Raw genomic sequence first — 57,671 nt, forward strand, 5'->3', positions numbered from 1 at the left:
GCCACACGGTGGGCTCCGCGGAGTCGTCCGCGGCGGGCTGTCCGGCGGTTTCCTCCGGGAACTGTTCGATGACGACGTGCGCGTTGGTGCCGCTGGCCCCGAAGGCCGAGATGCCCGCGCGGCGGGGACGCCCCGTCTCCGGCCACGGCCGGGCCTCGGTCAGCAGCCGGATGTCACCGGTGTCCCACTCGACGTGCGGCGTGGGCTCCTGGACGTGCAGCGTCGGCGGCAGTTCGGCGTGCCGCATCGCCATGACCATCTTGATCACACCGGCCACACCGGCCGCCGCCTGGGTATGGCCGATGTTCGACTTCACCGACCCCAGCCACAACGGCTCCACCCGGTCCCGGCCGTACGTCGCCAGCAGCGCCTGCGCCTCGATCGGGTCACCGAGCGTGGTCCCCGTGCCGTGGGCCTCCACCGCGTCCACCTCGGACGCCTCCAACCCGGCATTGGCCAGGGCCTGACGGATCACCCGCTCCTGGGAGAGGCCGTTGGGCGCGGTCAGCCCATTGGACGCCCCGTCCTGGTTGACCGCCGAGCCCCGGACGACCGCCAGCACCCGGTGGCCGTTACGGCGGGCATCCGACAGGCGCTCCAGCAGCACCAACCCCGCACCCTCACCCCACGCCGTGCCGTCGGCCGTCGACGAGAAGGGCTTGCACCGGCCGTCGGGGGCCAGGGCACGCTGGCGGGAGAACTCCGTGAACTGCAGGGGGGTGACGCTCACGGTCACCCCGCCGGCCAGGGCGAGTGTGCACTCCCCCGAGCGCAGTGCCTGCGCGGCCAGGTGGATCGCCATCAGGGACGAGGAGCAGGCGGAGTCGACGGACACGGCCTGGCCCTGGAGGCCCAGCAGGTAGGAGACCCGGCCGGAGGTGATGCTCGGCGAGATGCCGGTGGCGAGGTAGCCCTCGGTGTCGGGCGGTGCCTGGTCGGGGCTGCCGACGTAGCCGGAGGACCACAGGCCGGTGAACACGCCCGTCCGGCTGCCCCGCAACGACGTCGGATCGATCCCCGCGTCCTCGAAGGTCTCCCACGCGGTCTCCAGCAGCACCCGCTGCTGCGGATCCATCGCCAACGCCTCACGCGGCGAGATCCCGAAGAAGTCGGCATCGAACCCCGCCGCGTCCGCGAGGAAACCACCCGACCGCGTGTACGACGTCCCCGGGTGATCCGCATCCGGATGGAACAACCCCTCGACGTCCCACCCGCGGTCAGTCGGGAACGCCCCGATCGCGTCCACCCCACCCGACACCAGGCCCCACAACTCCTCCGGAGACCCCACCCCACCCGGCAACCGGCACCCCATGCCCACGATCACCACCGGATCAGCCCCGACACCCACTCCACCCACCGGCACCACCGGCACCACATCCGCACCCTCACCGGAGAGTTCTGCTGCGAGGTGGTCGGCGAGGTCGGCGGGGGTGGGGTGGTCGAAGACGAGGGTCGCGGGCAGCCGCAGGCCGGTGGCGCCGGCGAGGCGGTTGCGCAGTTCGACGGCGGTCAGGGAATCGAAGCCGAGGTCGCGGAAGGCGAGTCCGGGGGTGATCGCGGCGGCGTCGGAGTGGCCGAGGACGGTGGCGGTGTGGGCGGCGACCAGGGACAGCAGGTCCGACGCGGGCGCCTTGGGCGTCGGCAGTGTCTGCGGCATCGAGAGGTCGGCCGTGGTCAGCGCGGGACGTCCGGCAGCCAGCGCGGTGTCGAACATGGCCAGGGCGCGTTCGACGCTGATGGGGCGGATGCCCTTGCGGGCGAGGCGTTGGCGGTCGGCCGCGGTGAGGTGGGCGGTCATGCCGCTCTCCTGCTCCCAGTAGCCCCAGGCCATCGACACGGCGGGCAGTCCGAGGGTCTGCCGGTGTGCGGCGAACGCGTCGAGGTAGGAGTTCGCGGCCGCGTAGCCGGCCTGGCCGGCGTTGCCGAGTACACCCGCGGCCGCGGAGAACAGCACGAAGGCGGCGAGGTCGTGCTCGCGGGTCAGCTCGTGCAGGTGCCAGGCCCCGTCGACCTTGGGACGCAGCACCCGGTCGAGCTGCTCCGCGGTCAGCCGTTCCATGACGGTGTCGTCGAGCACGCCGGCCGCGTGGACGACGGCGGTGAGCGGATGCTCGGCCGGGATCGAGTCCAGGACGGCCGCCAGCGCGTCCCGGTCCGCGACGTCACAGGCCACGACCCGCACGTCGACGTCCCCTTGCGCCTCCGGGTGCGGCACCGCGCCGCCGCCGCGGCTGACGAGCAGCAGGTGCCGTACCCCGTAGCGGGACACCAGGTGGCGGGCGACGGCCTGGCCGAGGGTGCCGGTGCCGCCGGTGATCAGCACGGTGCCGTCGGGGTCGATCGGCTGGGGGACGGTGAGGACGATCTTGCCGGTGTGGCGGGCCTGGCTCATCAGCCGGAAGGAGTCGACGGCCTGGCGCAGGTCCGCGGCGGTGACCGGCAGCGGCTCCAGCGTCCCGTCGGCGACCATCGCCACGACCCTGGAGAGGATGTCGCCCTGCCGCGCGGGGTCGACGTCGTTGAGGTCGAAGGCCCGGTAGATCAGGCCCTCGGGTGAGCGGACGTCCGTCTTGCCCAGCTCGACGAACCGTCCGCCGTCGGCGAGCAGCCGCAGGGAGGCGTCGGTGAGTTCTCCCGCGAGCGAGTTGAGGACGACGTCCATGGCCGGGAACCGGTCGGCGAAGCGGGTGTCGCGGGACGAACCGATGTGGTCGTCCGCCAGTCCGAGGCGCCGCAGGGTGTCCCACTTGGCGGGGCTCGCGGTGGCGAAGACCTCCGCACCGCTGTTCAGGGCCAACCGGATGGCGGCCATGCCCACACCGCCCGCGCCGGAGTGAACCAGGACCCGGTCGCCGGGGCGCAGTTCGCCGAGGTCGAACAGCCCGTACCAGGCGGTGGTGAACGCGACGGGCACCGACGCCGCCTCGGTGAAGCTCCAGCCGTCGGGGATCGCCGTCAGGAGCCGGTGGTCGGCGACCGCGCGCGACCCGAAGGCGCCGGGCATCAGTCCCATGACGCGGTCGCCGGGCCGCCAGGCCGTGACGCCGGGGCCGACCTCGAGGACGGTGCCGGCCCCTTCGCCGCCCAACGGGGGCCGGTCCGGGTACATGCCGAGGGTGATGAGCACGTCGCGGAAGTTCAGGCCGGCCGCGCGTACGGCGACCCGTACCTGTCCGGGTTCCAGCGCGGCCTCCTGCCAGGGCAGCAGGGCCAGGTCGTCCAGTTGCCCGGTGCCGGACTCGCTCAGCCGGTACGCGCCGTCGGGGGCGGTCGGTTCCGGCGCGTACCTGGCCTGCCGCGGCACGAGGACGCCGTCGCGGCGCAGGGCCACTTCGGGTTCGTCGCCGGCTGTCATGGCGGCCCGGACCGCGTCCTCCTCGGAGGCGTCGCCCATGTCGACCAGGACGAACCGGCCGGGGTGCTCGGCGGCGGCGCTGCGGACCAGGCCGCGTACGGCCGCGCCGGCCACGCCGCGGGTCAGGACGGCCAGGCGTGCGGCCGCCCGCTCCGGCTGCTCGGCCAGGAAGTCCTGGACGAGCGCGCGGGTCCGCTGGACGAGGGCGTGCACGGAGTCCGCGTCGGCTTCCGCGGTGAGCACCGGGCTCGGCACCACCTCGGTCGGTGTGCTCGCGGTGAGGGGCACCCACTGGGTGTGCAGCACCGCGGCCCGGGCCTCGGCGGCCGGACGGACGGTCAGCGCGGTGATGTCCGCGACCGGCTCGCCGAACAGGTCGGTCAGTGTCGCGCGGTAGGTGTCGGTGCCCGTGCGGGCCAGGTGGACCCGGGCGGACGACACACCGGTGGTGTGTACGGCGACGCCGGAGAAGGAGAACGGCAGCCGGACCCGGGTGTCGGGGCTGAGCAGGATCAGCGGCTGGAGTGCGGCGTCCAGGAGCGCGGGGTGGATGCCGAAGCCGGCGCCGTCGGGGACGGACACCTCGGCGTACAGTTCGTCCTCGCCCTGCCACAACTCCCGCACGCCCCGGAACGCGGGTCCGTACTGGTATCCGAGTCCGGCGAGGAAGGCGTAGAACCCTTCGGGGTCCACGGGTTGGGCGTTCCTCGGGGGCCAGTCGAGGCGTCCGGCCGTCACCTGGCCGCCGAGGGTTCCGGACGCGTGGCGGATCCAGCCGTCGGCGCCCTTGGAGTGCACGGTGACCGGGCTGCGGCCCGCGTCGTCCGGGGCGCCGACCGAGATCTGGATGTCCGTGGGGGTGTCCGAGAGCGCGAGGGGCAGGTGCAGGACGAGGTCGTCGACGGTCCCGCCGGCCAGGGTGGCGAGTTCGAGGAAGGCGGTGCCCGGCAGCAGGACCGTGCCGTCGACGGCGTGGTCGGCCAGCCAGGGGTGGGTGCGGGTGGAGACGCGGCCGCTGTGCACGGTGCCCCCGTCGGGCAGTTCGACGGTGGTGCCCGCCAGCGGGTGCCCGGTGCCGTGGTCGCCGGCCGCGGGGGTGAGCCAGTAGGTGCTGCGCTGGAAGGCGTAGCCCGGCAGCCTGACGCCGTGCGGGCGGTCGTGCGGCCAGGTCACGGCGACGCCCTGGACGTGGAGGCGGGCCAGGGCGGTGTGGAATTCCCCGATGGCGCCCTGGTCGCGGCGCAGGGTGCCGGTCGCCACGCCGTCCAGGTCCTGCACCAGCACCGGGTGCGGGCTGACTTCCACGAACACCTCGTGGCCGTCGGCGGTGAGCCGGGCGGTGGCCAGGTCGAACCGTACGGGTTCGCGGAGGTTGCGGTACCAGTAGTCGGCGTCGAGGGCGGAGGTGTCGACGGGTTCCGCGGTGACCGTGGAGTAGAAGGGAATCGCCGCGGGCCGGGGCCGGATGTCCGCGAGGTCGGTCAGCAGCTGCTCGCGGACCGTCTCGACCTGCGCCGAGTGCGCCGCGTAGTCGACGGGGATGGCGCGGGCACGGATGCCGTCCCGGGCGCAGGCTGCCAGCAGTTCGTCCAGGGCCCCGGGTTCGCCGGACACGACGACGGTCGAGGCGGAGTTGACCACCGCGACGGTGATCCGGTCGCCCCAGGGGCCCAGGTAGCCGGCGGCGTCGTCCGCGGACAGCGCGACCGAGACCATGCCGCCGTGTCCGGCCAGGGCGACCAGGGCCTTGCTGCGCAGGGCGACCGCCTTGGCGGCGTCCTCCAAGGACAGCGCGCCGGCCACGTACGCCGCCGCGATCTCCCCCTGCGAATGCCCGACGACCGCATCGGGCTCCACACCATGGGCACGCCACAGCTCCGCCAGCGCCACCATCACCGCGAACAGGGCGGGCTGCACCACATCCACCCGCTCCAGCGAACCACCGCCCGTCAGCACCTCCACCAACGACCAGTCCGTGTACGGCGCCAACGCCGCGTCACACGCGTCCACCACCTCCCGGAACACCGGCTCCGAGGCGTACAACTCCCCACCCATACCGACCCACTGCGCACCCTGCCCCGGGAACACGAACACCGAACGACCCAGCGGGCGGGCCGTCCCGGTGACCAGACCCGGCGCCGTACCGCCCTCGGCCAGGGCGTCCAGGGCGGCGGCGGTGCCCACCACCACGGCCCGGTGCTCGAACACGGTGCGGGCAGCCAGGGCGCCTCCGACCGCAGCCGGGCTCACCTCGGGACGCGCGGCGGTGAAGGCGCCCAGCCGGCGCGCCTGCTCCCGCAACGCCGCCTCGGACCTGGCCGACAGCGGCCAGAGGACCTGGTCGTCCGCGCGGCCCCGGGGAGAGGGTGCGGCGGGGTCGGCCTCGGCGGGCTGTTCGAGGATGCTCTGCTCGATGATGACGTGGGCGTTGGTGCCGCTGATGCCGAACGCGGAGACGGCGGCCCGCCGTGGCCGCCCGCTCTCGGGCCAGTCGACCGGTTCGGTGAGCAGGCGGACCGCGCCGGAGGCCCAGTCGACGTGCGGGGTGGGCGCGTCCACGTGGAGGGTCCGCGGCAGTCGGCCGTGCCGCATCGCCATGACCATCTTGATCAGGCCGGCCGCGCCGGCCGCCGCCTGGGTGTGGCCGATGTTGGACTTCACCGATCCCAGCCACAAAGGCTCCACCCGGTCCCGGCCGTAGGTCGCCAGGAGGGCGTGGGCCTCGATGGGATCGCCGAGGGTGGTGCCGGTGCCGTGGGCCTCCACCGCGTCCACCTCGGACGCCTCCAACCCGGCATTGGCGAGGGCCTGACGGATCACCCGCTCCTGGGAGGGGCCGTTGGGCGCGGTCAGGCCGTTGGAGGCGCCGTCCTGGTTGGTGGCAGAGCCTCGGACGACCGCCAGCACCTCGTGGCCGTTGCGGCGGGCGTCCGACAGGCGTTCCAGCAGCAGCAGGCCGGCGCCCTCGGCCCAGCCCGCCCCGTCGGCCGCGGCGGCGAAGGACTTGCTGCGGCCGTCGGGCGCGCTCGCCCCCTGCCGGGACATCTCGGTGAACAGCGTGGGGGCCGCGTTGACGGTGACGCCGCCGGCCAGGGCGAAGGAGCACTCTCCCGAGCGCAGCGCCTGAGCGGCCAGGTGCAGGGCCACCAGGGACGACGAGCAGCCGGTGTCCAGGGACAGTGCCGGGCCGAGCAGGCCCAGCTGGTACGCCAGCCGGCCGGACCCCACGCTCGACGCGGTGCCGGTGACCTGGTAGCCCTCCAGGTCGTCGGGGACCGGCCCGGCGGCGTAGCCGGTGGACCAGATGCCGGTAAACACGCCGGTGGGTGTGCCCTCCAGCGTGGTCGGGTCGATCCCGGCGTACTCGATGGTCTCCCACGCGGTCTCCAGCAGGATCCGCTGCTGCGGGTCCATGGCGAGCGCCTCGCGGGGCGATATCCCGAAGAACGCCGCGTCGAAGTCGCCGGCGGCATCGAGGAAGCCGCCCCGGGACGTGCTCGACGTGCGGGGGCGGCTTCCCGTCGGGTCGTACAGGCGGTCGATGTCCCAGCCCCGGTCGGCCGGGAAGTCGCCGATCGCGTCCACGCCGTCCGCGACCAGCCGCCACAGGTCCTCGGGGGTGCCGACGCCTCCGGGGAAGCGGCAGCCCATGCCGATGACCGCGATCGGCTCGTCCGTCGCGGCCGGGGCCGGGGCCCGCGGCGCGTCCTGCTCGCCGGACTCGCCGGACAGGTGGGCGGCCAGCCGTGCCGGGGTGGGGTGGTCGAAGACGAGGGTGGCGGGCAGTTTCACCCCGAGCGCGGCGGTCAGGCGGTTGCGCAGTTCCACCGAGGTCAGTGAGTCGAAGCCCAGGTCCTTGAACGCCTGCCGGGGGTCGAGCCGTTCGGGGGTGGCGTGTCCCAGCACCCCGGCGACGTGGGTGGTGATCAGCTCCAGCAGGTCGGTGCCGCCGGCGGGAGGCGCGGGTCGGGGGGCCTGCGGCCGGCTGTGGGCCTCGGGCAGGTCCCGCAGCAGCCGGCTCGGCCGCGCGTGGGTGTAGGCGCGGGCGAACTGTGCCCAGTCGGCCTCGGTGACGACCGCGAGGGCCTCGTCGTGGTCGAGGACGTCCTGCAGCGCGTCGAGTGCCCGGCCCGGGTCCAGTTCGCCGAGGCCGAGCAGGGTGCGCTGGCGCTGCACGGACTCCAGGGCCGCCATGCCGCCTTCGGCCCAGATGCCCCAGGCGACGGAGGTCGTGGCGCGGCCCTGGGCTCGGTGCTGTGCGGCCAGGGCGTCGAGGAAGGCGTTGCCGGCGGCGTAGGCCGCGCCGTGGCCGTCGCCCCACACGCCCGCGGTGGAGGAGAACAGGACGAAGGCGTCGAGGTCCGGCAGGAGTTCCGCCAGGTTCGCCGCCCCGGCGACCTTGGCCGTGACGACCTCGGCGAACTCCGCCGGTGTCGTGTCGGCCAGCCTGGTCGCCCTGATCACGCCGGCGGTGTGGAAGACCGCGCGGATGTCTCCGACGCGCTCGACGAGGTCCCGCAGGGCGTCCCGGTCGGCCACGTCGCACGCCGCCACGGTCACCCGCGCCCCGGCTGCCTCCAGTTCGTCGCGCAGGCCGGCCGCGCCGGGTGCGTCGGGACCGCGGCGGGCGGCCAGCACGACGTGCTCCGCGCCCTGCCGCGCGAGGCGGCGGGCCACGTGTCCGCCGAGCGCGCCGGTGCCGCCGGTGACCAGCACCGTGCCCCGCGGCCGCCAGGGCCGCGCGGCCGGGCCCGATGGGGCCTTGCGGCGCAGCCGCTTGGCGAAGCGCCGGGTGCCGCGGATCGCCACCTGGTCCTCGCCGGTGTCGGCGAGCGCGACGAGCAGCGCGTTCACGCTCTCCTCGTCGGGCACGGCGGGAAGGTCGACCAGGCCGCCCCAGCCGTGCGGGAACTCCAGCGCCGCGGACGCGCCGGTGCCCCACGCCAGGGCCTGGGCCGGGCTGGTGACCGGGTCGGTGCCCGAGGTGCTCACGGCCCCGCTGGTCGCGCACCACAGCGGGACGGCCGCCGTCCTCACCGGGTCCGGGCCGCGCACCGGGTCCAGGGTGCGGACCAGGTCCAGGGTGCGGACCAGGCCCGCCGGGAGCACCGGGTGGTCGGGGTGCGGCTCCTCGTCCAGCGCCAGCAGCGACAGCACACCGTCCGGGCCGGGCCTGGCGTCCCCGGTGTCGGCCGCGTCCCAGGTGTCGGCCACGGCGAAGCCCCGTTCGCGCAGGGCCTCGGCCCACGGGTGCCCGGTCGCGGCCAGGACGAGCCAGCGAGCCGGGTCCACCGGGGCCGCGGTACCGCTCACCGGTGTCCATGCCACCTCGTACCGCCAGTCGTCGCGGGGCACCGGCGGGGTCGCGGTCACCCAGTAGGGCTCGCGCTGGAAGGCGTACGTGGGCAGGTCCGCCCTGGGTGCGGTGCGGGGCAGGAGCGGCGTCCAGTCGACGTCGGCTCCGGCGGCGTAGAGGCGTCCCGCCGCGGCGAGGAACTCGGTGAGGCCGCCGTGGTCGCGGCGCAGTGTTCCGGTGGCGGCGGCGTCCAGCGCGGGCACCAGCACCGGGTGCGGGCTGACCTCCAGGAACAGGTCGTGGCCGTCGGCGGTGAGCCGGTGGGTGGCCAGGTCGAAGCGTACGGGTTCGCGGAGGTTGCGGTACCAGTAGTCGGCGTCGAGGGCGGAGGTGTCGACCGGCTCGCCGGTGACCGTGGAGTAGAACGGGATCGCCGCCGAGTGGGGCGTGATGTCGGCCAGTTCGGCGAGCAGTTGCTCGCGGATCGCCTCGACCTGGGCGGAGTGGGCGGCGTAGTTGACGGGCAGGCGGCGGGCGCGGATGCCGTCGGCCTCACAGGCGGCCAGCAGTTCGTCCAGCACGTCGAGGCCGCCGGACACCACGACCGCCGCGGGTCCGTTCACCACGGCGGTGGTCAGCCGCTCGCCCCAGCGGGCCAGGTAGCCGACGGCCTGTTCGACGGACAGCGCGAGGGACACCATGCCGCCCCGGTCGGCGATGGCGGCCAGTGCCCTGGACCGTAGCGCCACGACCTTGGCGGCGTCCCGCAGCGACAGCGCGCCGGCGACGTACGCGGCGGCGATCTCCGCCTGGGAGTGGCCGACCACGGCGTCCGGCCGCACGCCGTGGGACCGCCACAGGTCGGCCAGCGCCACCATGACGGCGAACAGGGCCGGCTGCACCACGTCGACGCGGTCCAGCGAGCCGTGGCGCAGTTCGTCGACCAGCGACCAGTCGGTGTACGGGGCCAGGGCGGCGGCGCAGGCGTCGATGCCGGCGCGGAAGACCTCGGACTGCTCGTACAGGTCACGGCCCATGCCCGCCCACTGCGCCCCCTGTCCGGGGAAGACGAACACGGTCCCGCCGGTACGGGCCGGCAGGCCCGGCAGTCCCTGCGGGAGCGCGGCCAGGCCGGAGAGCAGGTCGTCCCGGTCGGCGCCGACCACCGCGGCCCGGTGCTCGAACCGGGTGCGGGCGGCCAGTGCGCGGCTGATCGCGGCGGCCGGGACGTCGGGGTGGGCGGTCGCGTACGCGTGCAGCCGCTCGGCCTGGGCGCGCAGCGCGGCGTCGCTCTTCGCGGACAGCAGCCAAACGGTGGGGGCGGCCTGGCCGGCGGGTTCGGCAAGGTGGCCGGGGTCGGGCTCGGAGGACTGCTCGATGATCAGGTGGGCGTTGGTGCCGCTGATGCCGAAGGCCGAGATGCCGGCGCGGCGCAGGCGCTCGTGCTCCGGCCACGGCCGGGCCTCGGTGAGCAGCCGGACGCCGCCGGAGGCCCAGTCGACGTGCGGGGAGGGGGCGTCCACGTGGAGGGTTCGCGGCAGTTCGCCGTGCCGCATCGCCATGACCATCTTGATCAGGCCCGCGATGCCGGCGGCGGCCTGGGTGTGGCCGATGTTGGACTTCACCGACCCCAGCCACAACGGCTCCACCCGGTCCTGACCGTAGGCGGCCAGCAGGGCGTGGGCCTCGATGGGGTCGCCCAGGGTGGTGCCGGTGCCGTGGGCCTCCACCGCGTCCACCTCGGACGCCTCCAACCCGGCATTGGCGAGGGCCTGACGGATCACCCGCTCCTGCGACGGACCGTTAGGCGCGGTCAGGCCGTTGGACGCCCCGTCCTGGTTGACCGCGCTTCCCGCGACGACCGCCAGCACCCGGTGGCCGTTGCGGCGGGCGTCCGACAGACGTTCCAGCAGCACCAGGCCGGCGCCCTCGGCCCAGCTGGTGCCGTCGGCCGCGGCGGCGAAGGGCTTGCTGCGGCCGTCCGCCGCGAGGCCGTGCTGGCGGGAGAACTCGGTGAAGCCCAGTGGTGTCGCCATGATCGTGACACCGCCGGCGAGCGCCAGCGAGCACTCGCCCGCGCGCAGGGCCTGGGCGGCCAGGTGGACGGCGACCAGGGACGACGAGCAGGCGGTGTCCACGGACAGCGCCGGACCGCGCAGTCCGAGGTGGTAGGCGACCCGGCCGGACGTGACGCTGGTCGCGACGCCGGTGAACAGGTAACCCTCCAGGTCCTCCGGCAGGCCCGGCCCGGTCGCGTAACCGGACGACCAGACGCCGGTGAACACGCCGGTGTGGCTGCCGCGCAGCGAGGCCGGGTCGATCCCGGCGTGCTCGAAGGTCTCCCAGGCCGTCTCCAGCACGAGCCGCTGCTGCGGGTCCATGGCGAGCGCCTCGCGGGGCGAGATGCCGAAGAACGGAGCGTCGAAGCCGGCCACCTCCTCCAGGAACCCGCCCCGGGTGATGTACGTGGTGCCGGCGCCGCGCAGTTCCGGGTCGTACAGGCCGCCCAGGTCCCAGCCGCGGTCGTCCGGGAAGTCGCCGATCGCGTCCACGCCCTCCGTGACGAGCCGCCACAGGTCGTCCGGCGAGGCCACCCCGCCGGGGAAGCGGCAGCCCATCCCCACGATGACGACCGGGTCGTCGTGGGCGGCCTGGGCGGCGGGGGCCGGCCGGCCGCCGGGGCCGGTGCGCAGCCAGTCGATCAGCTCCGCGGGCGTCGGGTGGTCGAAGACGAGACCGGAGGGAAGTCGCCGGTCGAGGGCGCCGGCCAGGCGGTTGCGCAGTTCGAGCCCGGTGACCGAGTCGAAGCCGAGGTCCTTGAAGGTGAGCGCGGGATCGATGTCCGCGGGGTTCTCGTGGCCCAGCACGAGCGCGATCTGCGCGGTGACCACGGCGGCCGTGTCGCCCGACTCGGGGTCGCCCGGGTCCGTGCCGCCCGCCCCGGTGTCGCGGGTCTCCGGGCCGCCGTCCGGCCGACCGGGCGCGGTGGTTCGCGCCGCGTGTGCCCCCGGTCCGGCCGGGGTCCGCCCGCTCTGCCCGGCCGGCGCGTCGGGCAGCCAGTACGAGCGCCGTTGGAAGGCGTACGTGGGCAGGTCGACCGGCGCGGCCTCGGCGACGGCCGGGGACCAGTCGACCGGCACGCCGGCCACGAACAGCCGGGACAGCGCGGTCAGGAAGGCGTCCGGCCCGCCCCGGTCACGGCCCAGCGTGCCGATGGCGACGCCGGGCACGCCGGTCCGCTCGCGGGCCTGTTCCAGGCTCTGTTCGAGGGCGGGCAGCAGCACCGGGTGCGGGCTGACCTCGACCACGACGCCGTGCCCGTCCGCCAGCAGTGCGGCGGTGGCCAGGTCGAAGCGGACCGGCTCGCGCAGGTTGCGGTACCAGTAGCCGGCGTCGAGCTCCGTGGTGTCCTCGAGGAGGCCGCCGGTGACCGCGGAGTAGTACGGGATGCTGCCCTGCCGCGGCCGCACACCGTCCAGTTCGGTGTGCAGCCGCTCGCGGATCGCCTCGACGTGCGCGGAATGGGAGGCGTAGTCCACCGGGACGACGCGGGCGCGGACACCGTCCGCCGCGCAGGACTCGACCAGTTCGGACAGGGCCTGCGTGTCGCCGGACACGACGACCGAGCCGGTGGCGTTGACCACGGCGACCGTCAGCGCGCCGCCCCAGCGCGACACGTAGTCCTCGGCCCGCTCGGCGGACAGGGCCACGGACACCATGCCGCCCCGGCCGGTCAGCGCCACCAGCGCGCGGCTGCGCAGTGCCACGATCCGGGCCGCGTCGGACAGCGACAGCGCGCCCGCGACGTGTGCCGCGGCGATCTCGCCCTGCGAGTGCCCGACCACCGCGTCGGGCTCGACCCCGAAGGACCGCCACAGTGCCGCCAGGGACACCATCACCGCGAACAGGGCGGGCTGCACGACGTCCACGCGGTCGAGCGGGGCGCCGTCCAGGACATCGGCCAGGGACCAGTCGGTGTACGGGGCCAGGGCCTGGGCGCACTCGTCCATGGCGGCCCGGAAGACGGGGTACGCGGCGTACAGCTCCCGGCCCATGCCGACCCACTGCGCGCCCTGGCCTGGGAACACGAAGACGGTGCGGCCCGGGGTTCCGGCCCGGTCGGCGGCGACCTGGACGGAGTCGAGCAGGACCGCGCGGTGCGCGAAGCGGGTCCTGGTGGTGGCCAACGCGTGCGCGACCTCGGCGTCGGTCAGGTCCGGGTGGCTGCGCACGTGTTCGCGCAGGCGCCCGATCTGCGCTCGTAGCGCCTGCTTGGTCCGCGCCGTGACGATCCACGGCGCCGGCCGGGCCTCGGGGGCGGGCCGCCGGGCCGGCGGCGCGGCCGCGTCAGCCGCGTCGGGCGCCTGCTCGACGATCACGTGCGCGTTGGTGCCGCCCATGCCGAACGACGACACACCGGCGAGCAGGGGCGCGTCCGGCCGCGGCCAGGGGGTCAGAGCGGTCTGGACCCGCAGCGCCAGGGCGTCGAGGGGGATGCCGGGGTTGGGGGTTTCGTAGTTCAGGCTCGGCGGCAGTGCGCGGTGGTGCACGCTGAGGACGGCCTTGAGCAGACCGACGATGCCCGCGGCGCCTTCCAGGTGGCCGACGTTCGTCTTGGCGGATCCGACCCGCAGGGCGCTGTCGGCGTCGCCGGACTCGGCCGGGTCGCGGTAGGCCGCCGCGAGGGCGGCGGCCTCGATGGGGTCGCCGACGGCGGTGCCGGTGCCGTGCAGTTCCACGTACTGCACGTCCGCAGGACGCACGCCGGCGCGGGCCAGTGCTTCGCGGATGACCTGTTCCTGGGCCTGCGCGCTGGGTACGGTCAGGCTCCGGGTGGCGCCGTCGTTGTTGACCGCGCTGCCCCGGATGACGCCGTAGACCCGGTCCCCGTCGGCCAGGGCCCGGTCCAGCGGTTTCAGGACGAGGAAGGCGCCGCCCTCGCCGCGGACGAAGCCGTTGGCCCGGGCGTCGAAGGTGAAGCAGCGGTCGTCCGGGGACAGGCCGCCGAACTCCGCCGCTCCCTCCTCGCGGGCGGCGGTCAGGTTGAGGTTCACCCCGCCGGCCAGGGCGAGCGCCGACTCGCCGCGGCGCAGGCTCTCGACCGCCAGATGCACCGCGACCAGCGCCGACGACTGGGCCGTGTCGACCGTCATGCTCGGTCCGCGCACACCGAGGAAGTGCGAGACCCGGTTGGCGATGACGCCCCGGTTGGTGCCGGTCAGCGTGTGCGGCGTGATGTGGCCGGGGTAGGCCAGGGACGTGTAGTCCTCCCACATCGAGCCGACGAACACCCCCGTCGGGCCGCCCGTCAGCGTGCTCGGCACGATCCGGGCGTCCTCCAGGGCCTCCCAGGCGAGTTCGAGCATGAGGCGCTGCTGCGGGTCCATGCCGACGGCCTCACGGGGGGACACACCGAAGAACGCCGCGTCGAAGCCGTCCACCCGGTCCAGGTAACCGCCGTGCCGCACGCCCTGCCGGCCCACGGGCGGCGCGGTGATCGCGTCGGCCCCGTCGCACAGCAGTCGCCAGAAAGCCTCCGGATCCGGGGCTTTCGGCAACCTGCCCGCCATTCCGATGACAGCGACACGATCAGCGTCCGAATCCAGGGGGAAGCGCATCACATCGACACCTCGTGAGCCGGGGGATGAAGGAAGGCGGTGTTTCCGTAGCAGTCCCGATGGTGCGGCTCCGGCCGTGCGAGCGGCCGGATCATCGAGCACGCGGGCGGCCCGGCGACCGGGTGCTGTCCGAACCCGGACTCGCCCGCGCTTCGGGCTTGTGGATCAGTGGAGCGGTCCTCGAGAGCGACAGCGTCGGCGACGCGATTCGAGGAGATGCACTGGTGAACTGAGCGTAGGGGCCGAGGCGATGATCGTTCCGCCGCGCAGCTGAGCATGGCAGCAACACCACGCCCTCGCCACAGGCCGGGCGAAGGCTGTCTCGAAGGAGGCACATCACAACGTCATATGCCTGCACGAAAGAGGCACCGTGGCGAGATCCGTCCCGTGTCTTCTATGAAACGCGCCAGTTCTCACGGACGGCCCGTCGCAGTGTCAGCCGGCGAACCTGCCGGTGAACCCGCCGGCGCGGTCAGGAAGTTCGCCCACGCCCTGCACCGTCGCGCCCCGGCCGAATTCATGGGAACCCTCGACGCCGCCGGTGACAACGCCCTAGGATCCCGTTCGCACTCGCGCAGAAGAACGTCCTCGACCGTCATCCGGCCCCCGGGAAACCTCCGCACGACGATCACCACCCGGATCGGGCGAACCGGCCACCGGCGCCGCCGACGGCTCCGGCCGAACCGTTCGCCCCCACCGACGTCGAGAGATCGCGAGGCGCCACCGCCCCCCGGCGGCACAGAACCCAGCGGCATAGAACCCAGCTGTCACCGATCCGTGCATCGATCCCGGCCGTTCGCGCCCGGAACCCCGCACCCGGACCTGGTGACATCCAGTCAGGAGGCAGCGATGCAGGCCACGTTCCCCCTCACCACACCACACCACCTCGACAACGAGCCGGAAGCCGAGGCTCTGCTCGCGCAGGCTCCGGTCGTCCTCGCGACGATGGGTCCGGCAGACGTCTGGCTCGCCCTCTCCTACAAGGCGGTGCGCCAGGTTCTGAGCGACAGCCGGTTCAGCCGGGAGGCGGCCACACTTCCGGGCAGCCCGCTGAAACTGTCCGTCGCCTCCGACCCGCTCCTGATCTCCAGCCAGGACGGCGAGGGCCACGGCCGCCTGCGCAAGCTGATGTCGCAGGCGTTCAGCCCGCGCATGGTCGATCAGCTCGAACCACGCGTGCAGTCCATCGTGGACTCCTTGCTCGACTCCCTCGACCCGACCGCGGATCTGGTGGCAGGCCTCTGCGCTCCACTGCCGTTGATGGTCATCTGCGAGCTGCTCGGCGTGCCCTACTCCGAGGCGGAGGCCATCCGCAGGTGGACCAGGCGGCTGTTCGTCACGAACATCACTGCGGACGAACTGCGGGCCGCACAGGGCGAGATGCAGGACTGGCTCGCCGACCTGGTGCGTCACAAGCGGGCGCAGCCGGACGACGGGTTGATCTCGGCGATGGTCGCCGCCAACGACGAGGGCGACCACCTCACCGAACCCGAGCTGCTGGCCAACCTCGAGGGCCTGCTGATCGCCGGCCACGAGACGACCGTCAACCAGCTGGGCAACTCGTTGCTGACCTTGCTGCGCCACCCGGACCAACTCGCGCTGCTGCGGTCGTCACCGGACCTGATCGGACCGGCGGTCGACGAACTACTGCGCTACAGCAGGCTCTTCACCTCGGCCGAGGTCCGGGTCACGACCGAGCCCGTCAATCTGGAGGGCGTCGAACTGGGGGCGGGCGAACCGGTGTTGCCGGTCATCGTCGCGGCCAACCGCGACCCCGGTGTGTACCCGGATCCCGGCCGCTTCGACATCACGCGCGAAGGACCGGCAGCGCACCTCGCCTTCGGGCACGGGCCGCACTTCTGCCTCGGCGCGGTACTGGCCCGCCGGGAGATGCGGGTGGCGATCGGGTCCGTGGTGAAACGGTATCCGGGACTGCGCCTCGCCGTCGACGAGTCCGAACTCACCTACGTGCCGGAACTGGTCTTCCGCGGCCTGCAGGCGTTGCCGGTCACCTGGTGATCCGTGGCCCCTCGTACCGCAGGCGCGGGAACCGGACGGGACCGACCGGTCGGGGCACGACACGACCGACGGCCCTTCACCACCTTCGGCCTGCGGCACGACCGGCACGGCGAACACCACCCGGTCAACGCGCCGACCGCACGGTTCCGCCGTTTGCCCACGAAGAGCATCACAATGGGTCGCGACTCGACTACGGGAGGCAACCCATGGCCATGACGCTCATCAAGGGCCGCTACCAGATCAAGGGCTTCGAACCGGACGGTGACACCGTCCACTTCCTTCCCGACGACATCACCGTCTGGTCCCAACTCCCCGGCGACCACAGGGTCAAGACGGACGACCACGGTGGCGCCAGCCTGCGGCTGGACGGGATCGACGCGTTGGAGACCCACTACCTGGGCGTCGGTCCCGACTTCGTGCACCAGCCGCTCGACCTGGGCGCGCACGCCGCCCGGGACGCCCTGCTGACCTGGCTGGGCTTCACCGACGTCGAGCAGGGGGCGGACGAGAAGGTCACCTCCGCCTCCCCGGAGACCGTCGCCGGATTCATCCTCACCGGCGGCGCCGACACCTACGGGCGCTGCGTCGCCCTGATCGGCAAGGGTGCGCCGATCCCGGACGCCGAGAGCGGGGCCGTCCTCAGGGTCGACGTGCCGATGCTGCACCAGACCGCCAACCACGAACTGCTCTCCCGCGGCCTGGTCTACCCGACGTTCTACAAGAACCTGCCGAAGGAACTGCGCCTCGACATGGCCGCCACCGCCCAGAAGGCGCGGGCCGAGAAGGCCCCCGAAAGCATCTGGGCCAACGACGTCACCCACAGCGGCGCCACGATCGAGGACCTGAGCTCCCTCACCGACCACCTGGTCGTCATGCCGAAGCTGTTCCGACGCCTGGCCGACTACCTGCGGCTCTTCGGACCGTCCCTCGACCACCTCCCCGCCTTCCTCGCCGGCGGGGACGACGAGTACTTCCTCTCCGACCAAAGGGACTCGACCAAGGGCCTGCACCGCATCATCGACGTCATCGGCGACACGATCAAGCTCCGCCCCCGGATCGACGACATCGTCTTCGTCGAGAAGTGAGGGGGATGACGACGCGCGGGGCGTCGGGTGGGTCGTCCGCCCGGCCGGGGGTCACCATCCGGCCGAGAGCCCACCTGTTCGTTCCCGGTCCCGGCACGCTCCGCACCCGATGGGGCGGGGTGTTCACCGCGGGTCGGGATGTCCGGTGACACCGCGGGTGGTCCTGGGGCTGGGCCGGTCGTCGCGCCGGGCCCGGGGGGATGACGCCGAGGTGCCGGCCGGGACGGTCACGCGGACGCGGGCGGAGTGCGGTCTGCTGGTCGATCAGCTTCCCTTCAGTGCGGGCCTTGTCCTGCTTTCGCAGCCAGGTGCCGGGGCTGAAGGCCGGGTCGGCACTTCCGCCTGTGCGGTTCGCCGGGCCGTCGAGGGTGCCGCCAGCGGCGAGGTAGGCGAGCAGGCGGCGGTAGAAGCGGTTCCAGTCCGGCTCCGGACGCCACAGGCAGGGTCGACGTCGACGCCTTCGTCCCGGCCACCACCAAGACCACTGTGAAGCAGCTCTGACCCACCACGCGACATGCCGAAGACGCCGACCACCTTGGGTGGCCGGCGCCTTCGGTGTTCTGCCGTCAGCCAGGTACGGCGGGCCCGCTGGCGCGGGTCGTGCTTCGAAAGGTCGCCTACCGGCGCCCGACGATCGCGTTGGCGATGGTCTCACGGGTCGTCGCGGTCACCCGGTCGTCGCGGCCGCCCGGACGGCGGCGCGGTGGTCGCGGGCCGGTGGAGGCGAACCCGGGGTTGGTCGGTCTACCAGTGCTCGTTGCGGTCACAGCGCATGTCGTACTTGTCGTGCGCGTCGTGCTTGTGGTGCTTGATCCTGGTGGGGTCGGTGGCGGTGTGAGGGGTGGTGTCGCCGCCCCCGGTGACAACCGCGACGTTGGTGACCTCGTCGTCGGCCCTGCAGGAGACGTCGACCTGCAGCGTGATGGGCGGGTAACTGCTCCCGGCGGGAAGGACGTCGCTACGGGTGCAGGTCAGTGTGCCCTGGTCACAGGTCCAGCCCGCACCGCTGATGCTGTCCGCCTTGAGCCCCGCGGGGAGGGTGTCTTGCATGGTGACCGTGGTGCCGTCGGTCGGGGCGGCCCCGGCGGCGTTGCCCACGGTGATGGTGTAGGTCCCGTCCCGCCCCTGGGTGAAGTGCCCGGTGTGGGTCTTGGTGATGGTCAAGGACGGGAGCGTGTAGGTGATGGTCACCTGGCCGTTGTGGTTCGCCGTCCCGATCGTCGACAGCGCATAGCTCGTGCCGGTACCCGTAGGGGTGGCGAAGCTGCTGCCCCCACCACCGCCGCCCCCACCCGCCGAGGTGCCCGTGCCGTTGACGGCGCCGCTGCCGCCGCCCCCGCCGCCGAAGTACCCGCCCCCACCGCCGCCGCCGCCAGCGATGGCAGTGGCGGCGCAGCCGCCGTCGAACCTGCCCCCGGCGCCGCCGGTACCGACCGTGGCACCGGAGAACCCGCTCCCCGGAGCGCCGTTCGTGACCGCACACAGTGGAACGGTGCCGGAGATCCCGCCGGCTCCCCCGGTACTGGTGCTGGTGCTGCCACCGCCCCCGCCCTGCCCCGGCGCAGCCCCGGGGCCGGTGGCGGTTCCCGCGGTACCGCCGGTGGCGTCCGGCGTTGTCCCGCCGCTTCCTCCGTTCCCTCCCGTGGAGCCCGCTCCGGTGCCGCCGGAGGCACCGCCGCCGCCGGCGACCACCAGCAGGGAGCCACCCGTGCTGACGCTGGAGGCCCCTCCCCCACCCGGGCCTTCGAACTGGAAACCAGCGAGCGGAAAACTCCCCCCCGGGGCGCCGCCGTTGAACCCGCCGGCCCCAGGGATCCCGGTGCCGTTGCAGCCCTTGCCACCGGTGCCGCCGACGTTGACGGTGAAAGTCGTCGGCGCGGTGGTTTGCGGCAGCGTGGTCACCACCCGCGCCCCCGTCCCACCGGCCCCCGTGACGGAACAGGAGGTGCCGGTGTTGTCGGCGCCACCCGCGCCGTCCGCGATGATCGTCACCACCGCCGCCGCCGGAACCGTAAAGGTCTGCGAAGCGCCGGTGAAGGTGAAGGTCTGCGACGGATCAGCCCCCTGTGCCTGCACCTGCACGGCCCCCACCGGCGCGGCGGCCGCCGGTGGAGCCGCGGCCGCCAGCAGCGCCATACCGGACAGCAGCGCACCCCCCACCGACGCCACTCCCACACCACGCTCCCCACGCCGTCCACCCGAGCAGGCCGGATCGGACGCGACGACGGCACCAACCGGGATCGTCCCACCGACCAGGTCCCTGTCGAACACGGCCACGGGCCGCTGACGGCCGACCCGGTACCACGGCAGATCGCCCTGTCCACGCGTACGAGCACCCATCCGCAGTTTCACCTCTCCTCACAACGAAGCGCCCCGCACCGCCCGAACGACAAGACATCAGCACCACAGGACACCCGACTGAAAATCATGACAAAACGTCATTAGATACCCTGGTCTGGTCACTTCGAGGTAGCGAGGTAACCCGAGAAACCCCGCGTGTCGCGTCGGCCGCCGGCCTTCTGGAACGTGTGCGGCACCGCATCGGAGGAGGCCGGCGCCTCCACACAGCCCCGGTTGCCGCAGGCGCAGTCGGGGCCGCCCGGCTCGATCGGCAGGTGCCCGAACTCGTCGGCGGAGCGTCGGCCGTGCTGGCGCTGTCCTTCCTCTTGCACCCGCCGGGCCGGCCGGAGGACTCGCGGGCGCTGGCGGACCTGGCCCTGTAGTCGGGACGGCCCGTCGGGGAGCGAAAGGCCGGAACCTGCAGTCTCGGACCATGACGTCACCACGACCGGCCGACATCCCGCGGCTCGGGTTCGGTCGCATCGGATCGACCTCGGGCCGGGGTACTGCGTTCGGTGGTGCCTGGCGGTAGCTTGGCGGTCCATGACGGCTTTTCGTATCGGTGTGATGTACGACCGCTCCTGGGATCCGGCCGGGCTGCCCGCCTTCGCCCGGGAGGTCGAGGCGCTGGGGGTGGACGATCTGTGGGTCGTCGAGGACCTCGGGTGGAACGGCGGGGTCTCGGCGGCGGCGGTGGCGCTCGGGGCGACCGAGCGACTGCGGGTCGGCATCGGGATCGCGCCGGCACCCTTGCGCAGCCCCGCGCTGCTGGCGATGGAGGTGGCGACCCTGGCCAGGGTGTTCCCCGGTCGGCTGGTGGCCGGGATCGGTCACGGGGTGCGGGAGTGGATGCGCCAGGTCGGTGTGGCCCCGAGGTCACCGCTGGCGCTGCTGGAGGAGACCCTGACCGCGGTACGCGGTCTGCTGCGCGGCGAGCGCGTCACCGTGGACGGGCGTGAACTGCACATGGAGGGGGTGGAGTTGGTCCACCCGCCCGCGAAGGACTCGGTGCCGCCGGTGATCGCGGGGGTCGTCTCGCCCAAGTCCCTGGAGCTGGCCGGCCGTGCCGCGCAGGGCACACTCGTGGCCGAGGGCCACGGCCCGGAGGACCTGCGCGCGGTCCGCGCCGCCGCGGAGCGCGGCGGCGCGGGCCCGGACCACACGATCACCGTGTTCACCTTCCTCGGCGTGGGAGACGCGGCAGCACCGGCCCTGCGGGACGCCGTCGCCGGACACGCGCAGTGGTTGGGGCGCGACGCCTCGGCGACGTTCGCGGCCGGTGGCACGGGGGCCGAGGCCGTGGTGGCGCTCCACGCGCTCGGGGCGGCGGGCGCGCAGACGGTGGTGTTGCGGATCTGCGGCCCGGAGCCCCTCGCGCAGCTGCGCGAGGTGATGGCGGCACTCGGCCGCTGAGCCACCGCGCCGCAGGTCAGGGGGCGGGGCTCCGCCGGTGTGCGGCTCGCTCACCGGACGGCACCCCGGGTCCCGTTCGGCGCCCGCCGGTTCGTCCCGTCCGGGGCACAGGCGAAGAACACGGTGTCGAAGTGCGCCCTCCGGAGAAGCCGTCCGTCAGGTCGGAATCCCGCACTGGCGGGAACATGACGGCAGCACTTCGGAGGGCGTCCGTCCCCGGGGCGGGACGGTCCGAGCGCCTCCGGCCGTCTCCGGGTCAGGTGAGCCAGACCTCCCGGACGGTGCGCAGCGGGTCGCGTTCCGGTCGCGGTTCGGCGTGCCAGCGCATGGTGGAGCGGCCGTCCCCGTACGGGGGCCAGGCGGTTCCGGGATCGAGGTCGCGGACGAAGGCGACCCAGGCGGCGTGGACGGCGTCGGCCAGTGCCTGCGGCGGGTGGGCTCCGAGGGCGGCCTCGACGCCCTCGGCGTGCAGGAGGTCGAAGGCGAAGGGCAGGTCACTGCAGTGGTAGGCCTGGCCGGTCCGGCCGGGGGCACTGCCGGACCAGTCGAACTGGTAGAGCCAGGTGGGCCGTTGGCGTTCAGTGCGGGCCTCGGCGACGGCCAGGGCGGGGCCGCGGAACAGCCAGTCGGTGATCGCGTCGCCGGCGGCCGCGTCCGGGTGCTCGGCGAGGAACCGTGCGGCGCGGCTGTCGTCCAGACCCAAGTCGACCAGCAGGCCGCAGAGTTCACCCTCGGCGGCCGGCGCGGCCGCATCGGCCGGGGCGGCGAACTCGTGCGCGGTGAAGCCGAGCAGCAGCGGGACGTCCGCGTCGGCGAGCGCCTCCGGCACCGGGCGGGGCACCAACTCGCCGTCGGTGAAGGGTGCGAGGAGCAGCGCGGGCAGTTCGTCGCGGGCCGGGCCTGGGGCGTCGAGCGCGTCCTGGAGGGCGAGCAGCTCGGCGTCGGTGGCGTCCCGGAGGACGGCCGCGGTGGCGGGCACGCCGGTGCGCTCGGCGAACGCCCGGCTGACGGCCTCGGCGGTGGCCCGGTCCTGCGGGCGCATCACCGCGCCGGAGGCCGAGATCGCGGCGCGGAACAGGCCCCGGGCGGCGGGCGTGGCGAGCAGCGTCTGAACGGCGCCGCCGCCGGCCGACTGTCCGGCGACGGTGACCTTCGCGGGATCGCCGCCGAAGGAGGCGATGTTGTCCCGTACCCATTCCAGCGCCGCGATCCAGTCCCGTACGCCGCGGTTGTCGGGGGCGTCGGGAAGGTGGAGGAAGCCCTCGATGCCGAGCCGGTAGCCGATCGAGACCACGACCACGCCGTCCCGGTTGAAGGCCGCGCCGTCGTACCAGGGGCTCGCCGAGCAGCCGGCGACGAAGCCGCCGCCGTGGATCCAGACGAGTACCGGCAGGCCGGCCGCCGGGGCGAGATCCGGGGTGAACACGTTGAGGTTGAGGATCCCGGCGCCCGGGATGGTCGGTTCGGGGATGGTGGTGACCTCACCGAACGGGCGGCGCTGCGCGGTCGGCCCGTAGGCGGTGGCGTCCAGCGCCTCGGTCCACGGCCGGGCCGGCACGGGGGCGGCGAACCGCAGCTCGCCGACCGGCGGTTGGGCGTACGGGATGCCCAGGAAGCGGACGCTGCCGTCGGCGCGGCGCTCGCCGTGCACCGGGCCCCGGCGGGTGGGGACGACGGGGTGCTGCGGGGTCGGGGCGGTCATGCGGGTCCTCCGGTGGGGGTCACGGGCGCGGCGCCTCGTGGTCGATGTAGTGCCGGAGCCGGTTCAGCTCCTGGGGGTCGGCCGTGCGGACACCGTAGGTCCGGTCGGGGGTGACGGGGGTGACGGAGATCCGGCCGTCGCGCAGCAGGGCGAGCGCGTCGGCGTCGGGGACGGTCTCGGTGCAGGCGTCGCCGGGTCCGTGCTCGCAGAGCCCGAGGGTGATGGCGAAGCTGTCGGCGCCGGCGGGCTCGTAGGCCTGCCAGATCTCGCGGCCGTGGCCGACGGTGGTCCAGCGGGCGGGCCCGGCGGGGCGGCCGCCGGTGACGTCCGGGTAGTCGACCTTGAGCGCGAAGTGGGTGCTGAACAGGCCCCGGGTGCGCAGCCCGGCCAGCAGGCGGGCGGCGAAGTCGGCGGTCGCCCGGTAGTCGGCGAGCGGGAAGAAGGCGCCGCTGTCGTCGCCCACCGAGGAGAGGGCGACGGCCGGCACGTCCTCCTCAATGGCGGCCAGGGCGGCACCGACCGTGCCGGAGTCGTTGACCTGGGCGCTCACGTTGGGGCCGGAGTTGATGCCGGTGACCACCAGGTCGGGGCCGTCCGTCCAGCCCGCCTTGGCCGCGAGGCCGGCTCGCAGGGCGAGTTTGACGGTGTCGGCGGGGGTGGCGCTCGGGCTGTCCGGGGCGCAGGGGCCGGCGGCGAGGCAGACGCCGTAGACCGGGGCACCGGAGGGTGCTCCCCCGCAGTCGTTCCGGTAGCCGGCCGGGAGGTCGGTGCGGTGGCTCAGGGTGAGGGTGCCGCCGTTGGTGACGGCGGTGCCCTTGCCGGACTGCACCTGCCAGGGTGCCATCACCACGACGTCCGCCCCGGCCGCGCAGAGGGCGCGGCGGAGTTCGTAGAGGCCGAGGCCGTCGGAGTTCGAGCCTTGGCGGCCCGCATGGAGTCGTCGTTGGTGAGCAGCACGCGCAGGCCGGCCAGCGGTCGGGCCGTCGAAGGGGCCGGCTCGGCCGCCGAGGCGGTGACTCCGCCGGCCAGTACGGCCGAGGCGGCGGTGACGGCGATGAGTCTTCGGGCGACGGCTCTCATCCATCGTGTCCTTCCGGGGCGGGCTGGGTCAGGTCGAGCCCGGCTCCGTACGGGAAGACCGGGTCGACGGTGTCGTGGGGGACGTCCGGGCGGGAGGCCTCGACGGCGGCCATCGAGCACGGCAGTTCGAAGGGCAGCCGTCCTTCGGCGCGGGCGCGGCCGAAGACGACGTCGAGCATCGCCTCGTCGCTCGCGCCGTAGTCGGCGATCACGGCGGCGGCCCGTTCGGCGATCTCCGGGATGACGGCGGGCCGTTCGAGGTTGATCAGCACGACGGTGGGAACGGCGTCGAGCACCCGCAGGATCGCGGCCGACTCGGCCTCGGGGAAGTCGAGGTGGCCCGAGTGGAACATCGACTCGAAGCGGTTCGCCCGGTACTCGTACGGGGTGAACAGCCGCAGGACGGCGAGGTCGGCCTCGGCCGGGGTGGCGGCGAGGCGACCGTAGCGGGAGACGGTCGCGCGGTCCAGGCCCTCGGTGTAGAGGCGGGGGGCGGTGCGCTTGACGGGCAGGGTGCGGTCGCGGTTGGTCAGGACGGTGAGCGAGCGGCGCTGGGCGGCGGCCCCCGCGGCCCGGAACTCGGCCCTGCCGACGATCTCCCCGGCGGCGTCCGGGTCGACGTAGCGCCGGTCGTCGAAGAGGCCGAGGACGAACTTCTCGCGCAGCAGGCGCCGCACCGAGTGGTCGATCCGGTCCTGGGCGATCCGGCCGGAGCGGACCAGGTCGACGATCACCTCGGGGCACTCCTCGCCGCCGAACTGGTCGACGCCCGCGTCCAGCGCCTTGGCCGCGCGCTCGGCGACGGTGAGGTGTTCGACGCCCCATGCCCTTGCCTGGTGCGGCTCGCCGAAGATCTCGTCGTCGGTGAGCAGCCCCCAGTCGGTGCAGACGATGCCGTCGAAGCCGAGCTGCTCGCGGAGCAGGCCGGTGACCACGCCCCGGTTGAAGCCGAAGCCGACCTCCTCCCAGTCGGTGCCGATCGGCTGGCCGTAGTACGGCATCATCTGCGCAGCGCCGGCCGCGATGGCGGCGCGGAACGGCGCGAGGTGCAGTTCGCGCATCCCGCCGGGGTAGACCTGCTCCTTGCCGTGCGGGAAGTGCGGGTCCTCGCCGTCCTTCTGGGGGCCGCCGCCGGGGAAGTGCTTGACCATGGTGGCGACGCTGTCCTTGCCGAGGCGCTCGCCCTGGAAGCCGCGGATGTAGGCCTGGACGAGTTCCGAGGTGAGCGCGGCGTCGGCGCCGAAGGTGCCCGTCTGGCGGGACCAGCGCGGCTCGGTGGCGAGGTCGATCTGGGGGTGCAGGGCGACCCGCAGGCCGACGGCCAGGTACTCCCGGCGGGCGATGTCGGCGAAGCGGTGGACCAGTTCGGGGTCGCGGACGGCGGCCAGGCCGATCGCCTCGGGCCAGGCGGAGAACGCGCCGGCGTGGATGGAGGCGCCGATGTTGAGGGTGAAGGAGTGCCGGGGGTCGGTGGAGACGGTGACGGGGATGCCGAGCCGGGTGCCGGCGGCGATCTCCTGCACGGCGTTGTGCCACTCGGCGAGCTGCCGGGGGCCCGCGGTGCCGACCAGGTTGAAGTGGTTCAGCCCCTGATCGCGGATCAGTCCGGTGGTGTCGGCCGGGAATTCGGTGTCGTCCCCGTCCGTCGCTTCGACCGGGCGGCCGTCCTGGTGCATCGGGATCATGGTGTGGAAGAGCAGGCCGGCCTTCTCCTCCAGGGTCATCCGGGCCAGCAGGTCGGTGACCCGCTCGTCGACGGGCCGGGACGGGTCCTGGTACGGGTGGACGGCGGCGGTGGTGGTGCGCACGTGCGGGGTCTCCCAGGGAGGTTCGAGACGGACGGGGGGTTCAGCGGACGGTCTTGATCGGAGCCACCGCGAGCGCCCCGACGAGGATGATCAGCGCGGCGACCAGGTACAGCGCGTCGTAGCCGGCCGCGCCGACCACGAGTGAGGCCACGAAGGGCGCGATGATCTGCGGCCCGGCGTTGGCGATGTTCAGCACGCCGAGGTCGCGGGCGGCGTCGTCGGCGCTCGGCAGCACCAGGGTGACCAGCGCGGTGTCCACGGCCATGAAGCAGCCGAAGGCGATCCCGGCGAGCACGGTGTACAGCAGGATGCCGGTCCAGTCCGGGAGCAGCACCGGGACGGTCATGGTGGCGGCGGCCAGCACGCAGGAGACCGCGATCAACGGCTTGCGCCGCCCGAGCCGGTCGCAGAGCCAGCCGCCGAGGGCGGTGGCGGCCAGGGTGGAGACGGCGTCGACGGGTGCCAGCACGGCCTGGGCGCCGGCCGCGTCCATGCCGTCGGGCAGCTCGATGTGGTCCTGCAGGACGTAGAACTGGAACAGCGAGACCGCGAAGAAGCCGAGCATCATCAGGAAGCGGCCGATGAACGCCCAGCGGAAGTCCGCGGCCCGCAGCGTCGTGGTAAAGGCGACGAGTTGACGGCGCAGCGGCACGGCTTCCACCGGCGGCAGCTTCTCCTCCCGGACCAGCACGGTGAACAGCACGGCGGTCAGGGCGATCACCGCGCCGGTCACCAGGTAGCCGGTGCCGACGGAGTCGGGGACGTAGCGGGTGGCCAGGGTGACCCCGACGACCGAGCCGATCGGGGTGCCGATGCCGACCATCGCGGAGGCGAGCCCCCGGCGTCCGGCCGGAACGCGGTCGGGGACGACCGCGGTGAGTGCGGACTGGTAGACGTTCATCGCGGCCTGGACCAGGCACCAGGCGATGGTGACCAGCAGGATCGTGCGCACCTGCCCGAGCAGGGCGAGGGTGGCGAAGGCGGCGAGGCCGCCGCCGAGGATCCACGGGTTGCGGCGGCGGGAGCGGTCGGAGAGCAGGCCGGCCAGCGGGTTGAAGAGGGTCGCGAAGACCGCGGCGACGCCGGAGACCAGGCCGAGGCTGCCCACTTTGCCGTCGGGGTCGAGGAGTTCGATCTGGGCGGGCAGCAGGACCTGTCCGATGCCCAGGTAGACGAGGTACATGGCGGCGTTGCCGAGGGTGAGCATCGGCAGCAGCCGACGGCCGCCGGCGATCGGGGGTGGCTTCTCGGCCCCGTCTCTCCGGGCGCCGTCGGCGGTGTCGGTGGTGGTCATGACCGGCCTCCTGGGTGGCCACAGGTCCCGTGCGTCGGGAAGTCGGGGAGGGGCCCGGGGGACGGCGAGGCTCGGCTCCGGTCGGCGGGCGGGTGGGGGCCGACCGGGCGGCTCAGGGCGCCGGCCCGGGTGCGCTCACAGCGAACCATGAAAACCGAGTAGGCAGTAGGTTTTCGACATGTGGCCCAGGTCACACCCGACCTGGGTGGGCGATCCAGTGGCTAAGGTGACAGTCATGGACGTCAAGGACGGGTCGGAGACCCGCGGCACGGGCAGGGGCTCGGCACGCGGCACGTACGCGGTGGGCGACGAGCGGCGCTCGCGCATCCTGGACGCCGCCGTCGAGCACTTCGCGCAGTGGGGCTTCCACGCCACCTCGCTCGCCCGGATCGCCAAGGACGTCGGCATCACCCAGGGCGGTCTGCTGCACCACTTCCGCACCAAGGAAGCCCTGCTGGTGTCGGTGCTGGAGGCGAGCGACGAGCACGACACCGAGCGGTTCTTCGCGCAGGAGTGCGCGACCGTCGCCGAGTGGTTCCACCGGCTGCTCGCCCTGACCGCCCACAACAGCCGCCGGCCCGGCCGCACCCGGATGTTCAACGCCCTGGTCGGCGAGTCCGGGGACCCGGACCACCCGGCGCACGCCTTCTTCGCCCGCCGCTACCGCACCCTGGTCACCGACGCCGCGCAGTCACTGCGCCGGGGGGTGGACAGCGGCGAGCTGCACGCCGACACCGACTGCGCGGCCGAGGCGCGGCAGTTGCTGGCGGTCATGGACGGGCTGCAGCTGCAGTGGGTGCTCGACCCGGAGTCGGTGGACATGACCGAGCAGTTGCGCCGGTACCTGGACCGGCTGTACCGGGGGCTGTCCACCGCGGGATCGGGCCTGCCGCCGCATCCCGCCGGGTCCTGATCGCACCACCACCAGCCGGGCGCCGAGGCCATCGCCCCCGGATCCCGGACCGGATCGAGCCCACGTCCGCCGAGCGGCGGCGCTTATGTCAACGCCATTGACGTTGAGTCCGGCGCGACGGTCTGATGGCGGCACACGGAGGCCCGGGGCCTCCGCGCACCGCAGCCATGCACCGAAGGAGCCACCGCCATGGCCGACCCCGTCCACGCCCTCCGGGACGCCCAGCCCGTACCGTTCTGGCTCGACCACCCCGACCGGCCCGCGCCCGCCCCCACCCTGGTCGGCGACGTGCGCTGCGACCTGCTCGTGGTGGGCGGCGGCTACAGCGGCCTGTGGACCGCGCTCATCGCCAAGGAGCGCGACCCCTCGCTCGACGTCGTCGTGGTCGAAGCCCAGGAGACCGGCTGGGCCGCCTCCGGCCGCAACGGCGGCTTCTGCGAGGCCAGCCTCACCCACGGCCTCGCCAACGGCCACCAGCGCTGGCCCGGCGAACTCGACGTCCTGGAGCGGCTCGGCGCCGCAAACCTCCAGGCCATGGAGGACACCGTCAAGCGCCACGGCATCGACTGCGACTGGGAGCGCACCGGCTCCCTCGTCGTCGCCACCGAGCCCTACCAGGTCGGCGGGCTGCACGAGTTCGCGGAACTCGCCGCCCGCTACGGCAGCCCGCTCGACTTCCTGGACCGCGCGGCCGTCCGCGCCGAGATCGACTCCCCCACCTTCCTCGGCGCCCTGTGGGACCGCGAGGGCGTCGCCATGCTCAACCCCGCCCGCCTCGCCTGGGGCCTCAGGCAGGCCTGCCTCGACCAGGGCGTGCGGATCTTCGAACACACCCCCGCGACCGGCCTCACCGACTCCCCGCGCGGGATCACCGTCCGCACCCCGTACGGCCGCGTCGGCGCCCGCCACGTCGCACTCGCCACCAACGCCTTCCCCTCGCTGCTGCGCCGCCACCGCCCGTACACCGTGCCGGTCTACGACTACGCGCTGATGACCGAACCGCTGACCGAGGCGCAGCTCGCCTCGGTGGGCTGGCGGGGCCGCCAGGGCTTCTCGGACAGCGCCAACCACTTCCACTACGTCCGGCTCTCCGCCGACAACCGCATCCTGTTCGGCGGCTACGACGTGATCCACCAGTACCGCGGCCGGGTACGCGCCGAACGCGACCAGCGGCCGGAGACCTTCGCCACCCTCGCCCAGCACTTCTTCCGGACCTTCCCCCAGCTGGAGGGCCTGCGCTTCACCCACGCCTGGGGCGGCGCCATCGACACCTGCACCCGGTTCAGCGCCTTCTTCGACCTCTCCCACGACGGCCGGGTCGCCTACGCCGCCGGCTACACCGGCCTCGGCGTCGGCGCCACCCGCTTCGGGGCCGAGGTGATGCTCGACCTCCTGGCCGGCGCCCGCACCGAACGCACCGCCCTGGAGATGGTCCGCCGCAAGCCCCTGCCCTTCCCGCCCGAACCCGCCCGCTCGATCGGCATCGGCATCACCCAGTGGGCCCTCACCCGCGCCGACGCCAACGCCGGCCACCGCAACCTCTGGCTGCGCACCCTCGACCGCTTCGGCCTCGGCTTCGATTCCTGACCGGACCGTCGAGCCGCGCGTGCGCCGCGTGACGTCGGTTCACGGGACCGCCCGTCACGCGGGAGCCGAAGAGCCGGGCCGGGGGCGGAACCGACGACACGTCGGTCCCGCCCCCGGCCCGGCTTTCAGCCTGCCCGCCCGCAGCGCTCGATGTCGATCCCGGCGGGGGTCGCCTCGTTGTAGCGGGCCCCGTGCACGGTCGAGGCGTTCAGCACCCGTCCTGCCGCGTCGAGAGCCTCGTCGGGCCGACCGCCGGGACCTCGAACGGCCCGGGCCGCCGCGACACGCGGCGGCCCGGAGCCGAGGTCTTCGCCGCGGTCACGAGGCGGCGGCCGCGAGCTGCTCCTCGAGGGCAGCCAGCGTCCGGTAGCAGTTCAGCACCCGGGCGATGGACGCATTCGGCTCGCGGCCCTCGCGGATGGCGGCGACGAACTCGCGGTCCTGCAGCTCGATGCCGTCCATCGAGACGTCGATCCCGCTCACGTCGATCGGCACGTCGTTGCCGGTGAACAGGTCGTCGTAACGTGCGAGGTAGGTGCCGGTGTCGCCGATGTAGCGGAAGAAGGTGCCCAGCGGACCGTCGTTGTTGAAGGACAGCGACAACGTGCAGATGGCCCCGTTCTCCGCACGCAGCTGGATGGACATGTCCATCGCAATGCCGAGTTCGGGGTGGATCGGTCCCTGGATCGCGTTGGCCTGCACGATCGGGGCCCCGGCCTGGTACGCGAACAGGTCGACGGTGTGCGCGGCGTGGTGCCACAGCAGGTGGTCCGTCCAGGAACGTGCCTGGCCCAGTGCGTTGAGGTTCTCGCGGCGGAAGAAGTAGGTCTGCACGTCCATCTGCTGGATCCGGTAGTCCCCGGCCTGGATCCGCTGCCGCACCCACTGGTGGCTGGGGTTGAAGCGCCGGGTGTGTCCCACCATGGCGACCAGCCCGGTACGTCGCTGCGCCGCGTCGCAGGCCTCGGCGTCGGCCAGCGAGTCGGCCAGCGGGATCTCGACCTGGACGTGCTTGCCCGCCTCCAGACAGGCAAGGGTCTGCCCGGCATGCATCTGGGTGGGCGTCGCGAGGATCACCGCGTCGACGTCGTCCATCGCCAGCACTTCCTCCAGCGTGGCGACGGCGCGGCCCACGGCCTGCTCCTCGGCGAACCGCCGCGCCTTCTCCAGGCTGCTGCTGACCACGGCGGTCACCTCGACGCCCTTGATCCGGCGCAGCGCGGCCGCGTGCTTGGCGCCGAAGGCGCCGCCCCCGACCAGGGCGATCCGGACGGTCTGCTCGTCGGTCATGTCGTCACTCCTTCTCGGCGGGCCTCTCGCCCACCGGGTGGTTCTCAAGGATCAGGTGGCCGACGGCGGTGTTGGACGCCGGCACGTGGTAGAAGCGGTGCTTGACCTCTGTACGGCCCGAGCCGTCGACATCGCTCATCGCTCCGCGGGCGATCAGCCACATGACCAGCTCGATCCCCTCGGAGCCGGCCTCCTCGACGTACTCCAGGTGCGGCACCCGGGCCAGGCCCTCCGGGTCCGAGATCAGCCGGTCCAGGAAGGCGTTGTCCCACTCCCGGTTGATCAGGCCGGCACGCGGCCCCTGGAGCTGGTGGCTCATGCCACCGGTGCCCCACACCTGGACGTTCAGCGGCCTGTCATAGGACTCGATGGCCCTGCGCAGCGCCTGGCCGAGTCGGAAGCACCGCGCGCCCGAAGGCACCGGGTACTGCACCACGTTGACGTGGAACGGGATCACCTTGCACGGCCACCGCTCGACGTCGCCGAACATCAACGACAGCGGCACGGTCAGGCCGTGGTCGACGGTCATCTCGTTGGCGAGGGTGAGGTCGAAGTCGTCGCGGATCAGTGAGTGCGCGATGTGCGCGGCCAGCTCCGGGTCGCCCTCGATCCCGGGGACCGGCCTGGGTCCGTAGCCCTCGTCGGCGGTGGGGTAGGCCGCGCCGGTGCCGAGCACGAAGGTCGGGATCATCGACAGATCGAAGGTGGAGGCGTGGTCGTTGTAGACCAGGAAGACCACGTCGGGGACGTTGTCCCGTTCCCACTGCTTGGAGAACTCGTAGCCCTCGAAGACCGGCCGCCAGTAGGGCTCGTCGGTCTTGTGGTGGTCCATCGCCGCGCCGATCGCCGGTACGTGCGAGGTGAACACCGCGCCGGTGATGACGGCCCGTCCCCGCGGCGACCGCCGGTCGGTGTGCGCCGCTTCGAGGACGGCGTGGTCGATCCGGTTGCCGGCGATGGAGCGGCCGCCGGCGACCATCATGTCGCGGTAGTCCTGCTCGGTCATGCCGGTCATCGAGCCTGCCATCTGCTGGAACGACAGCCCCAGCGTCGCACCCCACTTGGCGAGGAAGTAGATGTTGCCGCCCTCGCGTATCGCGGCGTTGAGGTCGCGGTCGAGCAGCGCCTGCTTCTGTTCCTCCCGCAGTGGCCACGCGTCCAGGTAGGCGCGCTCGTCGGCGAGGTAGCGGTCCCGGTTCTCGGCCGTCATCAAGGACATGCAGAACTGGTTGAGGTGGTAGCCCTTGGCGGACTGCTCGGCGTCGAAGACGGTCGTCCCCGGGACCAGCTTGTAGCTCTTGTCCAGCGACATGGGTGGGTCCTCCGTTCGTGGGACGGCTCAGGCCGGTTCGGGCCAGTACAGGCGCATCGGGTTGTCGACGAGGAGCCTGTGCCGCAGCTCCGGCGTCGGCGCGATGTGCGGCACGAAGTCGACGAGCAGGCCGTCGTCGGGCATGTGGTCGGTGAGGTTCGGGTGCGGCCAGTCGGTGCCCCACAGCACCCGGTCGGGGAACTCCTCGACCACGCGCCGGGCGAACGGGACGACGTCGCGGTAGGCCGTCCGCTCCCCGTCGAGGGCCGGCGGGCCGCTCACCGACAGCCGCTCCGGGCAGGTGACCTTGCACCAGATGTCGGGCCGGGCCCGCATGAAGTCCAGGAAGGACTCGAACTCCGGGCCGTGCGGGTCCTTGGTGACGTCGGGCCGGCCCATGTGGTCGACGACCAGCGGCACCGGGATCGAGAGGAGGAACTCGCGCAGGTCGGGGAGGTCGGCCGCCTCGAAGTAGACGACGACGTGCCAGCCGTACGGTCGGATCCGCTCGACGACGTCCCACAGGTCCTGCTGCGGCGCGGCGTCGACGAGCCGCTTGACGAAGTTGAACCGCACGCCGCGCACACCGGCCTCGTGCAGTTCCCGCACCTGCGCGTCGGGGATCCCGGGGCGCACCGTCGCCACCCCGCGGGCCAGGCCCCCCGATGCCCGCAGGGCGTCGACCATGGCACTGTTGTCGGCGCCGTGGCAGGTCGCCTGGACCACGATGTTGCGGGCGAAGCCCAGGTGGTCGCGCAGCTCGAAGAGCTGGTCCCTGGACGCGTCGCACGGGGTGTACTTGCGTTCGGGGGCGAACGGGAACTCCGCGCCCGGCCCGAAGACGTGACAGTGCGCGTCGACGGCGCCCGCGGGCAGCCGGAACTCCGGGCGGCTCGGACCGGCGTACCAGTCCAGCCAGCCGGGCGTCTTCTCGAAGGCCGTCGTCATCCTCAGTCCTCGTACCGCAGCCCGAGCGCGGCCAGCGGGCCGCGCATGTCGTAGATGTCCAGGCCGAGTTCGCCCGCGCGGAACCTCGCGCGCTTGCCCGCCTCGCCCGCGTCGCGCCTGGCCGCCGCCTCGGCGACCTCGGCAGCCCGCTCGCGCGGCACGACGACGACGCCGTCGCCGCCCGCGACGACGACGTCGCCGGGCCGGACCAGGGCGTTGGCGCAGACCACCGGCACGTTGACCGAGCCGAGGGTGGCCTTGACCGTGCCCTTGGCGTTGATCGACCGCGCGAAGACCGGGAAGTCCATCTCCTCGAGCTCGGCCACGTCGCGCACGCCGCCGTCGATGACCAGGCCCCGGCATCCCCGGGCGCGGAAGGAGGTGGCGAGCAGGTCTCCGAAGAAACCGTCCTCGCTCTCGGTCGTGCAGGCGGCGACGACGACGTCGCCCTCGCGGATCTGCTCCGCGGCGACGTGGAGCATCCAGTTGTCGCCGGGCTGCAGCAACACGGTCACGGCCGTGCCGCAGGTGCGCGCCGTCGGGTAGACCGGACGCAGGTAGGGGCGCATCAGTCCGACCCGGCCCATCGCCTCGTGGATCGTCGCCACGCCGAACTCCGACAGCGCGGCGACGGTCTCGGGGTCGGCGCGGGTGATCGCCGTGTGGACGACACCGATCTCGGTGTGTTCCATGCCTTCTTCTCCTCGGGTCAGCGGCCGGCGGCGAGGCGCGCGGCGAGGCGGGGGTAGACGCGCAGGGCGTTGCCGGCGTAGACGGCCGCCCGCTCCTCGTCCGAGAGGTTCGGCGTCGCGTCGACGTACCGCTTCGTGTCGTCGAAGTGGTGGCCGGTGCGCGGGTCGATGTCGCGGACCGCGCCGATCATCTCGCTGGCGAAGAGGACCGACCGGCTGGGGATCACCCGGGTCAGCAGGTCGACGCCGGGCTGGTGGTAGACGCAGGTGTCGAAGAGGACGTTGTCCAGCAGCGTCTCCGGATCCGGCTTGCCGAGCGCCATCGCCAGGCCGCGGAACCGCCCCCAGTGGTAGGGCACCGCGCCGCCGCCGTGCGGGATCACGAACCGCAGCGTCGGGAAGGCGGCGAACAGGTCGCCCTGGAGCAGCTGCATGAACGCCGTGGTGTCGGCGTTGAGGTAGTGGGCACCGGTGGTGTGGAAGGCCGGGTTGCACGAGGTGCTGACGTGGATCATGGCGGGGATGTCGTACTCGGCCATCGCCTCGTAGACCGGGTACCAGCTGCGGTCGGTCAACGGCGGTGCGCTCCACCGGCCGCCCGACGGGTCGGGGTTGAGGTTGACCGTCACCGCGCCGAGTTCCTCGACGGCGCGGCGCAGCTCGGGCAGGCAGGTGGCGGGGTCGGCGCCGGGCGACTGCGGGAGCATCGCGCCCATCGCGAAGCGGTCGGGGTAGAGCGTGCTGACGCGGTGGACCAGGTCGTTGCAGATCCGTGCCCACACCGAGGAGACCGCGAAGTCGCCGATGTGATGGGCCATGAAGCTGGCCCGCGGGGAGAAGATCGTCAGGTCGCTGCCGCGCTCGTCCATGAGCCGCAGCTGGTTGCCCTCGATCGCCCGGCGCAGGTCGTCGTCGGTGATGACCAGGTCGTCGGGGTCGGGCGCGTCGTCGGCGGAGCCGGCCGCCGCCACCTGCCGGTCCCGCCACTGCGCCAACTGCGGCGGTGCGGTGGTGAAGTGACCGTGACAGTCGATGATCATGTGTGCTCTCCTGAAGGGCGTCCGGGTCAGTCCTGGGCGGCGGTGGGCCAGCCGGTGTACTGCTCGGCGAGGAAGGTGCGGCCGGCCCGGGTGCCCACCGCGTTGTCGAGCTCGCCGAGCTGACGCCGCAGGTCGAACGGCGTGGCGCCGGGCGCGGTGTGCAGCAGCCGGGTCATCCAGTACGAGAAGTTCTGTGCCCGCCAGACCCGTTGGAGGGCGCGCGGCTGGTAATCGTCCAGCGCGGTCGCGCCCTCGCTGCCGAGCGCCCGCAGCAGGACGCCGGCGAGCACCTTCACGTCGTGCAGCGCCAGGTTCAGCCCGCGGGCGCCGGTCGGCGGTACGGTGTGCGCGGCGTCGCCCGCCAGCGCCATCGAGCCCCAGCGCATCGGCTCCTGAACGAACGAGCGGAACCGCAGCACCGTCTTCTCCAGGATCGGCCCCTCCTTGAGCCGGAACCCGTCCTCGCCGGCCACCCGGGCCTGGAGCGTCTCCCAGATGCGGTCGTCCGACCAGGCCTCCACGGGCTCGTCGGGGGCGCACTGGAAGTACATTCGCTGCACGGTCTCGGTGCGCTGGCTGATCAGCGCGAACCCGTGCTCGGAGTGGGCGTAGACCAGCTCGGGTGCGCTCATCGGCGCCTCGGCCATGATGCCGAACCACGCGAAGGGGTACTCCTTGCCGTAGCGCACCCGCCGATCCTCGGGCACCAGGTCGCGGCACATGCTGCGCGACCCGTCCGCGCCGACCACGTACCGCGCCCGGGCTTCGTGGCGGGTCCCGTCGGGCGCGGTCCAGCGGATCCGGGGAGCGTCGGTCGTCACGTCGAGGACCTCGGTCTCCCTGACACCGAAGTGGACCGTGCCGCCGTCGCGCTCCCGGGCGTCGGCCAGGTCGACGAACACGTCGGTCTGCGGGTAGAGCCACACCGACGCGCCGACCAGCTTCTTGAAGTCGACGCGGTACGGCCGGCCGCCGAACCGGAGCTCGACTCCCTCGTGCTCGTGACCGTCGAGCAGGATCCGCTCGGAGACTCCGGTCTCCACGAGGTCCCGGGCCGCGTCGGCTTCGAGGATGCCGGCCCGGTGCGTCGTCTCGATCTCGCGCCGGGTGCGGGTGTCGAGCACGATCGTCTCGACACCGGCGCGCCCGAGCAGGTGGGCCAGCATCAGTCCGGCTGGGCCGGCCCCGACGACGGCGACTGGGACCGAGGCAACGGTGTCGACGACGGCATCGGCCATGGCATCTCCTGAACGGTGGCGCGGGGTTTCGAACACCCCGAACGCTCGCATCCGGGCCCTCGACCGGTCGCCCCTCTTTCCGTCAGGCGGAAACCGCCCCGGGTTTCAGACCGCCGTCCGGGCCCGCCTGCCGAGTTCCTCGGAGATGCCCCGCACCGCCCTCAGCAGCGGCTCGCGCAGCCCGCGCGCCCGGCTCGCGCCCTGCGCCGCGACGACGATCCCCAGGGCGGCGCTCACCGGGCCGGACCGGCCGATCCGCACCGGCGCGGCCACCGCGACGGAGCGCTCCGAGAGCTGCCGGTCACTGACGAAGGCCTGCTCGCGGCGGATCCGGTCCAGCTGCGCCCGCAGCGCCTTCGGGTCGGTGACGGTGTGCGGGGTCCAGGCCCGGAGCGGCGATCCGAGCACCTCCTCCTGGATCTCCCGGGGCGCGTGCGCCAGCAGCACCCGCCCCATCCCGGTGGAGACGACGGGGAACCGCGATCCGACCATCGTGACCACCTCCACCGACCGGTGCCCCGCGATCCGTTCCACGAAGACCAGCTCCGTGCCCTCGCGCACCGCGAGCTGGACGTTCTCGTGGGTCGCCTCGTAGAGGTCCTGCATGAACGGCAGCGCCGAATCGCGCAGGATCTGGGTCCGGGGACACCCCGAGGCGATCTCCCACAGGCGCAGCCCGACGTGCCACGACCCGTCCTCCGCGCGCTCGAGCGCTCCCCATCCCGCCAGCTCCGTGATCACTCGGTGCGTGGTGCTCAAGGCCATGCCCGTACGCTGGGCGATCTCCGACAGTGTCTGCGACGGGTGCTCACGGTCGAAGGTCGAGAGGACCTCAAGGACCTTGCCGGCTGCCGTACTTCGGGTTGTGCTCATCCGGCCAGTGTCCCAGACCGGCGTCGAGCCCCTGAGCGCACGTCGTACCATCTGCCGAACTCAAGGAGGCGATGTGAACCAGGAGATCTCCGGGCTGTCCTCGATGGCGACACGGCCGATCCTGACCGACCTTTCCGAACACATCCGACACACCCACGGCATCGCCGTGCGCTTCGACTCCGCCGGCGGGGTCGAGATCGCGCGGCGGGTGCGCGAGGGCGCCGAGGCCGATCTGCTCGTCCTCGCCGAGGGAGCACTGACCGAACTGGAGGAGGAGGGGCACCTCCTGGGGGACACGGCGCGCCCGCTGTGGGTCTCCCAGGTCGTCGCCGCCGTCCCGGACGGAACGCCGGTTCCGGCGTTCGACGCGGAATCCGACCTGCGAGCCGCTCTCCTGTCCGCGGAGAGGATCGCGTACTCCACCGGTCCCAGCGGGACGGCTCTCGTCGAACTGATCACCCGGCTGGGGCTCGCCGACGCGCTGTCGGACCGGCTCGTCCAGGCACCGGCGGGGGTGCCCGCCGGCAGCCTGCTCTCGTCCGGCCGGGCCGATCTGGCCTTCCAGCAGCACAGCGAGCTGATGGACCTGCCAGGCGTCGTCGTCGTCGGCCCGCTGCCGGGCGACACCAAGATCGAATCGGTCTTCGGCGGGGCCGTGCCGGCCTCCTCCGTCCGACCGGACCGCGCCCGCGAAGTCCTCGACCTCCTCGGTTCCGACGCGGCGTCGGGGATCGCCCGCACCAGGGGCATGCGGGCGTTCGGGCAGCAGAGCTGACGCGGCGCTCCGAGGCGGCGACCGGGGTCGGCTGACGGTCGTCCGGCCGCCGACCCCGGTCTTCTTATGACAACGGCATTGACGTTTCCTGTCGCCCCCGGTTTCATGACTCGCACTTCCCCCACCCCCGCCGCCACCAGCAGCATCGGGATCGGCCCGGGCTCGATGGCCGGGGTGGTCGGCCTGCGCCTGCCGGCGGTCGTGCACCTCGTCGACGGTCGGCGTCACGTGCCCGCCGCCGCCCGCACCGGGCGGCGGCGGACGACGAGGTCCACCCCGGCCGGACCATCCCCACCTGCCCCGGCACCGGGGCAGGTGCATCCGCGGTGCCCGACCGCCAGCGAATTGAGGAGCCTTCCCTTGAGCACGATTTCCATCGAACACCGTGACGGGGTGGCGGTGCTGACACTCCGTCGCCCCGCCAAGCGCAACGCCCTCGACGACGCCACCGTGCTGCGCGTCGAGGAGTTCTTCCGGAAGCCGGGCGCGGACGTCCGCGCCGTCGTCCTGGACGCCGAAGGCGACCACTTCTCGGCCGGGCTCGACCTCGGCGAGCTGACCGAGCGCTCCACCGAGGAGGCGCTGGAGCACTCGCTCATGTGGCACCGCGTGTTCGACACCATCGAGGGCGGGCGCGTCCCCGTGGTGGCCGCGCTCAAGGGCGCGGTGATCGGGGGCGGCCTGGAACTCGCGGCCTCCGCGCACATCCGCGTGGCCGAGCCGTCCACCTTCTACGCACTGCCCGAGGGACAGCGCGGACTCTTCGTCGGCGGCGGCGGCTCCGTCCGGATCCCCCGGCTGATCGGCGCGCACCGGATGGCGGACATGATGCTCACCGGCCGCGTCCTCGACGCCGCCGAGGGCCAGGCCGCCGGCCTCTCGCAGTACCTGACCGAGGAGGGCGGGGCGCGGGCCCGGGCCCTGGAACTCGCGGAGCGGATCGCGGCCAACGCCCCCCTGACCAACTTCGCCGTCCTCCAGGCCCTCCCCCGGATCGCCGAGGCGTCGCCCGCCGGCGGCCTGCTGCTCGAATCCCTCATGTCGGCCGTCGCCGCGGGCAGCCGCGACGCCCAGGAGCGGATGCGGGCGTTCCTGGACGGCCGCGCCGCGAAGGTCGCCGCCGGACAGGGCTCCCACGGGAAGGACGCCCGATGAGCGAGGTCCTCAGCACCCCCGGCCCGACGGTCAGGGACGACTCGGAGATCGGCCGCTACCTCCGCTGGCTGGAGTCGGAGCGGCAGCTGGGCTTCGCGGACTACGACAGCCTGTGGCAGTGGTCCGTCACCGATCTGGACGGATTCTGGTCGTCGGTCTGGGAGTTCTTCGACGTCCGCCCGCACACCCCGCCCACCGCCGCCCTGGGCCGCAGGTCCATGCCGGACACCGAGTGGTTCCCCGGCGCGACCCTCAACTACGCCGAGCACGCGCTCGGCCGCGAGGAGGACCTCGACGCCGTCGCGCTGGTCGCCCGCTCCCAGACCCGGGCGCCGGTCGAGCTGACCTTCGGCGAACTCCGCGACCAGGTCGCCCGGGCACGCGCCGGGCTGCTGCGCCTCGGCGTCCGCAAGGGCGACCGGGTCGTCGCCTACCTGCCGAACATCCCGGAGACGCTGGTGGCCTTCCTCGCCACCGCGAGCATCGGCGCGGTCTGGGCCGCCTGCGCACCGGAGTTCGGCCCGCGCAGCGTGGTCGACCGGTTCGCCCAGCTCGAACCGAAGGTGCTGCTGACCGTCGCCGGATACCGCTACGGGGACCGCGACATCGACCGCCGTACCGAGGTGGCGGAGATCGCCTCCCTGCTGCCCACCGTGGAGCGGGTCGTCCACGTCCCGTACGGACCGAACGCCCTCCCCGACGCGCTGGGCTGGACGGAGCTGCTGACCGAGTCCGCCGGACTGTCCTTCGAGCCCGTGCCGTTCGACCATCCGCTGTTCGTGCTCTTCTCCTCCGGCACCACCGGCATCCCCAAGGCGATCGTCCACCGGCACGGCGGGATCCTCCTGGAGCACCTGAAGAACAACGCGCTGAGCTGGGACCTGAAGCCGGGCGACCGGATGCTCTGGTTCAGCACGACCGCCTGGATGCTGTGGAACACCCTGGTCTCGGCGCTGCTCGTGCGCGCCTCGATCGTCATGATCGACGGCAATCCGGTCCACCCCGACCTGCGGGAGCAGTGGCGGATAGCGGAGGAGACCGGGGCGACGCTGATGGGTGTGAGCCCCGGCTACCTCATGGCCTGCCGCAAGGCCGGGATCCGGCCCGCCGAGGAGTTCGACCTGTCGCGGCTGCGGCAGCTCGGCGCGGCGGGCAGCCCGCTCGCCGCCGACGGCTTCCGCTGGGTGGCCGAGCAGTTCGGGGACCAGGTCCTCCTGAACGTCGGCTGCGGCGGCACCGACGTCTGCACCGGCATCCTCCAGGGCAGCCCGCTCCAGAGCGTGCGCGCCGGAGAGATCTCCGGCCCCTGCCTCGGGGTCGCCGCGTACGCCTACGACAGCGAGGGCCGGCGGGTCGTCGGCGAGCTGGGCGAGCTGGTGATCACCGAGCCGATGCCGTCGATGCCCGTCGGCTTCTGGGGCGACAGCGACGGTTCCCGCTACCGGGCGGCGTACTTCGAGGAGTACCCGGGCGTGTGGCGGCACGGCGACTGGGTGCGGTTCGCCCCCGAGGGCCACTGCGTCGTCGCCGGACGCTCCGACGCCACCCTCAACCGGGGCGGGGTCCGGCTCGGCACCGCCGAGTTCTACGCCGTCGTCGAGGACCTGCCGGAGATCGAGGACAGTCTCGTCGTCCACATCGAGGACCCCGAGGGCGGCAACGGCGAGCTGCTGCTCTTCGTCGCGGGCCCCGCGGACCTGGACGACGCCCTGCGCACGAGGATCGCCCGCGCGCTGCGCTCGGCGCTGTCGCCGCGGCACGTCCCGGACGTCATCGAGCGGGTACCGGCCATCCCGCGCAACCGCACCGGCAAGAAGCTGGAGGTGCCGGTCAAGCGGATCCTCCTCGGCGCGCGTCCCGAGTCCGTCGCCAGCGCCGACGTCCTCGCCGACCCCCGTTCGCTGACCGCGTTCGTCACGTACGCCGCCGGGCGGGCCGCCGGCACCGGGCACGGGAGCACGTCGTGAAGGTCGCCGTCGTCGGCACCGGGGTCATCGGGGCCTCCTGGACCACGCTCTTCCTGCTGCACGGGCACGAGGTCGTCGCCAGCGATCCCGCGCCCGGCGCGGAGGAGCGGCTCCGGGCGGCCGTCGCCGCCGACCAGCGCCGGCTGTCGTTCACCCCTGACCTCGCCGAGGCCGTCGCGGACGCCGACTTCGTCCAGGAGAACGGCCCGGAGCGTCCCGAGCTGAAGGACGAGGTCTTCGCCGTCCTCGACGCCGCGGCCCCACCGGGGACGATCCTGGCGAGCAGTTCCTCCGGGCTGCCGCCGTCGCGGATCCAGCGGGCCTGCGCGGCCCATCCCGAACGGGTCCTCGTGGGGCACCCGTTCAACCCGCCCCACCTCATCCCGCTGGTCGAGGTCGTGCCGGGCGAGCGGACCGGCGAGGCCGCCGTCGACGAGGCCATGGGCTTCTACCGCAGCCTGGACCGCCACCCGATCCGGCTGCGCCGGGAACTGCCCGGCCATGTCGCGAACCGGCTCCAGGCCGCGCTCTGGCGGGAGGCGTACTCCCTCGTCGAGCGGGGCGCGGCGAGCGTCGCCGACATCGACGCGGCCATCGCCCACGGTCCCGGCCTGCGCTGGGCTCTGCTCGGCCCCTTCCTCAACCAGCACCTCTCGGGCGGTGCGGGCGGCATCGCGCACGTCCTGGAACACCTCGGCCCGCCCATGGAGGACTGGTGGGCCGACCTCGGCACACCGCGCCTCACCCCCGAGCTGACCCGCGCGATCACCGAAGGCGTCAGCGACGAGCTGGCCGGGACCGCGGAGGCCGACCTCGTCGCGGAACGCGACGCCCTCCTCTCCCTCCTCCTCGACGCCAAGAACCGGACCGACCACCTGTGAGCACTCCGATGAACCCCACCGATCCGATCGCCATCGACTTCCACGTGCACGTGGAGCAGGACGCCCACGGCCATCTCGCGCTGGACGCGGAGCTGATGGACGCCTCGGCCGCCTACTTCAAGTCCGGCCAGGACCGCACCCCGACCGTGGAGCGCCTGGCCGCGTACTACCGTGAGCGCCGCATGGCCGCCGTGATCTTCACGGTGGACGCCACCACGGGCCTGGGCCACCCCGCCCTGTCCAGCGAGGAGATCGCCGAGGCGGCGGCCGCCCACCGCGACGTCCTCATCCCGTTCGGCTCGGTCGACCCGCACCGGCCGGACGCCGTCGCCCGGGCCCGCTCGCTCGTCCTCGACCACGGCGTCCGCGGATTCAAGTTCCACCCGAGCCTCCAGGCGTTCGCGCCGAACGCCCGCGAGCACTACCCCCTCTACGAGGCGATCCAGGAACTCGGTGTCCCCGCCCTGTTCCACACCGGGCAGACCGGGATCGGCGCGGGCCTGCCCGGCGGGCGCGGCATCAAGCTGCGCTGGTCCGACCCGATGCTCCTGGACGACGTCGCCGCCGACTTCCCCGGCCTGACGATCGTCCTGGCGCACCCGTCGGTGCCCTGGCAGGACGAGGCGATCTCCGTCGCCACGCACAAGGCCAACGTCTACATCGACCTGTCGGGGTGGTCGCCGAAGTACTTCCCGCCGCAGCTCGTGAAGGCGGCCGGCTCCTTCCTCCGGCACAAGGTGCTGTTCGGCTCCGACTTCCCCGTCGTCACGCCCGACCGCTGGCTGGCGGACTTCGACGCCCTCGACATCAGGCCGGAGGTCCGCCCCCTGATCCTCAAGGAGAACGCCGTCCGCGTCCTGGCCCTCTGACGCCGCCCCCGGCCGAGCCGTCACCGGGGCCGCGGCCGCCCGTCGGCCGGCCGGCCGACGGGCTGAGTGGCATCGGGCGGGAATAGTCGCCGGCTGTTCGGACAGACGCCGGTCATGGCACTGTTTCGCAGACGTACGCACGGCGTGACCGGCGACGAGCCGCGGGCCCCCGGCCCGGGCGGCGAGAAGGCCGCTCCGAAGGGCCCGACCGACGTTCCGGGGCGCGGTTGGTTCGCTGTGCTGAGGCGCACCGGGCGGGAGTTCCTGGACGATGAGCTGCCGGACCGTGCTGCCGCCCTCACCTATTACGGTGTGCTGGCGATCTTCCCTGCGCTGCTGGTGCTGGTGTCGGTCATGGGTCTGGTGGGCAGCTCGGCCACCAACCAGGTCCTGGACAACCTGCAAAGGCTCACCCCCGGGTCCGCGCGGGAGATCCTGCACTCGGCCGTCACTCAGTTGCAGGGCAGCCGTAGCACCGGCGGCGTTCTGGCCGTGGTGGGCCTGGCGGGCGCGCTGTGGTCCGCCTCCGGGTACGTGGCGGCGTTCACGCGTGCGGCGAACGCCGTCTACGACATCCGTGAGGGCCGGCCCGCGTGGAAGGTCACGCCGCTCAGATTGGGCCTGACCCTGTTGATGATGGTGCTGCTGGCGGCAAGCGCCGTGATCGTGGTGTTCACCGGTCCGCTGGCGAAGCGGGTCGGCGACGTCCTGGGCCTGGGCGACACGGCGCTCACCGTGTGGGCGATCGCGAAGTGGCCGGTGCTGGTCGTCCTGGTGGTGTTGATGATCGCCGTGCTGTACTGGGCGGCGCCGAACGTGCGCGGGCGGGGCTTTCGCTGGATCTCGCCCGGCAGTGTGCTGGCCGTGCTGCTGTGGATGCTGCTCTCGGGCGGCTTCGCCCTGTACGTGGCCAACTTCGGCTCCTACAACAAGACCTACGGCACCCTCGCCGGGGTGATCATCTTCCTCGTGTGGTTGTGGCTGTCGAACCTGGCGATTCTGCTCGGCCTGGAGTTTGACGCCGAGCTGGCCCGCGAACGCGCCATCCAGGGGGGCATGTCGTCGGCCGAGGAGCCCTATGTCGAGCCCCGCGACACCCGCAAGTGGCCGGACGACGAGAGGGACGGCCGTCAGCGATGAGGCCCCCGGGCGGCCGCGGGTGGCCGCGACAACGCCGGGGGCCCGATTCGAGCAGGCCGCGCTGCCGGCGCCTGGCTAGTGCTGGAAGAGTACTTCCGGATTGTTCGGCGAGGGGCCGTCCAGTAGCGGACTGTGGATCCCCTTCAGCGTCTGGCCGAAGAACGCTGTCACGTACTCGCGGGTGATCTCCACCCCGCGTTCCGGGGAGAGGGGCGACGTCGGGAACCCGGCCTGCTCCAGGAGGAGGTCCAGGTCGCTGAAGCTGAAGTGGTCGGCGCCGGCGACCGTCAGCCACTTCTTGTAGCCGCCGAGGGCGGCCCAGGCCTGCCCCCAGTTGTCGCCAACGACCGGATGGTTGTCGGCCGTACCCAGCATGAGGAACGGCCGGTTGATCCGGCCGGGCATCGGGACCGGGTGGAAGGTGCCGTCCATGTTCACTGCGGCCCGTACACGCGGGTCGGCGATCATCGTGGCGGCGGCCGCCGCTCCGCCGAGGGAGTGTCCGGCCATGCCGATCTCGTGCTTGTCGATGAGGTGTGCCAGGCGCCACGAGGTATTGCCGTGCGTCAACTGGTCGATCACGAAGGACACGTCCAGCGCGCGGCCGGCGGCGACGGAGTCGAAGTCGAGCCCCGCCGGGCCGTCGCAGATCGCGCACGGCGGCGTCTGGCCGTTCGCCAGCGTCTCGCCGCTGTCCTCGTAGGTGTGGCCGACGAGCGCGACGACGTAGCCGTGACTGGCCAGGTCGGTCGCGAGCGAGGTGAGCGTCATGCGCGGGTTCTCGTACGCGGGTGAGAGGACCACCAGCGGATGCTTGCCGCTGTGCGGCCGCGCGCCGTCGAAGGCGTGGGTGGTGACGCCGGCGAGGTTCTGCGGGGTGATGCCGGAGCTCGCCGGCGTCTTCTGGCGCTGGAGGACTCCGGCTGCCTCTCCGAGGGTCATGTAAGGGGCCGGAGTCCCGGTCCCCGGGACGGCCGGGTAGATCATCGTGACGGTCAGTTGGCGGGGGCCGGATGACGGCACCCAGGGGTCGGGACGGCTCGCGTCGGTGAGGTGGATGACGTCCTCGCCGGCGGCGTAGGGGCCGGTCGGCGCGGGGAGCGTGCCGTGGAAGGACCGCGTGGGCGCGGTGGCCGTGGCCGGTTCGGTGCCGAGCGCGTGCGTGGCCACCGGTGTGGCCGACGGTGTGGTCGTGGCGGCGGACCCGGCGCCGGTTCCGGTGACGAGGGCGGCGAGCGCCAGCGCCGCGACAGCGCTGATACGGCGATTGCGTTTCATCCTGCCGACCGGGCAGGGGCGGCCGGCGGCTTTCGAGTGTCGATCGGTCATGGCCCCACGATGTCGCACCGGGCGGCGCCGGGTCGGCAGCGTCAACCCACCGGCCGGACGGGGGGTAAACCCTACCGCCCGCTGGTGGGCTCTCCTCGCTGTCGACGGGTGGTCGGGTCGGGCACCGTCCCCCTGTCGAATCGAGGCGCGGACGGTGACCTCCAGCCGCCCTGTGACTTCGCCAACTCCGGTAGCGACCTTGGCGCATCGTCACGCAACACGCTGGCGCGGCCAGAGGGAACTCGCGGCGCCAACGGCGATGGTCCTCCGTGAGACACGACCTGTGTGGGACACGGCGAGTGCAGTGACAAGGGAAAACTGGGACGAGATCCTCGGCCGGACCGGCAGTTGCCACCTCCGACTCGGCGAGCACAAGACCGCAGCTCGGCCCGGCCGAGCTGGTCAGTGCCGAACTGGAACGGGTCTACCCACCTGCGCGCCACGCCCGCCCCCGCGTGGATCCACGAACTGCACCGGGGTGCGCCTGGTCCCCAACCGCATGCGAACGAGCACCTTTCCGTATCTGACGCCACATCACGCAAAAGCCCGTTGACCTGGGCGTCAACCCGGCCAACGGCCTTCCGACATCACTGTCGGGACGACAGGATCCGAACCTGCGACCCTTGGCGGTCCCCAGCAGGACGGTGCAGTCCGGCGACCCGGCCGTCGCGTAGCCAAGCCCGTTGCGCGAGCGTTCGGGTGGTCTCGCGGCGGGGGAGCCGGGCCTGGGCCGTTGCTTCCGGCGCGATGCTGATCATCAGGTCTTCGCTCGCCCGCTTACTCGCACCGGTGGCTGTGGCCGCCTCGCCTCTCGCCCTGCGGCCGGCGGCCGCGTCGGTCGGCCCTGCGGCGACGGCGGGGCGAGGGGCGACCGGCGGTGCGCTGGGAGACAACCACGGATGCGCGCACAGTCCACCGATCCCGCCCGGCTCGGACTAGCTTCGGCCTCCTCGCGCAGGCCGGCCCGGTAACGCCATGAGCGTCGCGGTTCCGGGAAAGCCGGCCGCGCCCGCAACCAGACCAAGGCCGACACAGTGATGACCGATCTCCGCGACGAGCAACCGCCCAGCACGCCGAACGAGTTGTGGTGTCCCTTCCCCTCCCTGACGAACCCCCACGCCGACCTGGCCGACCAGCAGAGCCTGGCCTGGCTGGCGCGCCACGAACTCGCGCAGCGCCAGGACCTGCAGGACGAGCTGAGCGGGGAGGTGCGCGCCGTCGCCGCCGACGGCTCCGTGACCCCGGAGGACCTGCCGCGCCTGGAACGCACGGGGCACGCGATCAGCGAGACCCTCCGGCCGCACACCCCCAACTGGATCCTGATGCGCCGGGCGGTGGCGCCGCTGCACTACGGCGGCACACTCCTGCCCCCGGGGGCGGAGATCCTCTTCAGCCCGACCGCCCTGCACCGCTCCCCGCGGTTCCACCCCGACCCATGCGATTCGACCCCGAACGCTGGAGCCGCCCTGGGAACCGCGCCCACCCAGCCCTATTCATCCCCTTCGGCGCCGGCCGCCCAAGTGCGTCGGCGAGTCCTTCGCCTGGACCGAGGTGCTCGTCGTGACCGCAGCCGTCCTCGCCCGCCTGCGGCTCAGCCCGGCCACGGCCACCCCTCTCCAGGAGACCGCCACCTCCGCGACCATCCGCCCACGCGGCCCGCGCTCATCGCCGAACCGCGATGAGCAGCGGGCGCTCTCGTGCACGGTCGTGACACCCCGGTGCGAAGCCGGGGCAAACCGTGGTGAGGTGCCTCCGACCGCTGTCCGGGCTGAGCTGGCCCATCCGCTCCGCCACGGTCCCAGCGCCCTGACCGGGCCGACCGTGCGCAGGTGGTCAATGACGGGTGCACGGCGGGAGAACCGGCGCCGGGCGAGACAACTATGTTGGCCGACCTGATTCGGTGGACATGTTCGAAGCGGTGCAGGGTTCACACGGAGCCCTGCCCCCAGCGCGAGATTCCGCGAGATCCGATGGAGGGAGCTCCATGTCCGACGGCCGTACGTCACCCTTCGACCTACCCCCGGGGACCGGCTACGAGCGGTTGCTCGCGGGGCTGCGTCTGGAGGCGCCCTGGGCGATCCTCCCGACGCAGCCGGAACCGGAGAGTGCTCCTGCGACGCCCGCACCCGGCTCGCCGACGCCCGCCCCCTGGGCCGGCGCCTGGGAGCTGATCGACCGCCGGGCGCGCGCGTGCGGCTCCCGCGTCGCCATCGCGCACGCGGGGACCGAGCTCACCTACGCCGAGCTGCGCCACCGTGTCGCAGCCCGGGAGGCCGCGCTGCGTGCCCTCGGCATCCAGCCCGGCGACCTGGTCGCCGTCGTCGCGGGCCGGGGGCCACGGTTCGTGGAGACCGTCCTGGCGATCTGGCGGTCGGGGGCCGCCTATCTGCCGCTCAACCCGGAGGACCCCGCCGCGTGGCGGGCCGGGGCGGTGCGCGCCGCCGGGGCCGTCCTGGTGGCCGGTCAGGGCGCGAGCGCCGCCGTCCCGGGCATCCCCTTCATCGACCTGGACGATCCCGCACCCGCCCACTTCCCTTCGGACCCACCCGTGGCCCGCACGGTCCACGGCCCGGACGACCTGGCGTACGTCATCTGCACCTCGGGCTCCACCGGCGAACCCAAGCTGGTCATGATCGAGCAGCGGGGGGTGACCAACCTCATCCACGCCCAACAGGCCTACCTCGGTGGAGACCTCGGCCCGGATGCCAGGGTGTTGCAGTTCTTCCACCCGGCCTACGACGCCGCCCTGTTCGACATCCTGCTCGCCCTCGCCAACGGCGCCCGGCTGGAGATCGCCGACTCCCGCCACACCTCGGGCGGGCAACCGCTCGCCGACCTGCTGCGGGAGCGGCGGGTCACCATCGCCGTGCTGCCCGCTCCGGTGCTGCGAACCCTTGAGCCCGGCCGGTTCCCGGACCTCGCCACGGTGGCGAGCATCGGTGACATGTGCCTGCCGGAGACGGCTCGGCAGTGGTCGGCCGGGCACCGGTTCATCAACGGCTACGGACCGACCGAGACCACGGTGTGCACCACCATGCACACCGTGCCGGCCGACGGATGGCCGGACACCGCAGGACCGACCGTAGTGCCCATCGGCCGCCCCATCGCCGGATTCCGCGTGCACCTCCTCGACGACGCCCTGCACGAGGTCGCGGACGGCGAGGTCGGCGAGATCTGCATCGCGGGCGACGGGGTGGGACGCGGATACCTGAATCAACCCGAGCTGACCGAGCGGCACTTCTTGCCCGACCCCTTCGGACTCCGACCGGGCGCGCGGATGTACCGCTCCGGTGATCTCGGCCGGCGGCTGCCCGACGGCGAGCTTGAGTTCGTCGGCCGGGTCGACGACCAGGTCAAGGTGCGCGGAGCGCGGATCGAACTGGGTCAGGTGGAGAAGGCGCTGGCCGCACTGCCCGGGGTGCGGGACGCGGTCGCAGTGGTCGACGGCCTGACGGAACGGCACCTGCTCGGATACGTGGTGGCCGCGCCCGGAGTCACCCTGTCGGGCCCGGCACTGCGCGCCGCGCTGGCCGCGGAGCTGCCGGGTCGTCTGGTGCCCGACCGGATCGAAGTCCTGTCCGCCTTGCCGCTGCTGACCAGCGGGAAGGTGGACCGCTCCCGGCTGCCCCGCCCGAGCGGGCCGGGACCGGAGGAGTGGTCCGCACCGCGTGACCGGACCGAGGAGATCGTTGCCGAGGCAGCGGCCGAACTGCTGGGCCTGGAGCGGATCGGGATTCATGACAACCTCTTCGCCGCCGGAGCCCACTCGCTGCTCGCCGCCCAGCTGGTGGCCCGGATCCGCGCCACCCTGGGGGCGGAGGTGCCGATCGGCAAGGTGCTGAACGGAGGCACCGTGGCGCAGATCGCCGCACTGGCGAAGGCCCGGGCCGGCACCGCTCGGCGCGGTCCGCAGCCGGGTGCCGCCTCGGCCGGTCCGGAGCCGTCCCTCGCCCAGCAGCGGGTCTGGCTCATGCACCAGTTCGCCCCGTCGGCGCAGGCCTACCATTCCCAGGCGGCGATCAGGCTCGCCGGACCGCTGGACGGTGCCGCGTTCGACGCGGCCCTCACCGATCTGGTGCGCCGGCACGAGGTGCTGCGCAGCCGCTTCCCCGCGCCGCACGGTCGGCTGCGCTGCGAGGTGGTGGAGCCTTGGAAGGTCTCGGTGGAGGTGCTGGACCTCGCGGACCGGGACTCGGCCCGGCATGCCGAACTGCTCGGCGCGGCGGTGCACGACGCCGTGGCCGAGCCCTTCGATCTGGCGAACGACCCGCCGTTCCGTTGGCTGCTGGTGCGGCTCTCGCCCATCGAGCACGTCTTCGTGGTGGTGGAGCACCACATCGTGCACGACGGCTGGTCCTTCAACGTCTTCGTCGGCGAACTGCTGCAGAGTTACGCGGACCATGTCGCGGGAACCGCGGCGGAGCGTGCCCTGCCAGGCGTGAGCTACTACGACCTCGCCCAGTGGCAGCAGGAGTGGTTGGACAGCGAGGAGGCTGCCGAGCAACGCGGGTTCTGGCGCCGGTCGCTGGCCGGGGCCGAGACGGTCCTGCGCCTCCCGTGCGGCGGCGCGGGGGCATCGCGGTCCTTCCGCGGGCCGGCACCGCGCGTCGAGATCCCCCGCGACCTCGCCCGCCGGCTGGAGGCGCTGGCCGAACGCAACGGCACCTCCCTGTTCACCGTGCTGCTCGCGGTCTACTTCCTGCTGCTCGGCGGCTACAGCGGCTCCCAGGACGTGCTGGTCGGATCCGCGGTGGCCAACCGCCGTTGGCAGGAGTCGGAGCGGTTGCTCGGCATGTGCGTCAACACGCTGGTGTTCCGCGGCCGGATGCACGGAGATCCCACCTTCGAGGCGTTCCTCGGCCGGGTGCGGCGGATGGTCCACCAGGCGTACGACAACCAGGAGCTCCCCTTCGAGCTGATCCTCCAGGAGTCGGGGGCGAGGCGGCACAGCACCGGCGCCAACCCGCTCATCCAGGCACAATTCTCATGCCACGACTCGACGTTGGGGACGGTTACCGGCAACCCGCTGGACGTCACGCTGATCGAGGGGCTCAGCAACGGCTCGGCCAAGTTCGCCGTTTCGGTCATCGCGGTGCCCCGCTACCGCGCCCTCGGTCAGGTCTCGCGGCTGCCCGGCGGGGCGCTGCACGTGCCGGCGTCCGCCGGACAGGTGGGGCCCGCTCCGCGCGCCCTGCTGGACGGCGTCACGCTCGCCTGGGAGTTCGACGCGGGGCTGGTGGAACCGGTGCTGATCGACGGGATGCTCGCCTCGTACCGGCATCTGCTGGAGGCCGTCGCCGAACGGCCGGACAGCCCGCTGAGCGCTCTTCAGCTGCTGGACCCGGCTGCCCGCGCCGACGTGCGGGCCATCGGCCGCGGGCCGGAGCGCGCGACCGCCGACGGCCCGCTCCCCGCGATGGTGGCGCGCTGGGCCGCAGACACCCCCGAGGCGCCCGCCGTGCTCTCGGGTCAGCGGTCCCTCACCTACCGGGAGCTCAAGAGCGCCGCCGACGCGCTGGCCCGCGCCCTCCTGTCGGCCGGTGTCGAGCCGGGCGACACGGTGGCCGTCTGCGCCCCGCACTCCGCGGAGGTGGTGATCGCCCAGCTCGCCGTCCTGACGGCGCGCGCCGCCTACCTCCCGCTGGACCCTGCCCACCCGTCGCCCCGGCTGGCCGCGCTGGTACGGCACGGCCGGGCCCGGGCGCTGGTCACCACGGCTGACCTGGCGGACCGGGTGCCGGTGCCGGCAGGCCTACCGGTGCTGTTCGCCGACCCGGCCGCCAGCCCGTGGCCGGACCTTCCGACCACGGCGCTGTCCGAAGGGCACCCGGACGACCTGGCCTACGTCCTCTACACCTCCGGCTCCACCGGGGAGCCCAAGGGCGTTCAGGTGGAGCACCGTTCGGTCGCCGCGCGGCTGTACCGGGCGGAGATCACCGGCCTGCGGCCGGGTGCCCGGATGCTGGCAGCCGCCTCCCCTGCCTTCGACATGTCGGTGCTGGAGATCTGGGGGGCGCTGCTCAACGGAGCTGCCGTCCGCTTCCTGCCGCCGGGCTGGACCGTTCCCGAGCTGGCGGAGTGCCTGGCCGACGGGACGGTGACCCACGCCATCCTGCCCACGGCGGTCTTCCACGAACTGGTGCGCCAACGGCCCGAGGCCCTGGCGGGCCCGGAGCGAGTCCTGGTGGGCGGTGACGTGATCTCGGCCGAGGCGATCCGGGCGGCCCGACGAATACCCGGTGCCACGGTGATCAACGTCTACGGGCCCACCGAGACCACCGTCATCGCCACCGCCCAGTCGGCCGCCGAGTGGGCCGACCCGGCCGCGTCGCACGTCCCGATCGGAAGCGTCCTTCCCGGCACCCACGTGGTGATCGTCGACGAGGCATTGCGCCCGCTTCCGCTGGGCGTGGTGGGCGAGATCTGCATCGGTGGCGCGGGCGTCGCCCGAGGCTATCTCGGCGATCCCGCTCTGACCGCCGAGCGGTTCGTGCCGGACCCGTTCGCCCCGACGCCCGGTGGGCGGCTCTACCGCAGCGGGGACCTGGGCCGGCTGTTGCCCGACGGAGTGGTGGAGTTCTGCGGGCGACGCGACGACCAGCTGAAGATCCGGGGCTTCCGAGTGGAACCCGAAGAGGTCCGAGCCGTCCTGCGGGCCCTGCCCGACGTCTCGGACGCGCTGGTGCTGGGCGACCGGGACGAGCTCGGTGGCCGACGGCTGCTCGGCTACGCGGTCGCCCGCGCCGGCGGCTCCCCCACCGGCACCGGGCTGCGCCGGGCGCTCGCCGAACGGCTGCCGGCCCACTTGGTGCCCGCCGCCGTCGAGGTGCTCGACGCCTGGCCACTCACCCACGCGGGCAAGGTCGACCGGGCACGGCTGCCGCAGCCTGCTCTTTCCCGGATGGCCGTCCTCGCCCGGACGGCCGCCGCGGCCCGGCCCGGCAACGAGACGGAGCGCGTGCTGGCCCGACTTGCCGCCAAGACGTTGGGGGTGGAACAGGTCGGGGTGCACGACGATCTGCTGGAGCTGGGCATGCACTCGCTCCAGGCGATGCGCTTCGCGACCGAGGCGAGCGCGGAGCTGGGCCGGCAGATCACGCTCGGCACCGTCCTCGCCCGGCGCACCGCCGCCGCCCTGGCGGCGGCCGTCCCGCAGCTGCCGGCCCCGGCACCGCAGATCGGCCGGCTGCCCAGGCGCGCGGCGGGTGAGAGGTAGTCGATGGCCGACGTCGACGGTGACCTCTTCGCCCTGTCCTTCGCCCAGCGGGGTCTGCAGTTCCTGCACGCACTCGACCCCACCGGCCGTGCACACAGCACCGAGCGGTGGTTCCGGGTGACCGGTGCCCTGGACGTCGGCGCCCTGCAGCGGGCCGTGGACGCCCTGGTGGCCCGGCACGAGGCGCTGCGCACCGTGTTCCCGGACACGGCGCACGGCCCGCTGCAGTGCGTGCGCCCCGCCGGACGGATCACCGTCCGGACCCTCTACCGCGCCGGGGCGCGCGACGAGGCCACGGCCCGGCGGTGCGCCGCCGAGTTCCTGCGCCGACCGTTCGACCTCGCCGAAGGACCACTGCTGCGGATCGCGGTACTGCCGCTGGAGCCCGGCGACCACCTGCTGGTGCTCTCCGCGCACCTGCTCGCCGCCGACGGCTGGTCCCACCACGTCCTGCTGACGGAGCTGGGCGCGCTGTACCGGGCAGTCCTGGCCGGTTCCTCCGGCCGGGGCCACCTGGCGCCACTGTCGGTCCAGTACGCCGACTGGGGTGCCTGGCAGCGCGAGCAGCTGACCTCCGTGCGGCGGGCCGAGCTGCGGGACTGGTGGCGCACCGAACTGGCAGGCGCACCCCCGGTCCTCGATCTGCGGGCCGAGGACGCGCACCCCGCGCCGGGGACGCCGCCTCCGTCGCTCAATGGCGGTCGGATCCGGCAGGTACTGGGCCCCGAGCTCGGCGCGGCGGTCCGGGCCCTGGCCAGAGCTCAGCGGCAGACCGTGTTCACCGTGCTGCTGTCGGCCTTCGCCGTGGCGCTGGCGCACCGCGCGGACCAACCGCGGCCGGTGGTCGGCCTGGCCGTCGCCAACCGCGACCAGCCGCAGGTCCAGCAGGTTCTGGGATTCTTCGTTAACACGGTCGCGCTGCATCTCGACCTCAACGACGATCCCGGGTTCGACCGCCTGCTGACGCGGGTGGCCGCCACGGTCGCCACTGCCCACAGCCATTGCGATCTGCCGTTCGACGAGGTGGTCGCGGCGCTGGCCCCACCCAGGAGCCCGGACCGGTCCCCGGTCGTGCAGGTGAACTTCGCCCACCACCCAGCAGGTTCGCTCGGCACCCTGGAACTGCCCGGCTGTGCGGTACGGGAGCTTCCTGCCGACCGCGAGCCGGGCAAGTTCGAGCTGACCGTCAGAGTCGTGGAGAGCGCGGACGGCGGCCTGGAGATGTGGGGCGAGTACAGCTGCGGGGCCCTGCGCGAGCAGGACGTCCAGGACGTGTTGGCGGCCTATCGGCAGGTGCTCCGCTCGGTGACCGCCGACCCGCGTGCTGCTCTCTCCGTGCTGCTCCCCGGCGCCGCACCCCGGAGCCGGTCACACAAACGCCGATCCGACCCGCCGCCCCAGGCCGTCCCCACGGGCAGTGCCGTGGAACGGTCCGTCGCGCGAATCTTCGGCGCGGCCCTGGGCACGGCCGAGCCCGGGCCCGACCAGGACTTCTTCACGCTGGGCGGCCACTCGCTGCAACTGCTGGGAGTCCTCCGCAGGTTGCGCGAGGAGCTGGGCATCCCGATCACCCTGCGCGAGCTGTACGCGGCACCGATACCCGCGGCGATATCCGCCCGGTTCTCCTCTCAACCGAACGAGGTGAGGCCCCGATGACCGAACCCGGCGAGCTCCCCGGCTACCCGGTCTCCCGCGACCGACGGTGTCCGCTGGACCCGCCCGCTGCCTATCTGCACGCGCAGCGGTCCGCCGTCCTGCCACGGATCGGTATCCGGGACGGCAGCATGCCCTGGCTGGTGACCCGGTACGAGGATGCCGTGCAGGCGCTCGGCGACACCCGGCTCAGCGGGGACGCCCGGCTCCCCGGGTTTCCGCACACCTCGGCGTCCTCCGCGGCCAAACTGGAGCGCGTGCTGCCGTACCCGCTCCGGGAGGACGAGGTGCACCGGGCCCAGCGGGCGATGCTGATGAGGGAGTTCACCCCCAGGAAGATGGAGGCGCTGCGCCCCCGGGTGCAGGGCATCGTCGATGACGCCATCGACGCCATGCTCGCGGGCCCTCGTCCGGCCGACCTGGTGGCCGCCTTCGCGACGCCGGTCGCGATCGGCGTCATCTGCGAGGTCCTCGGGGTGGACGCCGAGGAGGACCGCCAACTACTGCACGCACTGTGCCGCACCGTGGCGTCGCGCACCGCGCAGCCGGACGAGGCATCCCGGGCGCTGGACGCACTGGAGGGCTATTTCCACCGCTTGGTGGAGGCACAACTGCGCTCTCCGGCAGGGGGCGTGGTGGGCCGGGTGATGGTCGAGCGGATTCGGTCCGGGGAGCTGAGCCACCAGGACGCCGTGGCGACCACGCAGTTGCTGTTCCACGCGGGCCACGGCACGTCCGCGTACACGATCGCCACCGCTGTGGCGGCGCTGTTCGCGCATCCTGAGCAACTGGCCGCCTTCCGTTCCACGGACGACGTCGTCGAGGCCGTGGTGGAACTGCTGCGCTACACGACGGTCGCTCACAACGGCATGGCTCGCGTCGCGACCGAGGACATCGTCATCGGCGCCACCCCGGTCCGGGCGGGTGAAGGGGTGTTGATCCAACTGGACGCCGCCAACCGGGACCCGTCGGTCTTCCCGGACCCGGACCGGCTCGACCTCGGCCGGCCGCCGTCGCCGAACCTGGCGCTCGGCCATGGGCCGCACCACTGCCTGGGCAGCGCACTGGCCCACGTCGAACTGCAGGTGGCCCTCGGCACCCTCTTCCGCCGAATCCCCGCGCTGCGGCTCGCGGTGCCGACGACGGAGCTGTCGTTCAAGGACAACGAGAACCTCGTGGGCCTGCACACCTTGCCGGTGACCTGGTGAGCCGAAGACCGTGCCCTTGTCGAGAACCTCATCCGCCCTGGTGAAAAAACGCCTCGCGGAAGTTTCCGCCGAACGTCCCGCCGCGGAAGGTGGCATGGAAGAAGTCGGCGGTGCCGAAGGCCACATGGTCGACGTCGCAGTGCAAGAACCGAGCTTGGATAAAGCTGGCATTGATGGCTGACTCAGGCGGCAGCCCCGGAACTCGCAGCGGTCGAAGGTGCCCATGGCAAGGATGCAGTCGTCGAACGCGCAGTTGACGAAGACAGCCTCGCTGAGGTTCTCCTGGGCGAGCCGCAGCCCAGTGAACGTCCGGCCGTCGAACTCGCGCGTTCCGGAGGCGTATTCGGCAAGCAGGGCCCTGGTGGACTGCTCGCCGTCGCGGTCGGGATCGGTCATGGACGGCCCCCGGAGGCTCCTGCGGACGCGGGACGGACATCTTGAACGTAGCACCGGAGCAAGACAGTTCGGCACGGTTCAGGGTGGACCGAGCCGGACGCCCGATTCCTGAAGCGCATGATGGCAGCCGACTGCCCGGCACCGTACCTCGGTGCCGTGTGGCAGTCCCCGGCTGGCGCCGGTGGTGAAGGGTGGCACCGGTACGGCGAGGCGACGCAGCGTGGCTGCCAGGGCGCGGTTCCTACCAGTGGCGCTGAACGCACCCGCCCCCGCCGGATACCGCAGAGTCCCGACGGGGACGCGGCTTTCGCCGGAAACCCCCGCCGGACACCATGGAAACGTGATATTCGCCCCGTGACGACAAAGAGCCCGGCAGGCCTGGAACTGCACCCGCACGAGTACCCGCTTCCGGCCCTGACCCTGGAGACGGCGGGCGAGGCCATCGGCGAGATCGCCGCCGACCTCACCACTGCCGCGCAGGACTCCGCGCCCCCGTCGTCCTCTACGTCCTCCCCGCCTGGGTCCTGAGGGCCCTGCGGGAAGTCCTCGAGGCGCTGCGCGCCGCGGCCGGGGACGGGGCGGAGTCGTCCCGGCTGCGGTCGACGCTGGTGCTTTTGGGGGAGAGTCTGGACTACCCGAGCGTCCGGACACCGGCCAAGACGGCGGCGGACCTGGAGCTGGCCGGCGACGACCTCACCCCGGTCGAGGCCGCCGCCGCGATCAGTGCCGCGACCGGCACCCCGGTGCGCTACGAGTGGGTCACCCACGAGGAGGCGGCCGCGCTGAACCCGGAGTTCGCCGAGGTCCGCCGACAGTGGGCCGCCGGACACCGCTGGCACGCCGACATCGAGGCGCTGCGCGTCATCCACCCCGGACTGCGCACCCTTGCCGACGGGCTCGCCGAAACCGGCGCCGCCACCCTGCGCGCCCACCGAATCGGCGCGTGGTAGCGCCGTCCCGTACCGGTGGCGGCACCCGCCCCGCCCCGGGCGCTCGGGCCCCGCCGACGCGCACCACGTGAGGAGGGGCACCACGCGGCACGGCGGGCTCCTCAGCGGGGCCCGGCCGCCCGGACCGACCCCGCAACCGTCGCCCTTCCCGCAGCGTCTACGCTCGTCGACCGTGCTCGTTCGAACACGGCGAGCAATCGAGCTACCTCGCGGACCGTGCGGGTCAGCCGAGCCGCGCTGCGATCGACCGCGCACACTCCACGGACTCGGTGCCGGCCGTGTTCACCTCCAGGTCGTAGCGCACCCCCTGGTGGACGGTCTCGGCCTGGGCCTCGGCCATCCCCGTGACCCGATCGCCTCGGGTGACCTCGCGCCACGCCGCGACCTCCGCCTCGCACCGCACCCCGACCCAGAGCACCTCGATGCCCGTCAGGGCCCGCTGCCACCGCTGCTGGGAGGCAGGGCCGCCGAGGAAGACCTCGTCCACGATCACCCGCGCCCCGGCGCGGACCATGGCCGCGATCCCCGCCATCCAGGCGTCCTCCAGCTCCCGGAAACCGTCCCCCACCGACACCGAGCCGTCCGCGCCGATGTCGATCCCCGCCTCCGAAGCCAGGACGGACGGGGGCATGCCCTGTATCAGCGTGTCGACCCCGAACGTCAGCCACGGGTCCGGCAGGACGGCTTGGAGGCAGCGGGCCAGACCGGTCTTCCCCGAACTGGAACCGCCGTTGAGTATGATCACTTGAGTCGCCATCGCGCCACTCTAGGGGTGGTTCGGGGACCAACCCAACCGGTTTTCGGACGAACCGGTGCGTTCTGAACCGGTATCCGGATGCCCGCGGTCCCCAGGCGCCGCACCCGGGCACGGCCAGCCCGCCGCTGTGGAGTGGCCGTGGAAGGCGGGGGGCGCCTGCCTCGTCCTCGCGGTGTGGACGCTGGTCGCCGTGGCGCTGGTGGTCTTCTCCGCGAACCGCCGGGGCCGGTGAGCGGCACTCCTCCCTCCCCCTCCCCGAGGCGCGGTGCGAAGTTGCATTTCGTTGTCGTGGTGAGTTGCAACGGTTTGTCGCGTCGTTCTGTGGGCCGATGCCCGGTCGGAGGCGGTAGGGGGCGGCCTGGCGTCATCCTGGTGCGGTTTCCGGTGTCATGCTGGTGACGCTTCCGCTGGTCGGCATCGTGCGGTTTCCTAAGCGCCGATGAGTGTCCGGCTTGTGCCAGATGGTCCTTTG

33 protein-coding genes are annotated in these 57,671 nt (G+C 73.1%); 17 read left to right on the top strand and 16 right to left on the bottom strand.

The window, feature by feature from the left end; translation table 11 throughout:
* Positions 1-14,269, bottom strand: a 14,269-nt coding sequence (locus ACWDBB_RS28145) for an SDR family NAD(P)-dependent oxidoreductase (RefSeq protein WP_449792252.1), incomplete at its 3' end; no start/stop codon positions are given.
* 849 nt (positions 14,270-15,118) lie between these two features.
* On the opposite strand from ACWDBB_RS28145, the gene ACWDBB_RS28150 reads away from it, so the two are divergent.
* Both ACWDBB_RS28150 and ACWDBB_RS28155 read left to right on the top strand, forming a co-directional pair.
* Positions 15,119-16,288, top strand: a complete 1,170-nt coding sequence (locus tag ACWDBB_RS28150) for a cytochrome P450 family protein (RefSeq protein WP_449792253.1) — start codon at positions 15,119-15,121, stop codon at positions 16,286-16,288.
* 206 nt (positions 16,289-16,494) lie between these two features.
* Positions 16,495-17,373, top strand: coding sequence for a nuclease (locus tag ACWDBB_RS28155; protein ID WP_449792254.1), 879 nt, complete (start codon positions 16,495-16,497; stop codon positions 17,371-17,373).
* Positions 17,374-18,117: 744 nt separating this feature from the next.
* Here ACWDBB_RS28155 and ACWDBB_RS28160 read toward each other — a convergent pair.
* Both ACWDBB_RS28160 and ACWDBB_RS28165 read right to left on the bottom strand, forming a co-directional pair.
* Positions 18,118-19,548, bottom strand: a complete 1,431-nt coding sequence (locus ACWDBB_RS28160) for a hypothetical protein (RefSeq protein WP_449792255.1) — start codon at positions 19,546-19,548, stop codon at positions 18,118-18,120.
* A gap of 284 nt (positions 19,549-19,832) precedes the next feature.
* On the bottom strand, positions 19,833-19,988 hold the full coding sequence (locus ACWDBB_RS28165) for an ROK family protein (protein ID WP_449792290.1): 156 nt from the start codon (positions 19,986-19,988) through the stop codon (positions 19,833-19,835).
* Positions 19,989-20,256: 268 nt separating this feature from the next.
* On the opposite strand from ACWDBB_RS28165, the gene ACWDBB_RS28170 reads away from it, so the two are divergent.
* On the top strand, positions 20,257-21,126 hold the full coding sequence (locus tag ACWDBB_RS28170; protein ID WP_449792256.1) for an LLM class flavin-dependent oxidoreductase: 870 nt from the start codon (positions 20,257-20,259) through the stop codon (positions 21,124-21,126).
* A gap of 256 nt (positions 21,127-21,382) precedes the next feature.
* On the opposite strand, the gene ACWDBB_RS28175 is transcribed toward ACWDBB_RS28170, so the two are convergent.
* From ACWDBB_RS28175 to ACWDBB_RS28190, 4 genes are read right to left on the bottom strand one after another with little or no spacing between them, the layout of a single operon-like run.
* Complete coding sequence (locus ACWDBB_RS28175; protein ID WP_449792257.1) at positions 21,383-22,828, bottom strand: carboxylesterase/lipase family protein; 1,446 nt, start codon at positions 22,826-22,828, stop codon at positions 21,383-21,385.
* Between the two features lie 19 nt (positions 22,829-22,847).
* A complete protein-coding gene (gene surE, locus ACWDBB_RS28180) occupies positions 22,848-23,912 on the bottom strand; it encodes a 5'/3'-nucleotidase SurE (protein ID WP_449792258.1) in 1,065 nt (354 codons plus the stop codon).
* Positions 23,905-25,716: a glycoside hydrolase family 3 protein gene (locus tag ACWDBB_RS28185; protein WP_449792259.1), complete on the bottom strand. Its 1,812-nt coding sequence runs from the start codon at positions 25,714-25,716 to the stop codon at positions 23,905-23,907. The genes surE and ACWDBB_RS28185 overlap by 8 nt, the downstream gene beginning before the upstream one ends.
* A 40-nt stretch (positions 25,717-25,756) precedes the next feature.
* Positions 25,757-27,010, bottom strand: a complete 1,254-nt coding sequence (locus tag ACWDBB_RS28190) for an MFS transporter (protein ID WP_449792260.1) — start codon at positions 27,008-27,010, stop codon at positions 25,757-25,759.
* A 235-nt stretch (positions 27,011-27,245) separates the two neighbouring features.
* On the opposite strand from ACWDBB_RS28190, the gene ACWDBB_RS28195 reads away from it, so the two are divergent.
* Together ACWDBB_RS28195 and ACWDBB_RS28200 are read left to right on the top strand one after the other, a co-directional pair.
* A complete protein-coding gene (locus tag ACWDBB_RS28195; RefSeq protein WP_449792261.1) occupies positions 27,246-27,923 on the top strand; it encodes a TetR/AcrR family transcriptional regulator in 678 nt (225 codons plus the stop codon).
* Between the two features lie 189 nt (positions 27,924-28,112).
* Positions 28,113-29,510, top strand: coding sequence for an NAD(P)/FAD-dependent oxidoreductase (locus ACWDBB_RS28200; protein WP_449792262.1), 1,398 nt, complete (start codon positions 28,113-28,115; stop codon positions 29,508-29,510).
* Positions 29,511-29,828: 318 nt separating this feature from the next.
* Here the strand turns inward: ACWDBB_RS28200 and ACWDBB_RS28205 are convergent, their stop codons facing one another.
* The 7 genes from ACWDBB_RS28205 to ACWDBB_RS28235 all read right to left on the bottom strand — a co-directional run bounded on the left by ACWDBB_RS28205 (position 29,829) and on the right by ACWDBB_RS28235 (position 36,903).
* A complete protein-coding gene (locus tag ACWDBB_RS28205; protein ID WP_449792263.1) occupies positions 29,829-30,800 on the bottom strand; it encodes a Gfo/Idh/MocA family oxidoreductase in 972 nt (323 codons plus the stop codon).
* A 4-nt stretch (positions 30,801-30,804) separates the two neighbouring features.
* Positions 30,805-32,112, bottom strand: a complete 1,308-nt coding sequence (gene ligA, locus ACWDBB_RS28210; RefSeq protein ID WP_449792264.1) for a protocatechuate 4,5-dioxygenase subunit alpha — start codon at positions 32,110-32,112, stop codon at positions 30,805-30,807.
* 27 nt (positions 32,113-32,139) lie between these two features.
* Positions 32,140-33,060, bottom strand: coding sequence for an amidohydrolase family protein (locus ACWDBB_RS28215; protein ID WP_449792265.1), 921 nt, complete (start codon positions 33,058-33,060; stop codon positions 32,140-32,142).
* A 2-nt stretch (positions 33,061-33,062) separates the two neighbouring features.
* Positions 33,063-33,752 carry a 4-carboxy-4-hydroxy-2-oxoadipate aldolase/oxaloacetate decarboxylase gene (ligK, locus tag ACWDBB_RS28220; RefSeq protein WP_449792266.1) on the bottom strand — a complete coding sequence of 230 codons (690 nt, stop codon included), beginning with the start codon at positions 33,750-33,752 and terminating at the stop codon, positions 33,063-33,065.
* A 17-nt stretch (positions 33,753-33,769) separates the two neighbouring features.
* Positions 33,770-34,792 carry an amidohydrolase family protein gene (locus tag ACWDBB_RS28225; protein ID WP_449792267.1) on the bottom strand — a complete coding sequence of 341 codons (1,023 nt, stop codon included), beginning with the start codon at positions 34,790-34,792 and terminating at the stop codon, positions 33,770-33,772.
* Between the two features lie 26 nt (positions 34,793-34,818).
* Positions 34,819-36,030 carry a 4-hydroxybenzoate 3-monooxygenase gene (locus ACWDBB_RS28230; RefSeq protein WP_449792268.1) on the bottom strand — a complete coding sequence of 404 codons (1,212 nt, stop codon included), beginning with the start codon at positions 36,028-36,030 and terminating at the stop codon, positions 34,819-34,821.
* Positions 36,031-36,135: 105 nt separating this feature from the next.
* Positions 36,136-36,903 carry an IclR family transcriptional regulator gene (locus ACWDBB_RS28235; protein WP_449792269.1) on the bottom strand — a complete coding sequence of 256 codons (768 nt, stop codon included), beginning with the start codon at positions 36,901-36,903 and terminating at the stop codon, positions 36,136-36,138.
* 73 nt (positions 36,904-36,976) lie between these two features.
* Between ACWDBB_RS28235 and ACWDBB_RS28240 the strand changes: the two genes are divergently transcribed.
* The 6 genes from ACWDBB_RS28240 to ACWDBB_RS28265 all read left to right on the top strand — a co-directional run bounded on the left by ACWDBB_RS28240 (position 36,977) and on the right by ACWDBB_RS28265 (position 43,690).
* Positions 36,977-37,678: a substrate-binding domain-containing protein gene (locus ACWDBB_RS28240; RefSeq protein ID WP_449792270.1), complete on the top strand. Its 702-nt coding sequence runs from the start codon at positions 36,977-36,979 to the stop codon at positions 37,676-37,678.
* 360 nt (positions 37,679-38,038) lie between these two features.
* Positions 38,039-38,833 (top strand): crotonase/enoyl-CoA hydratase family protein, encoded by a 795-nt coding sequence (locus tag ACWDBB_RS28245; protein ID WP_449792271.1) that lies wholly within the window; start codon positions 38,039-38,041, stop codon positions 38,831-38,833.
* On the top strand, positions 38,830-40,800 hold the full coding sequence (locus tag ACWDBB_RS28250) for an acetoacetate--CoA ligase (protein ID WP_449792272.1): 1,971 nt from the start codon (positions 38,830-38,832) through the stop codon (positions 40,798-40,800). The genes ACWDBB_RS28245 and ACWDBB_RS28250 overlap by 4 nt, the downstream gene beginning before the upstream one ends.
* A complete protein-coding gene (locus tag ACWDBB_RS28255) occupies positions 40,797-41,681 on the top strand; it encodes a 3-hydroxyacyl-CoA dehydrogenase NAD-binding domain-containing protein (protein WP_449792273.1) in 885 nt (294 codons plus the stop codon). The genes ACWDBB_RS28250 and ACWDBB_RS28255 overlap by 4 nt, the downstream gene beginning before the upstream one ends.
* 8 nt (positions 41,682-41,689) lie before the next feature.
* A complete protein-coding gene (locus ACWDBB_RS28260; RefSeq protein WP_449792274.1) occupies positions 41,690-42,550 on the top strand; it encodes an amidohydrolase family protein in 861 nt (286 codons plus the stop codon).
* 144 nt (positions 42,551-42,694) lie between these two features.
* Entirely contained in the window at positions 42,695-43,690 is a 996-nt protein-coding gene (locus tag ACWDBB_RS28265) for a YihY/virulence factor BrkB family protein (RefSeq protein WP_449792275.1), read from the top strand.
* Between the two features lie 75 nt (positions 43,691-43,765).
* Here ACWDBB_RS28265 and ACWDBB_RS28270 read toward each other — a convergent pair whose 3' ends face one another.
* Complete coding sequence (locus tag ACWDBB_RS28270; RefSeq protein ID WP_449792276.1) at positions 43,766-44,968, bottom strand: alpha/beta hydrolase; 1,203 nt, start codon at positions 44,966-44,968, stop codon at positions 43,766-43,768.
* Between the two features lie 1,088 nt (positions 44,969-46,056).
* Between ACWDBB_RS28270 and ACWDBB_RS28275 the strand changes: the two genes are divergently transcribed.
* The 6 genes from ACWDBB_RS28275 to ACWDBB_RS28300 all read left to right on the top strand — a co-directional run bounded on the left by ACWDBB_RS28275 (position 46,057) and on the right by ACWDBB_RS28300 (position 56,442).
* Positions 46,057-46,701: a cytochrome P450 gene (locus tag ACWDBB_RS28275; protein WP_449792277.1), complete on the top strand. Its 645-nt coding sequence runs from the start codon at positions 46,057-46,059 to the stop codon at positions 46,699-46,701.
* A gap of 302 nt (positions 46,702-47,003) precedes the next feature.
* The gene (locus tag ACWDBB_RS28280) at positions 47,004-52,235 is read left to right on the top strand and encodes an amino acid adenylation domain-containing protein (RefSeq protein WP_449792278.1); all 5,232 of its coding nucleotides are present in this window, start codon (positions 47,004-47,006) and stop codon (positions 52,233-52,235) included.
* Positions 52,236-52,238: 3 nt separating this feature from the next.
* Positions 52,239-53,891, top strand: a complete 1,653-nt coding sequence (locus ACWDBB_RS28285) for a condensation domain-containing protein (RefSeq protein ID WP_449792279.1) — start codon at positions 52,239-52,241, stop codon at positions 53,889-53,891.
* Positions 53,888-55,096 carry a cytochrome P450 gene (locus tag ACWDBB_RS28290; protein ID WP_449792280.1) on the top strand — a complete coding sequence of 403 codons (1,209 nt, stop codon included), beginning with the start codon at positions 53,888-53,890 and terminating at the stop codon, positions 55,094-55,096. Before ACWDBB_RS28285 ends, ACWDBB_RS28290 begins: the two co-directional genes overlap by 4 nt.
* A 750-nt stretch (positions 55,097-55,846) precedes the next feature.
* On the top strand, positions 55,847-56,020 hold the full coding sequence (locus tag ACWDBB_RS28295; protein ID WP_449792281.1) for a hypothetical protein: 174 nt from the start codon (positions 55,847-55,849) through the stop codon (positions 56,018-56,020).
* Positions 56,021-56,106: 86 nt separating this feature from the next.
* Positions 56,107-56,442 (top strand): hypothetical protein, encoded by a 336-nt coding sequence (locus ACWDBB_RS28300; protein WP_449792282.1) that lies wholly within the window; start codon positions 56,107-56,109, stop codon positions 56,440-56,442.
* A gap of 223 nt (positions 56,443-56,665) precedes the next feature.
* On the opposite strand, the gene cpt is transcribed toward ACWDBB_RS28300, so the two are convergent.
* Entirely contained in the window at positions 56,666-57,199 is a 534-nt protein-coding gene (gene cpt / locus ACWDBB_RS28305) for a chloramphenicol phosphotransferase CPT (RefSeq protein WP_449792283.1), read from the bottom strand.
* Positions 57,200-57,671: the final 472 nt, after the last annotated feature.

This window comes from Kitasatospora sp. NPDC001095 (genome assembly GCF_053598615.1).

Bases quoted from the DNA above. Each gene is read 5' to 3' on its own strand.
- ACWDBB_RS28200 (WP_449792262.1), top strand. From the start codon at position 28,113: ATGGCCGACCCCGTCCACGCCCTCCGGGACGCCCAGCCCGTACCGTTC.
- ACWDBB_RS28205 (WP_449792263.1), bottom strand. From the start codon at position 30,800: ATGACCGACGAGCAGACCGTCCGGATCGCCCTGGTCGGGGGCGGCGCC.
- ACWDBB_RS28190 (WP_449792260.1), bottom strand. From the start codon at position 27,010: ATGACCACCACCGACACCGCCGACGGCGCCCGGAGAGACGGGGCCGAG.
- ACWDBB_RS28230 (WP_449792268.1), bottom strand. From the start codon at position 36,030: ATGGCCGATGCCGTCGTCGACACCGTTGCCTCGGTCCCAGTCGCCGTC.
- ACWDBB_RS28215 (WP_449792265.1), bottom strand. From the start codon at position 33,060: ATGACGACGGCCTTCGAGAAGACGCCCGGCTGGCTGGACTGGTACGCC.
- ACWDBB_RS28150 (WP_449792253.1), top strand. From the start codon at position 15,119: ATGCAGGCCACGTTCCCCCTCACCACACCACACCACCTCGACAACGAG.
- ACWDBB_RS28195 (WP_449792261.1), top strand. From the start codon at position 27,246: ATGGACGTCAAGGACGGGTCGGAGACCCGCGGCACGGGCAGGGGCTCG.
- ACWDBB_RS28285 (WP_449792279.1), top strand. From the start codon at position 52,239: ATGGCCGACGTCGACGGTGACCTCTTCGCCCTGTCCTTCGCCCAGCGG.
- ACWDBB_RS28170 (WP_449792256.1), top strand. From the start codon at position 20,257: ATGACGGCTTTTCGTATCGGTGTGATGTACGACCGCTCCTGGGATCCG.
- surE (WP_449792258.1), bottom strand. From the start codon at position 23,912: ATGGATGAGAGCCGTCGCCCGAAGACTCATCGCCGTCACCGCCGCCTC.
- ACWDBB_RS28250 (WP_449792272.1), top strand. From the start codon at position 38,830: ATGAGCGAGGTCCTCAGCACCCCCGGCCCGACGGTCAGGGACGACTCG.
- ACWDBB_RS28275 (WP_449792277.1), top strand. From the start codon at position 46,057: ATGACCGATCTCCGCGACGAGCAACCGCCCAGCACGCCGAACGAGTTG.
- cpt (WP_449792283.1), bottom strand. From the start codon at position 57,199: ATGGCGACTCAAGTGATCATACTCAACGGCGGTTCCAGTTCGGGGAAG.
- ACWDBB_RS28235 (WP_449792269.1), bottom strand. From the start codon at position 36,903: ATGAGCACAACCCGAAGTACGGCAGCCGGCAAGGTCCTTGAGGTCCTC.
- ligA (WP_449792264.1), bottom strand. From the start codon at position 32,112: ATGTCGCTGGACAAGAGCTACAAGCTGGTCCCGGGGACGACCGTCTTC.
- ACWDBB_RS28270 (WP_449792276.1), bottom strand. From the start codon at position 44,968: ATGAAACGCAATCGCCGTATCAGCGCTGTCGCGGCGCTGGCGCTCGCC.
- ACWDBB_RS28280 (WP_449792278.1), top strand. From the start codon at position 47,004: ATGTCCGACGGCCGTACGTCACCCTTCGACCTACCCCCGGGGACCGGC.
- ACWDBB_RS28290 (WP_449792280.1), top strand. From the start codon at position 53,888: ATGACCGAACCCGGCGAGCTCCCCGGCTACCCGGTCTCCCGCGACCGA.
- ACWDBB_RS28175 (WP_449792257.1), bottom strand. From the start codon at position 22,828: ATGACCGCCCCGACCCCGCAGCACCCCGTCGTCCCCACCCGCCGGGGC.
- ACWDBB_RS28260 (WP_449792274.1), top strand. From the start codon at position 41,690: ATGAACCCCACCGATCCGATCGCCATCGACTTCCACGTGCACGTGGAG.
- ACWDBB_RS28155 (WP_449792254.1), top strand. From the start codon at position 16,495: ATGGCCATGACGCTCATCAAGGGCCGCTACCAGATCAAGGGCTTCGAA.
- ACWDBB_RS28225 (WP_449792267.1), bottom strand. From the start codon at position 34,792: ATGATCATCGACTGTCACGGTCACTTCACCACCGCACCGCCGCAGTTG.
- ligK (WP_449792266.1), bottom strand. From the start codon at position 33,752: ATGGAACACACCGAGATCGGTGTCGTCCACACGGCGATCACCCGCGCC.